Origin of the sequence: Holdemania sp. 1001095H_141210_F2 (assembly GCF_015558105.1) — a bacterium.
Taxonomy (GTDB): domain Bacteria; phylum Bacillota_I; class Bacilli_A; order Erysipelotrichales; family Erysipelotrichaceae; genus Holdemania.
Map to the genome: position 1 here is coordinate 1 of NZ_JADNPO010000017.1, position 57,671 is coordinate 57,671.

53 protein-coding genes (1 of these 53 running past the window's edge) are annotated in these 57,671 nt (G+C 51.3%); 5 read left to right on the top strand and 48 right to left on the bottom strand.

From position 1 onward, the window contains the following. Positions 1-963: 963 nt before the first annotated feature. The 23 genes from I2G61_RS10735 to I2G61_RS10840 form a co-directional block, all read right to left on the bottom strand. Entirely contained in the window at positions 964-2,352 is a 1,389-nt protein-coding gene (locus tag I2G61_RS10735; RefSeq protein WP_072684170.1) for an MATE family efflux transporter, read from the bottom strand. 117 nt (positions 2,353-2,469) lie between these two features. Next, positions 2,470-3,825 carry a dicarboxylate/amino acid:cation symporter gene (locus tag I2G61_RS10740; protein WP_072684169.1) on the bottom strand — a complete coding sequence of 452 codons (1,356 nt, stop codon included), beginning with the start codon at positions 3,823-3,825 and terminating at the stop codon, positions 2,470-2,472. 232 nt (positions 3,826-4,057) lie between these two features. Next, complete coding sequence (locus tag I2G61_RS10745) at positions 4,058-4,258, bottom strand: hypothetical protein (protein ID WP_139248593.1); 201 nt, start codon at positions 4,256-4,258, stop codon at positions 4,058-4,060. 43 nt (positions 4,259-4,301) lie between these two features. Continuing rightward, the gene (locus I2G61_RS16665; RefSeq protein ID WP_255370394.1) at positions 4,302-4,433 is read right to left on the bottom strand and encodes a hypothetical protein; all 132 of its coding nucleotides are present in this window, start codon (positions 4,431-4,433) and stop codon (positions 4,302-4,304) included. Positions 4,434-4,529: 96 nt separating this feature from the next. After that, positions 4,530-5,267, bottom strand: a complete 738-nt coding sequence (locus I2G61_RS10750; protein ID WP_195548264.1) for a tyrosine-protein phosphatase — start codon at positions 5,265-5,267, stop codon at positions 4,530-4,532. A 170-nt stretch (positions 5,268-5,437) separates the two neighbouring features. Next, positions 5,438-7,063, bottom strand: a complete 1,626-nt coding sequence (locus I2G61_RS10755; protein WP_002594230.1) for a recombinase family protein — start codon at positions 7,061-7,063, stop codon at positions 5,438-5,440. A gap of 127 nt (positions 7,064-7,190) precedes the next feature. Beyond that, entirely contained in the window at positions 7,191-7,385 is a 195-nt protein-coding gene (locus I2G61_RS10760; protein WP_002594231.1) for a transposon-encoded TnpW family protein, read from the bottom strand. Beyond that, positions 7,382-8,236: an ATP-binding protein gene (locus tag I2G61_RS10765; protein WP_002594232.1), complete on the bottom strand. Its 855-nt coding sequence runs from the start codon at positions 8,234-8,236 to the stop codon at positions 7,382-7,384. The genes I2G61_RS10760 and I2G61_RS10765 overlap by 4 nt, the downstream gene beginning before the upstream one ends. Next, the gene (locus I2G61_RS10770; protein ID WP_002594233.1) at positions 8,233-8,973 is read right to left on the bottom strand and encodes a replication initiator protein A; all 741 of its coding nucleotides are present in this window, start codon (positions 8,971-8,973) and stop codon (positions 8,233-8,235) included. Before I2G61_RS10770 ends, I2G61_RS10765 begins: the two co-directional genes overlap by 4 nt. A gap of 130 nt (positions 8,974-9,103) precedes the next feature. Continuing rightward, complete coding sequence (locus I2G61_RS10775; RefSeq protein ID WP_002594234.1) at positions 9,104-9,490, bottom strand: cysteine-rich VLP domain-containing protein; 387 nt, start codon at positions 9,488-9,490, stop codon at positions 9,104-9,106. After that, positions 9,480-11,105: a relaxase/mobilization nuclease domain-containing protein gene (locus tag I2G61_RS10780; RefSeq protein ID WP_002594235.1), complete on the bottom strand. Its 1,626-nt coding sequence runs from the start codon at positions 11,103-11,105 to the stop codon at positions 9,480-9,482. The genes I2G61_RS10775 and I2G61_RS10780 overlap by 11 nt, the downstream gene beginning before the upstream one ends. After that, complete coding sequence (locus tag I2G61_RS10785) at positions 11,077-11,472, bottom strand: plasmid mobilization relaxosome protein MobC (protein ID WP_002594236.1); 396 nt, start codon at positions 11,470-11,472, stop codon at positions 11,077-11,079. Before I2G61_RS10785 ends, I2G61_RS10780 begins: the two co-directional genes overlap by 29 nt. A gap of 643 nt (positions 11,473-12,115) precedes the next feature. After that, entirely contained in the window at positions 12,116-13,150 is a 1,035-nt protein-coding gene (locus tag I2G61_RS10790; protein WP_118447846.1) for a hypothetical protein, read from the bottom strand. 84 nt (positions 13,151-13,234) lie between these two features. Then, entirely contained in the window at positions 13,235-13,435 is a 201-nt protein-coding gene (locus I2G61_RS10795) for a DUF6199 family natural product biosynthesis protein (RefSeq protein WP_117659859.1), read from the bottom strand. Positions 13,436-13,980: 545 nt separating this feature from the next. After that, positions 13,981-14,949 carry a 3'-5' exoribonuclease YhaM family protein gene (locus I2G61_RS10800; RefSeq protein WP_072684165.1) on the bottom strand — a complete coding sequence of 323 codons (969 nt, stop codon included), beginning with the start codon at positions 14,947-14,949 and terminating at the stop codon, positions 13,981-13,983. Beyond that, positions 14,942-16,927, bottom strand: a complete 1,986-nt coding sequence (locus I2G61_RS10805) for a RecX family transcriptional regulator (protein ID WP_072684164.1) — start codon at positions 16,925-16,927, stop codon at positions 14,942-14,944. Before I2G61_RS10805 ends, I2G61_RS10800 begins: the two co-directional genes overlap by 8 nt. Beyond that, a complete protein-coding gene (locus tag I2G61_RS10810; RefSeq protein WP_072684163.1) occupies positions 16,924-17,973 on the bottom strand; it encodes a lysylphosphatidylglycerol synthase transmembrane domain-containing protein in 1,050 nt (349 codons plus the stop codon). The genes I2G61_RS10805 and I2G61_RS10810 overlap by 4 nt, the downstream gene beginning before the upstream one ends. Before the next feature lie 156 nt (positions 17,974-18,129). Further along, positions 18,130-19,149, bottom strand: a complete 1,020-nt coding sequence (locus tag I2G61_RS10815) for a glycosyltransferase (RefSeq protein ID WP_072684162.1) — start codon at positions 19,147-19,149, stop codon at positions 18,130-18,132. A gap of 256 nt (positions 19,150-19,405) precedes the next feature. Continuing rightward, a complete protein-coding gene (gene nifJ, locus I2G61_RS10820; protein WP_072684161.1) occupies positions 19,406-22,912 on the bottom strand; it encodes a pyruvate:ferredoxin (flavodoxin) oxidoreductase in 3,507 nt (1,168 codons plus the stop codon). A gap of 207 nt (positions 22,913-23,119) precedes the next feature. Further along, positions 23,120-24,523: an MATE family efflux transporter gene (locus tag I2G61_RS10825; RefSeq protein WP_083538485.1), complete on the bottom strand. Its 1,404-nt coding sequence runs from the start codon at positions 24,521-24,523 to the stop codon at positions 23,120-23,122. 234 nt (positions 24,524-24,757) lie between these two features. Beyond that, the gene (locus I2G61_RS10830; RefSeq protein WP_072684552.1) at positions 24,758-25,786 is read right to left on the bottom strand and encodes a M42 family metallopeptidase; all 1,029 of its coding nucleotides are present in this window, start codon (positions 25,784-25,786) and stop codon (positions 24,758-24,760) included. A gap of 38 nt (positions 25,787-25,824) precedes the next feature. Beyond that, positions 25,825-26,334 (bottom strand): bifunctional pyr operon transcriptional regulator/uracil phosphoribosyltransferase PyrR, encoded by a 510-nt coding sequence (gene pyrR, locus I2G61_RS10835; protein ID WP_072684160.1) that lies wholly within the window; start codon positions 26,332-26,334, stop codon positions 25,825-25,827. A gap of 18 nt (positions 26,335-26,352) precedes the next feature. After that, positions 26,353-27,570, bottom strand: a complete 1,218-nt coding sequence (locus I2G61_RS10840) for a class I SAM-dependent rRNA methyltransferase (protein ID WP_072684159.1) — start codon at positions 27,568-27,570, stop codon at positions 26,353-26,355. A 207-nt stretch (positions 27,571-27,777) separates the two neighbouring features. Between I2G61_RS10840 and I2G61_RS10845 the strand changes: the two genes are divergently transcribed. Then, entirely contained in the window at positions 27,778-28,224 is a 447-nt protein-coding gene (locus I2G61_RS10845) for a sporulation initiation factor Spo0A C-terminal domain-containing protein (protein ID WP_195396669.1), read from the top strand. 246 nt (positions 28,225-28,470) lie between these two features. Here I2G61_RS10845 and murD read toward each other — a convergent pair whose 3' ends face one another. From murD to I2G61_RS10900, 11 genes are all read right to left on the bottom strand, one after another. Further along, entirely contained in the window at positions 28,471-29,799 is a 1,329-nt protein-coding gene (murD, locus tag I2G61_RS10850) for a UDP-N-acetylmuramoyl-L-alanine--D-glutamate ligase (RefSeq protein ID WP_195396672.1), read from the bottom strand. A 1-nt stretch (position 29,800) separates the two neighbouring features. Continuing rightward, positions 29,801-30,763, bottom strand: coding sequence for a phospho-N-acetylmuramoyl-pentapeptide-transferase (gene mraY, locus I2G61_RS10855; protein ID WP_195548265.1), 963 nt, complete (start codon positions 30,761-30,763; stop codon positions 29,801-29,803). Between the two features lie 17 nt (positions 30,764-30,780). Next, positions 30,781-32,220, bottom strand: coding sequence for a UDP-N-acetylmuramoyl-L-alanyl-D-glutamate--2,6-diaminopimelate ligase (locus tag I2G61_RS10860; RefSeq protein ID WP_195548266.1), 1,440 nt, complete (start codon positions 32,218-32,220; stop codon positions 30,781-30,783). Beyond that, complete coding sequence (locus tag I2G61_RS10865) at positions 32,171-34,087, bottom strand: penicillin-binding transpeptidase domain-containing protein (RefSeq protein WP_195396677.1); 1,917 nt, start codon at positions 34,085-34,087, stop codon at positions 32,171-32,173. The genes I2G61_RS10860 and I2G61_RS10865 overlap by 50 nt, the downstream gene beginning before the upstream one ends. Before the next feature lie 78 nt (positions 34,088-34,165). Then, positions 34,166-36,349: a penicillin-binding protein gene (locus I2G61_RS10870; RefSeq protein ID WP_195548267.1), complete on the bottom strand. Its 2,184-nt coding sequence runs from the start codon at positions 36,347-36,349 to the stop codon at positions 34,166-34,168. 5 nt (positions 36,350-36,354) lie between these two features. Then, positions 36,355-36,657 carry a hypothetical protein gene (locus tag I2G61_RS10875; RefSeq protein ID WP_006058889.1) on the bottom strand — a complete coding sequence of 101 codons (303 nt, stop codon included), beginning with the start codon at positions 36,655-36,657 and terminating at the stop codon, positions 36,355-36,357. A 4-nt stretch (positions 36,658-36,661) separates the two neighbouring features. Continuing rightward, positions 36,662-37,600 carry a 16S rRNA (cytosine(1402)-N(4))-methyltransferase RsmH gene (gene rsmH / locus I2G61_RS10880; protein ID WP_195396681.1) on the bottom strand — a complete coding sequence of 313 codons (939 nt, stop codon included), beginning with the start codon at positions 37,598-37,600 and terminating at the stop codon, positions 36,662-36,664. Continuing rightward, positions 37,597-38,028, bottom strand: coding sequence for a division/cell wall cluster transcriptional repressor MraZ (gene mraZ, locus I2G61_RS10885; protein WP_072684150.1), 432 nt, complete (start codon positions 38,026-38,028; stop codon positions 37,597-37,599). The genes rsmH and mraZ overlap by 4 nt, the downstream gene beginning before the upstream one ends. A 271-nt stretch (positions 38,029-38,299) precedes the next feature. Further along, positions 38,300-38,455 (bottom strand): 50S ribosomal protein L32, encoded by a 156-nt coding sequence (gene rpmF / locus I2G61_RS10890; RefSeq protein WP_006058885.1) that lies wholly within the window; start codon positions 38,453-38,455, stop codon positions 38,300-38,302. A 13-nt stretch (positions 38,456-38,468) separates the two neighbouring features. After that, positions 38,469-38,972, bottom strand: a complete 504-nt coding sequence (locus tag I2G61_RS10895; protein ID WP_072684149.1) for a DUF177 domain-containing protein — start codon at positions 38,970-38,972, stop codon at positions 38,469-38,471. Between the two features lie 144 nt (positions 38,973-39,116). Beyond that, the gene (locus I2G61_RS10900) at positions 39,117-40,052 is read right to left on the bottom strand and encodes an alpha/beta hydrolase (protein ID WP_072684148.1); all 936 of its coding nucleotides are present in this window, start codon (positions 40,050-40,052) and stop codon (positions 39,117-39,119) included. Between the two features lie 159 nt (positions 40,053-40,211). On the opposite strand from I2G61_RS10900, the gene I2G61_RS10905 reads away from it, so the two are divergent. Beyond that, positions 40,212-41,324, top strand: coding sequence for a nucleotidyltransferase family protein (locus I2G61_RS10905; RefSeq protein WP_072684147.1), 1,113 nt, complete (start codon positions 40,212-40,214; stop codon positions 41,322-41,324). Between the two features lie 681 nt (positions 41,325-42,005). On the opposite strand, the gene tagD is transcribed toward I2G61_RS10905, so the two are convergent. After that, positions 42,006-42,398, bottom strand: a complete 393-nt coding sequence (gene tagD, locus I2G61_RS10910) for a glycerol-3-phosphate cytidylyltransferase (protein ID WP_020223869.1) — start codon at positions 42,396-42,398, stop codon at positions 42,006-42,008. Between the two features lie 182 nt (positions 42,399-42,580). On the opposite strand from tagD, the gene I2G61_RS10915 reads away from it, so the two are divergent. Further along, entirely contained in the window at positions 42,581-43,348 is a 768-nt protein-coding gene (locus I2G61_RS10915; RefSeq protein ID WP_072684146.1) for an SDR family NAD(P)-dependent oxidoreductase, read from the top strand. Positions 43,349-43,453: 105 nt separating this feature from the next. Here the strand turns inward: I2G61_RS10915 and I2G61_RS10920 are convergent, their stop codons facing one another. The 5 genes from I2G61_RS10920 to I2G61_RS10940 all read right to left on the bottom strand — a co-directional run bounded on the left by I2G61_RS10920 (position 43,454) and on the right by I2G61_RS10940 (position 48,391). After that, positions 43,454-44,176 carry a YebC/PmpR family DNA-binding transcriptional regulator gene (locus I2G61_RS10920; protein WP_072684145.1) on the bottom strand — a complete coding sequence of 241 codons (723 nt, stop codon included), beginning with the start codon at positions 44,174-44,176 and terminating at the stop codon, positions 43,454-43,456. Positions 44,177-44,259: 83 nt separating this feature from the next. Continuing rightward, a complete protein-coding gene (locus tag I2G61_RS10925) occupies positions 44,260-45,129 on the bottom strand; it encodes a PHP domain-containing protein (RefSeq protein ID WP_195396683.1) in 870 nt (289 codons plus the stop codon). Positions 45,130-45,241: 112 nt separating this feature from the next. Then, on the bottom strand, positions 45,242-46,966 hold the full coding sequence (locus I2G61_RS10930) for a M56 family metallopeptidase (protein WP_072684143.1): 1,725 nt from the start codon (positions 46,964-46,966) through the stop codon (positions 45,242-45,244). After that, entirely contained in the window at positions 46,953-47,324 is a 372-nt protein-coding gene (locus I2G61_RS10935) for a BlaI/MecI/CopY family transcriptional regulator (RefSeq protein ID WP_072684142.1), read from the bottom strand. Before I2G61_RS10935 ends, I2G61_RS10930 begins: the two co-directional genes overlap by 14 nt. 110 nt (positions 47,325-47,434) lie before the next feature. Beyond that, positions 47,435-48,391: an NAD-dependent epimerase/dehydratase family protein gene (locus I2G61_RS10940; protein WP_072684141.1), complete on the bottom strand. Its 957-nt coding sequence runs from the start codon at positions 48,389-48,391 to the stop codon at positions 47,435-47,437. A 331-nt stretch (positions 48,392-48,722) separates the two neighbouring features. Here I2G61_RS10940 and I2G61_RS10945 point away from each other — a divergent pair, with 331 nt between their 5' ends. Then, the gene (locus I2G61_RS10945) at positions 48,723-48,902 is read left to right on the top strand and encodes a hypothetical protein (protein WP_072684140.1); all 180 of its coding nucleotides are present in this window, start codon (positions 48,723-48,725) and stop codon (positions 48,900-48,902) included. A 337-nt stretch (positions 48,903-49,239) separates the two neighbouring features. Here I2G61_RS10945 and parC read toward each other — a convergent pair whose 3' ends face one another. Both parC and parE read right to left on the bottom strand, forming a co-directional pair. Continuing rightward, positions 49,240-51,789, bottom strand: coding sequence for a DNA topoisomerase IV subunit A (parC, locus tag I2G61_RS10950; RefSeq protein WP_072684139.1), 2,550 nt, complete (start codon positions 51,787-51,789; stop codon positions 49,240-49,242). Further along, a complete protein-coding gene (gene parE / locus I2G61_RS10955) occupies positions 51,786-53,708 on the bottom strand; it encodes a DNA topoisomerase IV subunit B (protein ID WP_072684138.1) in 1,923 nt (640 codons plus the stop codon). Before parE ends, parC begins: the two co-directional genes overlap by 4 nt. A 195-nt stretch (positions 53,709-53,903) precedes the next feature. On the opposite strand from parE, the gene plsY reads away from it, so the two are divergent. After that, the gene (plsY, locus tag I2G61_RS10960) at positions 53,904-54,509 is read left to right on the top strand and encodes a glycerol-3-phosphate 1-O-acyltransferase PlsY (RefSeq protein ID WP_072684137.1); all 606 of its coding nucleotides are present in this window, start codon (positions 53,904-53,906) and stop codon (positions 54,507-54,509) included. Between the two features lie 73 nt (positions 54,510-54,582). Here plsY and I2G61_RS10965 read toward each other — a convergent pair whose 3' ends face one another. From I2G61_RS10965 to I2G61_RS10990, 6 genes are all read right to left on the bottom strand, one after another. Continuing rightward, positions 54,583-54,996, bottom strand: coding sequence for a hypothetical protein (locus I2G61_RS10965; RefSeq protein ID WP_072684136.1), 414 nt, complete (start codon positions 54,994-54,996; stop codon positions 54,583-54,585). 106 nt (positions 54,997-55,102) lie between these two features. After that, complete coding sequence (locus I2G61_RS10970) at positions 55,103-55,816, bottom strand: biosynthetic peptidoglycan transglycosylase (protein WP_072684135.1); 714 nt, start codon at positions 55,814-55,816, stop codon at positions 55,103-55,105. 155 nt (positions 55,817-55,971) lie between these two features. Continuing rightward, positions 55,972-56,187 carry a YneF family protein gene (locus tag I2G61_RS10975; protein ID WP_072684134.1) on the bottom strand — a complete coding sequence of 72 codons (216 nt, stop codon included), beginning with the start codon at positions 56,185-56,187 and terminating at the stop codon, positions 55,972-55,974. Between the two features lie 57 nt (positions 56,188-56,244). Beyond that, entirely contained in the window at positions 56,245-56,589 is a 345-nt protein-coding gene (locus tag I2G61_RS10980) for a hypothetical protein (RefSeq protein WP_139248592.1), read from the bottom strand. Positions 56,590-56,938: 349 nt separating this feature from the next. Beyond that, positions 56,939-57,100: a hypothetical protein gene (locus tag I2G61_RS10985; RefSeq protein WP_159432770.1), complete on the bottom strand. Its 162-nt coding sequence runs from the start codon at positions 57,098-57,100 to the stop codon at positions 56,939-56,941. Positions 57,101-57,203: 103 nt separating this feature from the next. Next, positions 57,204-57,671 carry the 3' end of a hypothetical protein gene (locus I2G61_RS10990; RefSeq protein WP_072684132.1) on the bottom strand. Its footprint extends 843 nt past the window's final position, so only the last 468 of its 1,311 coding nucleotides appear in the window; its start codon lies off the right edge, out of view; it ends in the stop codon at positions 57,204-57,206.

Sequence of the window (57,671 nt, forward strand, 5' to 3'; positions counted from 1 at the left end):
TCTTTCTTGTTTCGGTTTTTCTCTCACCAACACTATTTTTGAAAGAGCCATTTTAGTGAAGAAAGTTTTGCCAGAAAGCAAGCATGTAAGATACAACCATAATAACTAGAACCATTTAATATTAAAGTTATACTAAATAGAATTTTTGAGCTAAAAGAATTAGGAATTAAACCTAAACTTTCAACTGTATAACAAACAAAGCCAATGTTAAATATCCAAATAATTATGAAAAAAAACCTGCTTAAATTCCAGTTAAATAGTGAACTATTATATTTTTTATATAGATTATTATAATCAGAATTTTCATTGTAGATATATTTTAATTTTTTAATTCTATTATAAAAATTTTTAGCCACTCCAAACCATATAGATATAATTAAAATCAAAATAAAATCATACATGATTTTATACGTATTAGATTGTTCATAGATAAATAAAACAAAATAAATAATTATCAAAAATTCAAAGACAGATACACTGAATTTAGTATCAGTTTTTTTAAATACTAAAGGAAATTTTTCAATAAAAAATTTTAACAACATACTTTCTTTAGTATATTTTTATAAACTCATATACAGAGAATTTTAAAATATACAATTCCTCCTAATATAATATGAATACTAGAAACCATTACAACCAGGATAATGCTTAGTAATCACGTCTGTAAGCATTGACACGCTGATCGATTTTATTTATAATGAAAATAATTACCCTATCTTCTTACATTAGACATTATAAAAGTAGATCGTGTGAATGTCAATGAAAGTGTAAGTAAAGTTCCAGTTTCAACACTTAAAATGTAATGAATTACCTGTTTTTTGTCCTGAACGTTCACTAAAAATTATAAAAAATCGAAGAATTTTTACCTTCGATTTTCTTATTTATACAGTTTTATAACTCAAGAAAATCTAACTTGGCTTACATCCTGACGAATCTTATAAACTGTTTAAAAGAATAAACAAATCAATTTTGAAGCCCTTTTCTCTCTTCTTTTTTCAACCTGCGCTTTAACCAGCCACCCTGCAGATAATACAGCACAAACAGGATCGAAGTCAGACTCCACGTCAACGGATAGCTGAACAAAACATTCTCAATTGTAGGATTCAGCGGAACGGCGATCCAGATCCAGACGACGCGCAATACACATACCCCCATGCAGGTCATGATCATCGGAATTACAGAATCTCCTGTGCCGCGCACCACCCCTGACAGCACCTCAATACACACATAAGTGAAATAATAGGGAGCCAGATACAACAACATCTGCATCCCCACCTCAATCACCGCCGCGTCCTGCGTAAACAAATGATAGATCCAGCGACTGGTCACCATCAAGATCCCACTCATTCCCAATGCTGTGCCAAATGCCATCGCCAGGCACACCCTGACGCTCTTGTGAATCCTGTCGATTTTACGCGCGCCGAAATTCTGTCCGACAAACGTCGTGATCGCCACGCCGAAAGCCCCCATGATCATCCAGAAGATCCCATCGATCTTCCCATACGCCGTATACGCCGCAATCGTGTCCGTGCCAAACGTATTCACGCTGGCCTGAATCACAATATTCGATACCGAATACATGACCGACTGCAGCCCAGCCGGGATCCCGATTACGACGATTTCCTTCAACAATTCGCCATGCAGCCGAATTCGCTTGCGGATCAGCCGGTAACGGTCATCCTCAGCCTGAGATAAGCTCAGATAGACAAGTCCGCCGCTGATAAACTGCGCCAGACAGGTAGCCGCCGCCGCACCGAAGACACCCCATTGGAAGACCAGGACAAAAAGCAGATCCAGAACCACGTTGGCCAGGCAGCAGACAATCAGAAAGTACATCGGCCGCTTGGAATCTCCGACAGCCCGCAGAATACCGGACCCGACATTGTACATCAAATTCGGAATCAAGCCGACGAAGTAGACAATCATATAAATCAATGAATAATTCATAATGTTCTCCGGCGTCCCCATCGCCCTTAACGCCACCGGTGCGCCGAAGATCCCAATCACCATCATGATCGCCCCGCCGATCAACGACATCGCCACCGCCGTGTGCACGGCGTCGCTTGACTGCTCCACCTTTCGCGCGCCATAATACTGTGAAATAATGACCGTCGCGCCCGAAGACAAGCCGACAAAAAAGCCGACCAGCAGATTGATCAAAGTCCCCGTCGCGCCCCCAACCGCCGCCAGCGCCTCCTTGCCGACAAACTGACCGACGATAATCGCGTCGACCGTGTTGTATAACTGCTGAAAGAACGTTCCCAGCATAATCGGAAAGAAAAACAACAGCAGCTGTTTCCAAATAACCCCTTCCGTAATCTCATTGACTGTCGGATGTTGATGCTTTCTCATCAGTAATGCTCCCCCTTAAACTGAATACTAGAATAGCACTGAAATTTCCGTTTGTCACGAACAAATATGAAAAAAACCAGAAGCATTTTTCAGCTTCTGGCCAACTCTTTTCACACTCTAATTTTGTTCGGCATTGTACTGCTTTTCATCCAGCATTTTCTCGCTGCGGGCGACGATGACCGACGTTGCAGCATCCCCGACGACGTTCAGCGAAGTAACCAGCATTTCAATCGGCCGGTTGATCGCCAGGATCAGCGAATATGCCAGCAACGCCGCGTCATTGGTATAACCCATCCCCGTCAAAATTGTGAACAGGATGACCGCTCCAGCCCCCGGAGCCGCCGGTGTGCCGATCGAAGCGATCAGCGCCAGGATCGCAATGATCGCAATGCTGGAAACCGTCACAGAATAGCCGGAGGAGGCCGCGACGAAGATCGCGGCAATGACCTGCATGATCGCCGTTCCGTCCATGTTGACCGTCATGCCTAACGGCAGCGTGAACGATGCAATTTCATCACTGACGCCCAGTTCTTCCGTTACCGTCTTGCGGTTCAGCGGCAGCGTTGCCGCACTGGAGGAAGTAGAGAAACCGAACACCGCAACTTTCGCAATCTTCTTAACGAACGGAATCGGATTGATCCGGCCCAAGACCGCCACAAAGATCGCATAGCCGACGATCAGGAAGGCCAGCAGAAGCAGCACCGTCGTCACGACATAGGCCAGCGCCGGCTTCAGATGATCGACGCCGTAGATTGCAAACGTCCGGGTCAAAAGAACGAAGATTGCCAGCGGACCAAATTTATTGATCACATAGCTTAAGCAAACTGTGATGATATCGCTGATCTCCTGCAGCAGCTTCTTTAAAACGGTTACCTTGGAACCCAGGGCGTTGATGCCCAACCCCGTCGCTACCGCTAAGAACACCACCGCCAGCACCTGTCCGTTGGTTGAGAACGCGCTGGTCATGTTGTTCGGGACGATCGACAACAAGATTGACAGCGGATTGCTTCCGCTGGACCCCGTCGAAACATTCAAGCCGCTGACTTCCACCGCATTGAAAGCCCCGGTCGCATAAACGGTAAGACCGACAGCGCCGGCGATCACCAACGCCACCACGGTCGTCAGTAAGAAAGTCCCCAGCGTCTTGCTGGAAATCCGCCCCAGCTTGCGCGTATCCGTAATCTGACAGATCGCCAACGCAATCGAACAGAAAATCATCGGTACGATGATGACCTGCAGTGCGTTGACAAACAGCTGACCGACGATGTAGAACAAACCGATCGCATTCTTGCCGGCCTCCGCCGTAATATCCTGGAATAATAGATTGTTGATAGCCACCCAGGTCTGGGTCTGGCCCGAGGTCAAGAGATTTTCACGAAGCATCAGCATGGCCAGGCCGCAGATCAGCCCCAGAACCATCGCGATCGCCATTTTGACGGCAAGATGATTGCCTTTTTTCTCTGTTTTTTTCATACAGTTCCCCTTTCATAAAAATACTCCTGACCCTTTAAGATCAGGAGTAAATGAACAGGCGAAACGTATTCATCTTCCTTGAGCAGCCTCACGGGACTCTCTTAAAGGATCACTGCAAAAAGTATACTCATAAATTCCTCCCTTGTCAACAATCAAAAAAGCACTTGTTTATGGAGCATTTTTATCCCTGGCGTATCCTTATCCCGCAGGATGAACTTTTTTCTGAAATGATTTAAGGACGAACGCTGATCGCGCCCGGGATCCGCTTGAAAGCATACGAAAGCAAAAGCTTCTCCACCTTTTTCAAATAATTTTCATAGTTGCCCCAGCTGATATTGAACGGTCCTTCGCCGCCGGCCACAACCGCAACATAAGCCGTGATCTCCCTTTCTCGAATCACCAAGGTGATCGTCACGCCCGTTGCTGAATTCACCCGCGCATAATAGCGCTCAGCTGTGATTATCTGTACCTCGGTATCACCCGCCTGCTGTCACGAAAACAACGACATCCCCGCTAAAAGCCTTGACTTGTCTGACGAAGGTTTCCGCAAATGAAGCCTCCGGCTGACCTTCAAAACGATAGAGCTGATCGATGATATTTTTACTCATTTTCCTTCCCCTTTCCCTTTCATTTGGCCCCGGATCTTGGTTGTTCTGCTTTCACGCCGGTCAAATTGTCCTATTCCTTTCCTGATGATTTTCACCTCAGCGATGGATCAAGGCGTCACCCGTGATCAGCCGCGCGTTTTCATGGCACAGCAACAGAGCAGTATCCCGGTCTGTCCGCCGTTCAATCTCGGCCTGAACATCGCTCAGCTTGATCACCCGCTTGCCCCAGCAATGATGCGCGTCAGTGCCGACGGCGTCGCAATAGCCTTCCTCTACCATCCGCCAGGCCAGCGCGCATTGTTCCTTATCGTCGTTGAGAATCAGCGAAGTCCGGTTGACCTGAAAATCGCAGCCCATAGCCCGCCATCGCTTCAGCGTAGAGAAATCCTCCTGCACGCTCTTATACCGTTCCGGATGCGCGATGATCACCTCATAGCCCGCATCCAACACCTGCTTTAACAGCTCGGTTTCGCTGCTGCCCAGATGGACCTTCTGATACCAGGGAAATTCGATCAACAGCCGCCGCGAACCGTTCAGCGTCAGCGCCCGACCGCTGCGGATCCATTCCAGCGACGCATCGGTCAAAAAGAACTCGCAGCCCAGCGCCGTTTCAATCGGCCAGTTTTCTTCGGCGATCAGCTCCTGCAGCGCCGCAAACGGCGCCGCCAGCGTTTGAGCGTCGTTTTCATATTTATAATAAGGAAGACTGTGCGGCGTACACAAGATCGCCTCAATTCCATCCTCTACCGCAATTTGCAGCATCTTCTTCGTTGTTTCCCGATCCTGCGACGCGTCGTCGACGCCCCACAACACATGACAATGAATATCAATCATTCCATTTTTTCCTCCTCTGTCCGCAATCGCTATCCTTATTATAATAGAGTGTACAAAAAAGAAAAGAGAATCCCGCAAGATTTGCTTATGTGTGATAAAGAAGTAATAGAAGTGTAAAAAATTTTGCCGTTCCTATCCGGCACATGAGGTATGTCGGATAGGTCGGGCGGTTAGGTGTCGGGCAGTTCTACCTTGCCGACAAAAGAATAATAGATTTCGATTTCCTGTCTGCGTAACTTGCCCCGGCGTTTCCCGTCAAGGGCAACGCTTTCATGGACAACGATTTTCTCCACAAACTCCCGCAGCAGAGTAGGGGTAAGTTCTTCAATGGTAGTGTGCCTGCGTACCACATTCATAAACTTTTCAGCGTTTGCGGTGGCTTCCTGCGCTTTGGAAAGTTCTTCCCGCAGTCTGGCGGCACGTTCTTTCAGTTCTTTCTGCTCGGCTTCATAGTCTGCCGACAGCTCTGTGAAACGCTCGTCCGATATGCGCCCGGTTACGCTGTCCTCATACAGCCGCTTGAAGATAGCAGATAACTCGGCTATGCGTTTCTCGGCGGCTTCCAGCTCCTTTTTCTTGGCGGCGTTCCTGCGTCTGTCCCCGTCCTCATTCTGCTCGATTAAAAGCTTCATAAACCGGGCTTCATGCTTTGCCGCATAGCTGGTAACTTTCCGCAGATTGGAGAGTACGCCAGCGGTCAAGAGGTCAGTGCGGATAAAGTGCGCTGTGCAGTCGGCGGTGCGTTTCTTGTAGCTTCCGCAGATATAACAGTCCTGCTTGCGCTTGTCCGTCTGGTATCGCTGCTGGTACATGACGCTGCCGCAGTCGGCACAAAAGAGTATGCCGGAGAACAAGCCCACTTCGTCATAACGGTTGGGGCGTTTGCGCTGCTTGCGTAACTCCTGCACCCGTTCCCACGTTTCCCGGTCAATGATAGGCTCATGGTGGTTCTCAAAAACCGCCTGCTTTTCCGGGGGATTTTCTATGCTGTGTTTCAGCTTGTAGGACGGCTTCTCGGTCTTAAAGTTTACCAGACAGCCCGTATATTCCCGGTTTTCCAGCAGATGAACCACGGTATTGGTCGCCCACTTGCACTCATAGCCGGGGTGGTAGCGGCGGGTGCTGCCCGTCCTGCGGTATTCCAGCGTCCCCGGCGTGGGGATTTGCTGCTCGGTCAGCATACGGGCTATCTTGGTCGGACCGTTCCCGGCAAGGCAAAGGCTGTAAATCTGCCGTACCACCGGGGCGGCTTCCTCGTCAATGATAAAGTTTTCGTCCTCGTCCATGAGGTAGCCATAGACGGGCTTGCTTGTGATGGGCTTTCCGCTCATGCCCTTAGAGCGTTTTACTGCCTTGATTTTCTTGCTCGTATCTCTCACCAGCCATTCGTTAAAAATGTTCCGCAGCGGGGCAAAATCATTTTCCCCCTGTGCGCTGTCCACTCCGTCATTGATAGCGATGAAGCGGACACCTTTCTGTGGGAAAATCATTTCTGTGTACATTCCCACCTGTAAGTAGTTTCGCCCTAACCTCGACATATCCTTGACGATAACTGTCCCGACTTTCCCTGCTTCAATGTCTGCAAGCATGGCTTGAAATCCGGGTCTTTGAAAGTTCGCACCGGAATAACCGTCGTCGGTGTACCAGCGCAGATTAGAAAATCCATTCTGTTTGGCATAGGTTTCCAAAATCCTCTTTTGGTTGGAAATGGAATTGCTCTCGCCTTGCAGCTCGTCCTCATGGGACAGTCTTGGGTAAAGGGCGGTAATGAGTTGCTGGGTGGTCTGTCTTAACATAAATTCCTCCGTTTCCGACAGCCAGCCCCACTATTCCGTACCTTGATTGTACCACATGGGGCGGCTGTCTGTATAGCGGCAAAAGCGTCAAATCTGCTTCTTTACGGTCGGTAAAAATGACGGTTTTTCAATCAGGCTTATCACAGGTCAAATATCCGGCGGCGGCTTCTGCTTCCAGCACTTTCATCATCTTGTCAGCGGCGGTGTCGGTCGCCCCCTCCTTGAAAAAGCCAGACACCACAAGGATTGTGTTGCCTATCCTCGTTTCGGTCACGCAGTCCGGGCGGCGGGCAGGGCGTTTGTTTCTCTGGGTGTCGGTCATAGGCAAATCTCCTTTCCGGCAAGCAGCCGTTTCAGCTGTTCCATTTTTCCCTGTGCGGCGGCTTTCCTCAAATTCTCCCCGGTAAAGCAGAGAGGGGAACACATTTCAAGCAGGCGGTCATAAATCCGGGCGTGGGCGGTGTCCTCCGGGTGCTGCAATTCCTCCAGCGTGAGGTTGGTCGTCACAATCAGCGGCTTCCTGCTCCGGTAGCGGCTGTCAATCACATTGTAGACCTGTTCCAGACCGTATTCTGTGCCACGCTCCATTCCAAAATCGTCAATGATGAGCAGGGGGAAGCTGCAAAGGCGGGAAATATATTCGTTCCTGCCCGCAAAGCTGGCGGCAAGGTCGTTTAATATTGCTGCAAAGTTTGTCATGCACACCGGGACTTCCTGCTCCATGAGGGCGTTTGCAATACACCCGGCAAAATAGCTTTTCCCAGTGCCTACCCTGCCCCACAAGAGCAGCCCGTAGTTCCCGTCCTTTATCTGTTCCCAGCGTGCCACATATCCGGCGGCGTTCTTCATCTGCGGGCAGCTGCCGTTATCGTTGGCAAATGTCCAGTCCTGCATGGTCTTGTCTGTAAAGCCCTGCCGTTTCAGCCGTTCCACCGTTTCAAGGTGGCTGCGCCGCTTCTCGGCGGCTTCCCGTTCCTTACGGGCTGCCCGCTGGCAGTCGCACTCTGACGGGTGGCGGTCACGCCCGAAAAAGGTCTTGCCCTCCGGGAAATAGGCTTCTTTGGGTTTCCGGCATTTGCCGCAGTATAAAAGCCCGTCCTCCCCGGTGTAATCCTCCGGCTCGGCTGTGGTGTCGGTCATAGGCAGTATGGTGTTGTGGATTGTATCGGTCATAGGCTTTCTCCCTCCTTGAATGAATAGTCCGGTATGCCTTTCTTTGGCTTCTCTTTGGCAGCGTCCTCCTGCGCCCACTTGTAAATGGTGGCTGCATGGCTCTGGTACTGCTTCCCGGTGGAAGCGATGTGGCAGGAAAGGCGGTCAAGGTAATACTCCCACTTGCCGGGGAAGTCCTGTTCCAGCTCCAAAAGTTCTGTGTCAGAAAGAAATACATTTTTATATCTGCCATAAGCGGCGGGGGGCTGCCCCTCACTCGCTCCTTTTGTTTGGCTCTCTATTAGGTTGTTTATATTAGTTTGGTTAGGGGACGGTTTTCCGACCGTCATAAGGTCAGTTTTCCGGCTGTCAGTTGGTCGGTTTCCCGCCCTTATGAGGGGCGGTTTTCCGTCCGTCAGTTGGTCGGAAAACTGTACCACTGGGATAGGCGGCACTTTCACATACAGACGGTTGGCGGCAGAAAAGCCCGTCCGTCTGCGTTCCAGCAGCCCGGCAGCGTCCAGTTCGTTCAGTGCGCCCTTTATGGTGGTGCAGCCTTTATCCAGCATTTCCGCTATCTCTGCTATGGGGTAGACAATGTATGTCCGTCCCTCGCTGTCCTGCCAGCCGTTCTTCTGCGAAAGGGTGGAACGGTCTAACAGCAGCGCATATAACTCTCTTGCGGTGTGGGATAGGTCTGTTTCCAGCAGGAAACGGGGGTAAGGCAGGTAAGCGGGCAGCTCCGTTCCTGCGGTCATATAATCAGCGATAGGGTTCACCTCCTTGTGGTGTCTGTCTGTGGGTTCTGTTACGCTTTTAGGGGGCGTTTTTAAGGGAAAAGGATAAATGTATCACGCACCCTTTGACACCCTCCAAAAAAGCCTTGATTTATGCGGGTTTGAAATGCCCTAAAGCGTGACATTTCTCCCTTTGTTTCCGCTTCCGTTTGGCGGCGTTTATCCGCTTCATGCGTCCGGCGCAGTCCGGGCAGTATTTCCCCCGGTTGGATTTTGGGAAGAAGAACGCCCCGCAGACAGCGCAGCGTTTCCGGCTTCCCCGGCGCAAGAGGGCGGCTTCCAGTGCTTCATCAAGGGGCAGGACAGCGGCGGTAAACCAGCGGCAGAGCAGCGAATAGCTGATACTCTGTACACACACGCAAGGCTCGCCGTCCTCCAACAGCAGGCAGTTCCCGCTGTCATAGTTGCAGCACTCATGCACAAGGCGGCGGGCTGCCCGGTACTGGCGGTAGTCCATGCGGGGGATATTACCGTTCATGGCTCTGCTCCTTTCTGCGCTGCGGCTCGCTCCGGCGTAAAATCTGGTCGATATTGCCCTTGACAGTCTGCAAGCGGCGGTACTCCTCCCGTTTTGCCCGGTAATCGTTGTAGCCGCTGTTTTTCTCTTTGATAAGGCTTTCAATCTCTGCTTGCAGGGATTTATAGCTCGGCAGCTTGGAAATGCCGTTCTCCCTGAAATAGCGGGCGGCTGCGTCTGCTATGATAAAGTCACTTTCATGCTTCTGACGGTAGGCTGCTTTTGCTTTGGCGTTTTTCTGCTGTTTCAGCCCGTCCCGGACAGGGCGGGTCTTGGAATAGGCAAGCACCTGCCGTTGCAGCTCCTTTTTCCCGTTCAGCGTCTTTTCCACCTGCTTCAACCACGCAAGGCTTTCCTGCATGGCGGCATAGGCGGCAGAACAGGCTTCGTCCAGTTCCTCCGGGGAGGAAAAGCCGTACTGCTGATAGGCGGTAACGGTAGCTGCCATTTGCTTTAGGTTGTGCTTTGCCGCCCAGCGGTCATAGCCCACGCCCTTGCCCTCGGCTCGCTTGGCTTCCCGGTCAACCATGCGCTGCAAGGTGTTGTCTGCCGGGGTGGTTTTTGCAGCTTTTTCCCCTTGTAACGGCTTTTTAACTGCGGCAGGGTATTCGGGTATGGCTTTGGTCTGTTCGGCAGCTCTGTGGGCGTTCTGCGTGAGCAGGGCAAGGACAGCAGCCTTGTCAAAATCGTCCCCCAGCTTTCGGGCTGTGATAGGCTTTGTCCTGTCCGGCGTGAGGTAGGAAAGCCGCCCCCGGCTCTCCTTGACGGTCACACCCTCCCGCAGCAAAAGGGAAGAAAACTCGTCAAAGCTGCCAGCTTGGGAAAGTGCCTGCCGTATCGTCCGGCGCAGCTTCGCCTTGTCCGTTTCAAACTTGGTGGGCTTGGTCGGCTGTCCGGCGGCTTCTCTGGCGGCGTTCTCTTTGTCAAGGGCAAGCTGCCCTTTCTTTGCCGCCCAGTATTCCCGTTCGGTTATCCGTTCCTTGCTGCCGTTCAAGAGGTCGATTTGGTAAAGCCCCTCCCGGTGGCACATTTCCATGACTTCGCTCTTGAAATATTCCATAGCGGCGTTGGTGCAGCGGTGCTTGCAGCCCTCCAGCGTGTCGGCTGGTCTGTCCATGTAGGGCAGAAGCGGGACTTCGTAAATCCGCAGGGAGTTGATGACGATATGCACATGGATATTCCCGCTGTGGTTATGCCCGTCCGGGTGGGTGCAGATTAGGGCTTGGTGTCCGGGGAAATGCTCCTTGCAGAACTGCTCGCCCAGCTCCTGCGCCCGGTCTACGGTCAAGCCGTTGTCTGTCCCGTCCCGTGGGTCAAAGCTGATGATATAGTGGTGGCTTTTCACATCTTCCCGTTTTTGGTTTTTCTCATAGCGGAGATTGGCTCGCATACAGGCAACAGCGAAATCCTCGCCCCCGCAGTTGAGGGAAGAAATGCGGTAATCCTCCCTCGGTATCAGCCGCCCGTTTTCATCAAGGGTGGCTTTCATGGTAAACTCGTCATGCTCAAATGTGAGATAGGCTTCCGCTGCGCCATAGTCGGCGTTTTTAGAGCTGATATGTTTGAATGTTGCCAACAGCGTCACCCACTTTCTGCAAGACTTCAAACTTTAGGGCAGCAAGGTCGGAAACCGCCGCCCGTACCTCCCCGGCAAGCTGCGGATAGGGACTGTGCCACTCGTTCAGCGTCCGGGCTATCTGGTTTAAGTTGCCGCCGATCCTCCCGTATTCGGCGGTCAGCTTCCCGACAGCGGCAAGCAGCTCGTCATTGATGGGGGAAACGGTTATGATGGGGCGTATGGCTGCCCCGGTTATGGCTTGCCGGATAAACTCGGCTTGGCTCATGTGGTAAGCAGAAAGCCGCTGGGCAAACTCGGCGTATTCTTCCTCGGTCATGCGTGTTTTGACTACCCGGCTGCGGTGCGGCGTGTTGTATCGTTTCATAGGTGGTTGACCTCCTTTCTGTGCGTGGTGTCCTCTCACTAATAGGAGAAAAACAGGGTGTGAAGCGGAACTGTTTTTGAAAAATCCGAAAAATATTTTGAGGGGTTTTTCAGCGGCGCAAGCCGCATAAGCAGGGTTTGGGGAAGGCACTCCCCAACAAGATTCCCGCAGGGGCAAAATGAGCGATAAGCGAATTTTGGCACCTCGGTAGAATCTTGCTCTAAGAAACTGCCGGACTGCCGCTCACTTCCTACTGCCACTTTTTCGGGAAATCGCAACCAGTTTTTTCATAAAAGGCTGCGGGCTGGCATTCTCCCCCTTATTCCCTACAAACCACAAAAGAGCAGAATGGACGGACTTTCCGGCAAGAACTTTTCCGGCAGCTCGGTCTTTCCCGACAATAAGGCGTTTTGGAAACTGTGTTTTGCCCGCTGTCTGAAAAAAACGGCAGCCTTTTTTGGTTTCACTGTCTAATACAGAACTTTTGGAAATTTGCCAAAAATGGGCGCAAAAAAAGCAGCAAATCTTTTTCGGATTTACTGCTTTGTGTGCCGCTGCGGGGTGGCGATTATTCAATTTTAAAATGAAACATCATCTTATGATAGGGTTGTTTCTGTGTGGCTGTCAGAGGAAAAGCCAGAAATTATCTATAATTATTTATATCAGGATATTTTCCTCCATCTTCATGTGAAAATGCTTCTTCAAAGTAATCAAGACTTTCAAATATAATATTGTTGTATTCTCCAATTTTAACAACATTAAAATTTAAGCTGACTGTATCTCCTATAGCATATTCATTTGTTAAATCACCATTAAATTTCCATCCAATAAGATCACCAGAAACTTTTTCATCAAAGAAAATGGTTGTGGCTTTCTCATCTGCATTATAAGTTATATCAATAACTTTATCTGCGAAATGAACCTCATCTCCAGGAGCATAGTCTTTTAGATAATCAACAGCTTCGCCGTCGGCAGGGTTAATAAATTGATTATTTAATTCAGTCATGGTTAAAATCTTATTATTTGCTAAAGTAGCTGGTGATGGATTTTCAGAAAATTGAAAAACTCGATTATTATCTCCAAAATAAAATCCATCCTCTACTTCTGGCAATGCACTTCTAGTATTTGCATTATAATAGTGTGCATAATAGCACTGCCATTTGAAACTTTCAGAAGAAATAAACTGAGCTTTCCACTTTCCGGCAGGATCACTCGCTTTTTTATCGTAAAACATATACTGATTCGTTTCTGTAACGGCACTACTAACAGTATCGTTATTTGCATCAGACAAAATAAGATTGATTTTAGCAAAAATATCAACAAAAATCACTCGATGTCCATGCATACGCATTGAACCAACTGAATTATTTACTTCTGGTTTAAAGTATACTTCATTTCCCATCTCGCCAGTATTAAATTCAATACTCGGAGACACAAGATATGCCCAATTACTATCTTTTACGCTCTGTCCATCAAGATCGATAAGTTTTTCAAAATAGTCGGATAAAACTTTCCAACCAACTTGCCACCAATTTACTTTCCGCTCACTTTCATTAGTTTGTGTCGCTTCTGCCTTTGCTTCCGGCGATAACTCACTTGCAAAAGTCGTCGTACTTGCACCTATACATAGCGTTCCTATAAGTGCCAATGATATAACCTTTTTAAATATCTTATTCATACAGTTTTATTCATACAGTTTACTCCTTTCTTGAAATTATTGAATTCGAATAATAGGATACAATTTAAGAACTATAAGGGTGTTTCATTTTATAATTAGATATATAATCATACCAACTGAACAAATAATAAAAAATACACCACCAATCCGCATTAATACTAAATATAGTTCGGTTGGTTCACCATTTTTTACTGTGAATAAATTTTCTATTTTCCATAATATTTTAGGATAACAGACCATACAAACTCCCAAAATCAATAATACCAACACCCATAAATAGTCCACCAAATTTCCCTCCTTTCAACTAAGTATCCTTGTATACATTTCTACACTATATCTTAGGATAATGCTACCATGAAAATGCCGATAAATCAAGCGTTATTCACGATATGATATGTAAAACCTCAAAAGATTTCGTCATTTTTAACAATGTTTGTTTGGAATAGTAGGGCTGCATATCAATTTTTATATGCTACTTTATGACACATAAGCATTCTCTTCAGTCTTCATTTCACAAAGCGGAACCGTCAAAATAAAGATCAGACGAAATTTTCAGTTCGTATTTATTTTCGAATTCCACAATAAACTCATTTGACGGTTTTTTATTCTTATGATAGTCCTCAGCCAGGACTCGTTTGATTTCCTCCCGCCGCAGATACGCGTCCGCTTCATTCACATAGACAATCCCATCCATGCCCGCATACGATACATAAATTTCATAAACCCATCCGGTGACGAAAACAAGCTGACTTCGACGGTATTATCCAGCACCTCATTCATGATCAGATATTTATTTTATAATGCCTCTCAGCTTTCCGAAATCTGTGGCCTCAATCCACTTCATCCTGTTTTTCATTCTTTTTCGATTTCGGCTTGTAAAACGCCCGGTTTTCCATCGGGAACAGACGCGATGTGAAGCTGCCCGGCTCCGTTTGCGCGTACGCCTTATCCAGTGTGTTCATGCGCGCGTCCAGATTGTCGATCAGATGCAGCACTTCCGCCTCCGCGACCATCGGCATGACCGGCGAACCAAATTCCAGCTGACCATGGTGCGACAAGACCATGTGCCGCAGTAAAATCGCTTCCTCGCTCTTTTCGTAGCCCAGCTGAACGGCGACTTCCATAATCTTCGCCTGCATGATCGAGATATGCCCGATCAGCTTGCCCTCCAGCGTATATTCCGTCATGACCGGGCCGGACAGTTCCGTCAGCTTGCCCAGATCATGAACCAGCACGCCGCTGACCAACAAATCCCGATCCAGCAGCGGATAGAGCTTGACGATCTCATTCGCCAGATCGACCATCCCGGTGACATGCACCGCCAGGCCGCCGACGAAGTTGTGATGGTTCTTCGCCGCCGCCGGATAATCGAAGAACGGCTTGTCGTATTCCGCGAACAATGCGCTGACAATCCCCTTATAGACCGGATTGGACAGCGAGCTGATCGCGTCCTGAATCTTCTGCTGCAACAGCTCCTTGGGAATATCCGAAGCGATAACATAATCGCTTAATTCAATACTCTGCTGATCCATCGGCGTCAGCCGGTGCACGCGCAGCTGCAGTGAATTCCGGTACCGCAGCACCTCGCAGCTGACCTCGCCGACCCGTCCCGGCACGCAGGCAGCCGCCTGTTCTTCCTTCACATCCCAGATCTTGCCTTCGATCGTCCCGGATTTATCCTGCAGCGTCAAAGACAGATAAGGCGAACCATTGCTCGTCACGCCCTTGGTGACCTGCACAAGCAAAAGCGGCAGCGTCAGGCTTTCACCTTCCTTAAACTCACTGATTTTCTTATTCATCATCCCACTCCATTTCACTTAAAATTAAATAAATATCCTCGACGTCGAAGCCCTGGGCTGAACAGTAACGGAAAACGTAATTGCGCAGCTTGGTGCCGCTGTACTTCGACTGATACCGCTTCTTTGCTTTCGCCGCCGTCTTGCGCAGGCTCTCCAGCTCGGCCCGTTCTTCCTCGACAAAGCTCAGGTTGTCCATGACCTCGTTGATCACGTCGACCGCAAAGCCCTGAGCGATCAATTTGGATTTCATCATATTCTTCTTCATCCGTACTGATTTTTCCTTGATCGTCGGCTGCAGCTTCTGCGCCCACTTCAATGCGTTGCGGAATTCCGACTGTTCATCCTCGTCGGCGAACACGGATTCAATCATCTCATACGGGATGCCCTTCTTCCGCAATGTCCGGCTGATCTTGTTTTTGCCCTGCATCAGAAGCTTCAGATTATAAACTTGATTTTTGGTATAGCGCAGGTCGTTGATCAGATCCCGTTCTTCCAGCTTCTCAACGATCTCGTTGATCTGCTTGATATCCAGCTGCGTGTTCTGCGTCAGCCAGTCGTAGATTTCCTTGCGCGTGCGGTCTTTCGCCGCGATCCGCTTCAGACAGCTCTGATACGCCTTGACCGCTTCTTCCTCGCTGATCAGTTCGTCCAGCTCATCGCTGCTGATCAGCACGTCCTTGCGCAGTCCCTTATTGAAATACGTTTCCAGCGAAACAAGAATTCGGATTTCATCGTTGGGCGAGCAGACCTTCAGCTCAACGCAGTCGTCCTTCGGCCGGATCGATTCCAGCCGGTACATCTCACGGTATTCCGCAGTCGCGCTTTCATAGACTTCCAGCACCTTCTGATAGAAAATCCGGCTGTCATAAACTTCAACCTGAGACTTCGCGGCAGCCTTCATCACGGCGCGCTCCTCTGCGCTCATCGCTAAGAAAAGCTGCACTTTCTCGGCAAACTGTTCAGGTTTCTTAAACAGGAAACCGGTCTGGCCTTCCAGCACCAGATCTTCCAGCACTTCATCCGGCCGGGCAAAAACCGGCAGTTCGCTGGCTAACGCTTCGATGTAGGTCATGCCCTGCGTTTCAGTCAGCGAAGCGGAAACAAACGCGTCCGCGCAATGGTAGTAGGAAGGAATCTGGTCCGCCGGCTTCTTCCCGGCAAAGGTGATCATTGAATCCAGCCCCAGCTCGCGCACATGGCTCTCCAAGGCTTCCTGCTCCGGCCCGCCGCCGATCACCGCAAAATGAACCGGCACCCCGGCTTCTTTTAAATAGGTAAACCCGTCGATCACAAAGTCGATGCTTTTTTCCTTCGCGATCCGGCCGACGAAAATGATCAGCGTCTCTTCCGGATTCGCCATCAGCTCTTCGCGCCGCTGCCGGATCGTTTCCGCATCCGTGCGGTGGGCGTCAAAGCGCTGCAGGTCCAGTCCGGTCGGAATCACGTGAATCCGCTTTTTAATTCCATAGCGCTGCAGCATTTCCTTGGTCTTCTGGGATGGAGCGATCAGTTCCGTGCTTGTCTCGCCATACAGCTTGCTTAAGCTGCTGACCGCTTTCTTGGCGACCTTATCAATCGTTTCCAGATTAAAGACGTTGACGTAATGTGTATAATCCTCATAGGTTGTATGATACGTCGACACCAGCGGGATCTGCAGCATTTTCGCTACGATGCGGGCGAAGATTCCAACGCCGAATTCCGTATGGGCATGGATCACATCCAGCTCCATCTCGCGGATATCCTTGAGCACCGCGAAATGAATCGGACTGGTCAGCACATAGCCGTATAAGCTTTTTAATTCCACCCCCGGCAGCCGCAGCACATTGCCTTCGCGCTGGACCTGAAGCAGTCCCGGATGGGTCGTGATCACAAACACGTCGTGACCATTCTTTTCTAGTTCCTGCTGCAGCGTCACGATGGAAGAAACGACGCCGTTGACGTCAGGCAGATAGGTATCTGTAAATAATCCAATTCTCATTTCTTTTCCTCCTGCATCGGTTCGACAACGATCGCCGGCCGGCTCTTAACCCAGATAAAGGTCAGACCGCCCAGGATCAGCATAAAGTAATAAGAGGCAAACCGCCATAAAATCATCGAGCTGGTCGCGCCCAGCTTTCCGAAGATCGTTGAAAACATCAAAACATACGTAGCTTCCGTACCGCCGCTGGCGCCCGGAATCGGAATGAATGCGTTGATCATCGACACAAACGCTGACAGCGCCATGCAGTCAATAATCAGATCAAGACTGACGTTCAGGCCCAGCGCCTGCGCGCAGAAAAACGGGATCGCATAATACAGGCCGAGCCGTACAAAGTTGGCCAGCGTCACTCGCACAATCAGCGGCCGGTGGCCTTTCAGCTTCGCGGTTTCACTACCGAACCGGTCGAGCTGATCCTTTAATAAAGCCAGCGCTTTTTCCGGATTTTTTACCAGATGCAGCTTACAGCCCAGATGCAGACCGGTCGTGCTGATCCATGTGTAAACCTTCGGGAACCGGACTAACGCCCACAACCCGATGATCACCAGGCTGTTGACCAGAAAGCCAAGCAGGACAAGCAAAAAGAACTGCGAATAGTTAGTGTAGAAATGATGAAACCGCAGCAGGATCAAAATGAAAACCGACGCGATCATCGTCGACTGGTACACGATAAAATCCATCCACAGCACGCTCGCCGAATCACTTAACGGCACGCCCTGTTTCTTAAACACATACACCTGGGCAAACTGACCACCCGAGGCGCTCGGAGTCACGCCATGGAAAAAAGAAGCCACCAGGGCGTTGACAATCCCATAATTCAACTTGTAATGCGGATTGCTGATGCGGGTCAGCTGCGTCAGTATCCAGCCGATCACACACTGATACAGAATCGCGATCGCAATGATCACGATCAGCCAGCCGGCGTTCACCTGCTGCAGAATCCCCATGACTTCGTTAAAATTATCCTTCAAGGTAAACCACAGCACTCCGGCTGTGAAGCCTACGATGAGCAGAATATTAATCACATAGTTTCGCGCTTTTTTCATACTTCCTCAGCCTCGTTAACTTATTATACAATGAAAAACAAGGTTACACAAGGAATAAGGCTTCCTGCCCCGCGCTCTTAAGACCGCCTTCGCCGATTCTTTTTTCTTTCTTAAGAAATCCCCGTCAAATCAAAGAAAAAGAGAGCCTTGCTCTCCTTACAACGTCTCCGGCCGGTTGTTTTCCAGCACGGTTTCATAAATGGTTTTCAGCTGCTGGCCCACGCTGGCGATGCTGCGTTCCTGTGCCGTCTTTTTCCCCTCGTCGCTGACCGACGGCAGACGCTTCTCAACGACTCCTTCGATCAGCTCGACGAACTCGTCTACAGACTGGCCTTTATAACAGTTCACCCGATCTTTCAGCCAAGGATCAAACACCCCGATGTCACGGACGATGACCTGTTGGGAAGCGGCCAGCGCTTCCAGCACGACGATGCCTTCCGTTTCCTCGTAAGACGGGAAGAAAAAAGCATTCGCTCCGGCATACGCGCCCTCGATAATCGCGCCCTTAACATAGCCTGGGAAGATCACATTAGCCGGATGATCCTCAACCAGCTCGCGGATATTCTTCGGCACGGAGATCAGCGGCGTATAGCCGAACCAGATAAACTTATACTGCGGCAGACGCTTCGCTACCTCAATGAAATCCGGCAGTCCCTTGCGCTCAAAATACAAGCCGACAGACAATACGACCTTATCGGTTTCATTCAGGCTGAAATACTTGTAATACGCTTTGACCTTTTCCGGATTGTAGCTGAAGCGGTCCAGATCAATGCCGTTGGACACGGCATAAATTGGTAAGTCAATGCCATAGCCTTCCAACAAGCTCTTGGAATAGGGCGTCGGCGTAATGATCGCATCGGCGCTGGAATAGAGCGAAACCAGATGCTTCTTAAACAGCGGGGCAAACTGATTGGACAGCACAAACGAATTGCGGAAATCTTCTTCTGTTGAATGTGCGTGATAAATGACCGGTTTGCCTTCCCGGCGGGCTTTGGCAATCACCCCCGCGCTGGCCGGTCCGACCGTATTGATGTGCAGAATATCAAAATCATCGTTCGGATCCAGCGTGTACTCAATCCCCGCCATCGTCAGCGCCTGCTTCTGATGCTTCAGCGCCCGTCCGATTCCGGAGGTCGAGATCACCTTTTCTCCTTCAAAAAACAACAATACTTTCATGTACATACCTCGAATCCACTATCAAGTATAATGAAAACCCTATCAATTATCAAGTCCTTCCGCGGTTTTCATCCTGAGCCTTAGACATCCGGCGGACATTGTTTGCCAGATTTCTGCAAAGAGGAGCTTGTTTTATTCAAATTCAGATGTATCAAAATCGATCAGGGAATAATTCCATGCTTCCATTCAACAGCGGCTGAAAAGCAAAAAAAAGCGACCCCCAAAATGAGGGTCAGCTTTCTATACGATCTTCAGCTTATTCTTCTGACAGCTTGACTAAGCGTGTATAACGGCGCTGCGCATCCTTCTTTGTTCTTTCGAACATTTCGTATGCTTTTTCGCCCTTCAGCTTCGGCAGCTGGCTGTAACGGGTTTCGTTCAGCAGGAACGCCTGGAACAGATCCCAGTTCGGTTCCTTGGAATCGATCGTTAACGGATGTTCTTCGTTGCGCGGATCAAAACGGTACAGAACAGTATAGCCGCATTCAACAGCCTTGGCCTGAACTCTCTGATGGTTCGCCAGACCGCCCTTGATGCCGTGTTCAGCACATGGTGCGTAAGCAATGATCAGGGATGGTCCGTCATAGCTTTCAGCTTCCTTGAAGGCTTTCAGCGTCTGAGCCCGGTTCGCGCCCATCGAAACGGAAGCGACATAGACATGACCGTAAGCCATCGCGATCTGACCGAGGTCTTTCTTCGCGGTGCTCTTGCCGCCGGCTGCGAACTTCGCGATCGCTGCCGACTGCGAAGACTTGGATGCCTGTCCGCCGGTGTTGGAGTAAACTTCGGTATCCAGAACCAGGACGTTAACGTTCAGGTTGTTGGCCAGAACATGATCCAATCCGCCGTAGCCGATATCATAAGCCCAGCCGTCGCCGCCGACGATCCAGATCGACTTGCCGACCAGGTCGCGTTCGTAATCCAGCAGTTCCTTGACCGCTTCATTCGCGGAAGCTTTGACGCCGGCAATGATTTCATCTTTGATTTCACGCTGTGCATCACGGTTGTTGCCCGCCGCCAGATATTTCTCGAACGCCGCCTTCAGTTCCGGTTCAACGGAATCCAGGTTGTTTTCCATCAGCGACAGGATGCGCGCTTCCTTGAAGTTCTGCGCCAAAGCCATGCCGTAGCCGTATTCAGCGTTGTCTTCAAACAGGGAGTTCGCCCAGGCGACGCCGTTGCCTTCCGCATCGTTGGAGAACGGAGTTGACGGTGTCGAGGAGCAGTAGATCATTGAGCAGCCGGTCGCATTGGCGATCATCATATCCTTGCCGAACAGCTGAGAAGCCAGCTTGTAGTAAGGCGTTTCGCCGCAGCCCGGGCAGGCTCCGGAAACTTCAAAGTAAGGCATTGCGAACTGCGAGCCCTTGACCGTGTCCACCGGGAAGTAGTTCGTCTTGTATTCGGTGTGCTTGAACAGGTAATCGGCCAGCGGTTCCTGATCCAGCTTTTCGTTGATATCGACCATCTTCAGCGCCTTGTTGCCGCCCTTGCCCGGACATTCAACAACGCACAGACCGCAGCCGACGCAGTTCGCCGGAGAAACCTGGATCCGATACTTCAGATTTTCAACACCCTTGCCCATCGCCTGAATCGTCTTGAATTCCATCGGCGCATTGGCGATTTCTTCATCCGTCAGTAAGAACGGACGGATTGTCGCATGCGGGCAGACGAACGAGCAGAATCCGCACTGGATACAGTTGTTTGGATCCCAGGTCGGAACCTGAACCGCGATCGTGCGCTTTTCCTTGAAGGAAACGCTGTTGTGAATCGAGCCGTCCAGGATATCGTACTTCATGAAGTTGGATACCGGCAGATCATAGCCTTCCAGAGAGTTGATCGCCATGACATGGTTGTCAAAGTATTCGTCGCCGGTCAGCTTGCGTCCGGAATCATAGCTCAGTTCAGCCCATTCCGGCTTCACTTCGATTTCAACCAGACCGTTTTTGCCCTGGTCGATCGCCTTGTAGTTCAGCTGGACGATTTCGTCACCCTTCTTGGAGTAGGACTTCTTCGCCATGTACTTCATCAGTTCAACCGCTTTATCATACGGCATGATCTGTTCGTTCAGCGCGAAGAACGCCGACTGCAGGATCGTGTTGGTCCGGCGGCCCATGCCGATTTCCTGAGCGATCTTGGTCGCGTCGATGATGTAGAACTTCGCGTTCTTCTTCGCCAGCTGCGCCAGCATGCGGTTCGGCAGGTGATCCTGCAGTTCCTCTGCGGAGAACGTTGTGTTCAATAAGAAGGTTCCGCCGTTCTTCAGGCAGCTGACCATGTCATACTTGAAGCAGTAAGCGTCTAAGCTGCAGGAAACGAAATCAGCGTTTTCAATATAATAGGTGGAACGGATCGGGGAATGACCGAAACGCAGGTGGGAGCGGGTAACGCCGCCGGCCTTCTTCGAGTCATACTGGAAATACGCCTGCGCATACTGATCGGTGTTGTCGCCGATGATCTTGATCGAAGACTTGTTCGCCGAAACGGTACCGTCAGAACCCAAACCGAAGAACAGGCAGGATGTGTAGTCCGCGCTGACATGGAATTCAGGATCGACTTCCAGGCTCAGGTGCGTAACGTCATCGTTGATGCCGATGGTGAATTCCGCCTTCGGAGCATCTTTCGCCAGTTCGTCATAAACAGCCTTGATCTGGTTCGGCTGCGTATCGCGGGAGCTTAAGCCGTAGCGGCCGCCGATGATCGTCAGATCCATGCCCTTTAATGCGGCTAAGACGTCGAGGTACAGCGGTTCGCGGGCGCCCATTTCCTTCGTGCGGTCCAGAACCGCGATCTTCTTGACCGAAGCCGGCAGCACCGCGGTCAGATACTTCACGGAGAACGGACGATACAGATGGACTTTGATCAGGCCGACTTTTTCGCCGCGCTTGGTCAGCTCGTCGATCGTTTCTTTAATCGTTTCGGTAACGGAACCCATCGCAATGATGATGCGTTCCGCATCCGGTGCACCATAGTAAGTGAACGGTGCGTATTCGCGGCCGGTATGCTCGCTGATCTTCTTCATGTAATCGGCAACGATATCCGGGATCGCTTCATAGTGCAGATTCTGCGCTTCGCGGCCCTGGAAATAAATGTCGTCGTTTTCCGCGCCGCCGCGGGTTACCGCGTTGGTATGCGGGTTCAGCGCATTGGCCCGGAACGCTTCAACCGCGTCCATGTCGATCAAGCTCTTTAAGAACTCATAATCCATGACTTCGACTTTCTGAATTTCGTGAGAAGTTCTGAAGCCATCAAAGAAATGAACGAACGGTACGGAGCCCTTGATCGCCGCTAAATGCGCGACGCCGGCCAGATCCATTGCTTCCTGAACGGAATGCGACGCCAGCATGCAGACGCCGGTCTGACGGCAGGCATAAATGTCGCTGTGATCGCCGAAAATGCTCAGTGCACGGGTTGCCAGAGAACGCGCTGCGACGTGAATAACGCCTGGCAGCAGCTCGCCGGCCATCTTATAGATATTTGGAATCATCAACAGTAAGCCCTGGCTTGCCGTAAATGTGGACGCCAGCGCACCGCCCTGCAGAGCGCCGTGTACCGCGCCGGCGGCACCGCCTTCAGCCTGCAGTTCCGCAACTTTGACAATCGTGTCAAAAATGTTTTTACGGCCCTGAGTAGCCCATGCGTCAACGACTTCAGCCATCGGTGAGGATGGGGTGATAGGATAGATTGCAGCTACTTCAGTAAACGCATACGCGCAATGAGCGGCAGCTGTATTGCCATCCATGGACATAAAAGTTTTTGTCATGGTTAAACCTCCTGTACTCTCTAACCGTTACCATTATAAAACAAAAGGTTTGATTTTTAAACCTCGATTTTCAACTTCTTCCTGCTTCTTTCCGATTTTTACCCATTTTTTTCAAGCGCTTTCCATCAGATGATTTAAACTTTACAATTTGCCTGAAAACCGGCCGTCAAAAAAGGAGGAAATCAATGAATTTCCCCCTTCTGTTGCCTACACTTGAATGCGCGTCCACTTCGCTTCGCGGAAACGCCAGTAGCTGACGATATAGCGCGTGAACTGATCGAGCAGCACCGACAGCCACGCCCCCGGCAATCCCAGATTGAGCGGATAGCACAGCACCCAGGTCAGAACCGGCCGGACGATCGTGACGCTGACAAACATCAGAAGCGCGACAAACTTGACGTCGCCGGCCCCGCGCAGCGATCCGACGATGATGACCTGCACGATCTGAAACAGCACGGTGATCGAAAGAATGATCAACGGTGTTTCCCCGGCCAGAATCACCGCCGCCTCGTTGGTGAACAGCGCCATCAGCTGGGCGCGGAACAGCGTGATCGAACCGGAGACAAGAATTGCCAGAATCAAGCCGATCCGCTGGGCAACCTTGCCGTAGATGATCGCCATATCCGAGCGGCTGGCGCCTAAGCTCTGCCCGACCAGCGAGGTATTGGCAATCGACAGCCCGTCGCCGACGGAGAACGAAATCGACATGATGTTCATGACGATCTGATGGGCGGCGAAGGCGACCGTGCCCAGGCCGGCCACCGCTTTGGCGTACATCAGAAAGCCGATCCGCAAAAAGATCTGTTCAACAAAGGCCGACCAGCTGATGTTATAAAGATCGCGGATCGCCGGAATATCCGGCTTCCACGACTGCCGCCGATGCAGCTTTAAGAAGCCCTCGGTATGCGTGACGGAATACACCGCGATCAGAAACGAGACGATATTGCCGATCGCCGTCGCGATCGCCGCGCCCGCCACCTCCAGGCGCGGGAAGAAAAACAGACCGTTGATCAAAAGTGCGTTGAACACGAGGTTGACAAGATTGGCCGCGATGTTGGTCACCATCGAAATCCGCGTGTTGCCGACGCCGCGCTGGGCGGCGGTGATCGTCAGACCGATGCAGTAGAAGAAATTACCGAACATGATGATCCGGAAATAGGTCACCGCCAGGCCCAGATAATCCGGCGTCGCCCCGGCAAACGCCAGAATCTGCGGAGCGAACAGCGCGCCGCAGAAGGAAAGCAGAAAAGAAAACCCGACGCTCAGCAGCAGCGCCTGGCGCAGATAGGTATTCGCTTCTTCCTGCTTTCCCGCCCCCTTGCGGCGGGAAACGAGCACGGTAACTCCGGTGTTGAGCGCCAGGATCGTCGCCAGCACAAGAAACTTCGGCTGGTTGGTGATGCCGACCGCCGCGATCGACGCCGAGCCCAGGTTGCCGACCATCATCAAATCGACCGCTCCGATCAGCGCGATCAGCACGCTCTCGACGGCGCTGGGCCAGGCGATTTGATAGGTGCGCTTGTAAATCGCTTTGTTGCTCGGTATTTCGCCGCGGATCTGAGCCGGCTTGATCATTCCCTGCCAGCGGAAAAAGTTCAATATTGCGTCCACTTATAACTCCCCCTCAATTCTATACCGAATAGTTTACCATAATTCTTCAGAAAATGCGTCTTTAGTTCTGCCCTTGATTAAGGGAAACGGACCGGCCTGATTTTTTCACCCTATCTTCAGCGCAAAAAAAAGAAACCCGCCGCCGGAAGATCGAACTTCCACTTCAGCTGCGGGCTTCGATATTGAAAATCCTGTCCAATAAACGGGATTTGTCTCTTTCAGAGCATCCTTCGCTTATTTTTCAAGCAGGTAGGCCGCCAGCAGCGTGTAAGCCGCGCTGACGCCCTGCATGTGCGTCCGTTCCATACCGTGGCTGGCATGCACGCCCGGGCCGATCAAAGCGCCGCGGATATCGTTGCCGCCCTTGAGCGCCGCGCCGCAGTCGCTGCCGTAAAACGGATAGATGTCGACGGCATAGGGCAGCTGGTGCGCCTGCGCCAGTTCGATCAGCCGGCTGGTCATCTGATAATCATACGGGCCGCCGGAATCTTTGGCGCAGATCGACACATCGGTCTCAGTACAGCTCAGATCTGTACCGACGCAGCCCATATCGACCGCCAACAGCTCCCGGACATCACCTGGAATCCACGAAGCGCCGTGGCCGACTTCCTCATAGGTGGAGAACAGGAAATAGGTTTTCTGCGGCGTGGTCACGTTTTCATCTTTGAGCGCTTTCAGCAGCGTCAGAAAGATCGCGGCGGAAATCTTGTCGTCCAGAAAGCGGGATTTGATGAAGCCGCTCGGGGTGATCGTCGTCTTCGGGTCGATCGCGATGATATCCCCGGCCTGGATTCCCAATCTGCGCACATCCTCTTCATTGCGGACAAGCTCGTCGATCCGTACTTCCATCGTTTCCTCCGAGCGTTCCTGGCTCGAAGCTTCCTTGTAGACATGCACTGCCGGGGCCGTCGACAGAATCGTACCGGTATAGACTTTTCCCTGGCGTGTGATGATGCGGCAATATTCGCCATCCAGCGTCGGCAGGCACGGCCCGCCCAGCCGGGTAAACGCCAGCTTGCCATCCTTTTTAATTGATCGGACCATCAGCCCCAGCGTATCGGTATGCGCGCTCACCGCAACAGCCGGCTGATCGGCCGGTCCTTCGATTTCCACGATCAGATTGCCCTTGGCGTTGCGATAACAGGCGTAGCCTAACGCCTGCACCTGTTTTTCGATCCAGTCGATCGCATGCTGAGTAAAACCGGTCGGGCTGTCGATGCTCAGCAGTTGTTGAGCATAGTCCGCCAGAATTTGTTCGTTCATCTTCTTCATTGCGTTTCCTCTTTTCCTTCTGAACCAGACTAACTGATATAGACTCCGTCCTGATCATCCGTTTCGCTGACCAGCACTTTCACATCCTCATTGAGTGAAGTCGGCACGTTCTTGCCGACATAATCGGCGCGGATCGGCAGCTCGCGGTGTCCGCGGTCAACCAACACCGCCAGATGAATCGCCCGCGGCCGGCCGAAGTGCATGATGCCGTCCATCGCTGCGCGCACTGTGCGGCCTTTATACAAGACGTCGTCGACCAGAATCACGATTCTGTCCTGCACCGGCACGCGCAAGGCCGGCGGCTGAACCTCGCCGCGTTCTATATCGTCGCGCCACGAAGAAATATCAAGGCTGTCGCAGGGAATGTCGCATTCCTCAAACTGATCGATCATCTTTTTTAAACGTTCCGCCAGAAATTCGCCGCGGGTCTTGATGCCGACCAGCACCAGTCCTTCCACACCCTTGTTTTTTTCTACGATTTCATGCGCCATGCGTACTAACGAACGCTTCATGGAACTGGCGTCCATAATTTCCTTCATGTTTGTCTTCTCCTTTCGTCACACAATCTGGAATAAATAAAATTTAAGATACCGGGTTTCCGGCACGGTTATTAAAATGGGATGATCCGGGGCCTGATGACGGACCTCGATTTGCCGCAGCTCGACCTTTGCGTTCCGCGCGGCTTCCTGCAGCATCGTTTCAAACATTGCGTCTTCCATAAAATGCGAACATGACGCCGTTGCGAACAATCCGCCCCGCGGCAAAAGCTTCATCGCCAGCGTGTTGATCTGGCAATAGCCCTGATAGGCGCTGCGGATCGTTTTGCGGGATTTGGTAAACGCCGGCGGATCGAGAATGACATAATCAATGCCCTGCGCTTTCCACTTCGGATCCGCTAACAGATCGAACACGTCGGCCTGCACAAACTCCAGCTTCTCTTCCAATCCGTTAAGCCGCGCATTGTCTCTGGCGCTGGCTAATGCGCTGGCGGAAATATCGGCGGCGATCACCCGCGCCGCCCCAGCCTTCGCCGCATTGAGCGCAAATGATCCGGTATGCGTGCAGCAGTCCAGCACCGATCTTCCCTTCGCCAGCCGGGCCGCTGCCTGACGGTTGTATTTCTGATCGAGGAAAAATCCCGTCTTCTGCCCCTCGCCAAAATCAACCTCATAGCGGATTCCGTTTTCCACGATCTGCGTCGTCGTGCTTTCAGGATGCGGGAAGCCGGCGGCCCAGCCCGTACCTTCCCTCAGTCCTTCCTTTTTGCGCAGCGCAATATCGTTGCGCTCGTAAATTCCCGCGACTGTTTGACCGCGTTTTTCCATTTCTTCCCACAACAGGGCAAACAGCTGATCCTTGATCCGTTCGATCCCCAGCGACATGATCTGGCTGACCAGCACCGAACCAAACCGATCGACCGTCCAGCCCGGGAAGTGATCGGCTTCCCCAAAAATCAGCCGGCAGCAGCCGAAATCCTCGCCCATGACGATCCGGCGGTAATCCAGACTGTACCCGATCCGGCGGCGCCAGAACGCCTCGTCAAATCCGTCGTTGGCATTCTGCGAAACAATCCGCACGCGGATCAGCGACTGTTCATTATAAAACCCGGTTCCCAGATAAGTTCCCTTTTCATTGACGACATCGCACAGCTGCCCGTCCGCCGTTTCTTTGACTTCGACGACTTCGCCGCCGTAAACCCACGGATGACCGCTTTGCAGGCTGCGCTGCGCTTTTTTCGTCACGGTCACCGTCGGAAACTGACGTTGTTGTTTCATGATTCATCCCTCTTTTTCACAGTCTTATCTTATCTGAAAGTCAGGGAAATTACAAATATTCTTTTCCCAAATTTCCGGTTAAACCTTTGACAAGGTCACAAAAAGAGTGTAATCTGAAATGGCACCGTTTTTTATCATTTCTGCAAGCCAGACCTCTGTTTTTATTCTGATTCCAAACAAATCAGGAGAAAAGAGGGTGCCAGGGATATGAGTTATGACTTTTTCAGCATGAATACAATTAGTGAAAACGCTGTGCTTCATCACAGACTTTTTTATTGCGTCCGTGAATTATTTCGGGCACCTGAAAATCACAGGAGGCCGCAGTTAAGCCGTTCGGCTCAGCTGCTTCACGAATTGGGCATGCCCAGCAGTCTTTCCGGTTACCGGTTCTTGGAATTCGCGATGATCACGCTCGCGGAACAGCCGCACCTGCTCAAGAACCTGGACCGCGGATTATATCCGATCATTGCCGAAAAGTTTAACAGCACCAAAGACCGGGTTGAGAAAAACATCCGCTGCGCCATTGAACGAACATGGCTGCGCGGCAATGCTTCCCTGATCAGTGAGATTTTCGGGTATTCCGTCAATCCGGATCAGGGCCGACCATCCAACGCCGAGTTCCTCTGGGCCGTCTGCGATTATCTGAACCGCTGAACAGGTTCAGACGTGCCGGTTTATGCGCAACCCAAAAATCCGCCGTTGAAGCCAACGATCAACGAATCCGGGCAGCTGCCCTGGGATATTCGCGATCAAGTGCTCGACGGCGGATCTTTTTTATTTTATCGCAGCTGTTTCAAGTATGAAAATCAGGTCTTCTTCAAGAACATCCGCTGCATGACCTGTCGTGACCGGATACGCCAATGATCTCGGATCGCTCAAGGTTAAAGCACAATACCGGCGTTACAGACCGTTTTTTTCATCAGCCTGCCCGGTCAGCGCCAACACCTGTTCCTTGAACTGGCGGCCGCGCTGTTCATAGTCGGTAAACTGATCCCAGCTGGCGCAGACTGGCGACAACAGCACAATATCGCCCTTCTTCGCCAGCTGACAGGCCTGATCAACAGCCTCCGCCATCGTTTCCACGACGATCGCATCCGGCCGCAGCGCCTTGAGCTGATCGCGGGTTTCGCCATACACGATCATCGTCGCGATCCGGTCCAGAACCGGCTTCAGACCCTCGAAGCCGGTCTTTTTATCATACCCCCCGGCAAGCAGAATCACCGGTTTGTCAAAAGCCTTCAGGGCGACCGTCGTCGCGTCGACGTTGGTCCCCTTGGAATCGTTGTAATACCGCGCGCCATTGATTTCCGCCACAAATTCGATCCGGTGCTCGACGCCCTTGAACGTGCGGATGCCTTCGCGGATCTGATCCGCGTCCACGCCCATCTTCACCGCCATCGCGGCCGCCGCCATCGCATTCTGCAGGTTATGCCGGCCCGGCAGATGCAGATCACTCAGCGCAAACAGCGGCTGATCAAACAGCCAGACCTGATCCTGCTTTACGCAGACGTCGGCCGGCTTATCCAGCGAAAACGTCACCCTGCGGCACGGCAGATCCACGCAGCGTTTGACGATTTCCGGATCGTCAAGATTGACTAAAAACCAGTCGTCGCCGGTCTGATTTTTCCAGACGAGCATCTTGGCGTCGTAATAGGCGTCCAGCGAACCGAAATAATCCAGATGATCCGGCGTCAGATTCATGCAGACCGACACCGCTGGATGGAACTTTTCCATCGCGACCAGCTGAAAGGCAGCGACCTCCAGCGCCACGTCCGTCTTCTGATCACCTTGTTGGCGCACAATTTCCGATAACGGCACGCCGATATTGCCCGCTGTCCGGGCATTGGGACGCTTGCGTTTCAGCAGCTCGCCCAGCAGAGTTGTCGTTGTGGTCTTGCCATTAGTACCGGTAATGGCGGCATAGGTAAACTGATCGGTAAACCACGAAGCGACCTCGATTTCATTGACAATCCGCGCCTTTTTCTCCACGAAATACTGCACGAACGGCGCATGATAAGGAATTCCCGGATTCTTGACGATCAGATCCCAGTTTTCCATTTTCAAAAATTCCGGATGTCCGTGATCCAATACCTGAACTCCGGCTTCTTCCAGTTCGCGTTTCGCGTCGATCTGCTTCATATCGGTGATCGTGACCGCATGATGATGACTTGCCAGCAAATACGCCGCCTGCGTCCCGCTGCGGGCCGCGCCGATGATTAAAACCTTCATATTACAACACTCCAATCAGAAAGCCGGCCACTGTGCAGACCAGCTGTAAAATCCAGAACATCACAACGACCTGCGTCTCGCGCATGCCGCCTAAAACAAAGCTGTAATGAATCGGCGTGTAGCGGAATACGCGTTTGCCGCGCAGCTTCACCGACGAGATCTGAATGATGACGCACAGCGTTTCCCAGACGAACACCCCGCCGATCACCACTACGGCGATCTCCTGCTTCAGAATCATCCCGACCGCAGCCAGCGCCCCGCCCAAAGCCAGCGAGCCGGTATCGCCCATGAAGATCTTCGCCGGATGCGAATTGTATTTCAAAAAGCCCAGCAGCGAACCCATCACCGCCATGATGAACGTCGCGATCGCCAGCTTGTCCTGCTGCAGAGCGAACATTACAAACGGCGCGAAGGCCAAAAAGCTGCATCCCGCCGCCAGACCGTCCATGCCATCCGTCAGATTGACGGCATTGGACGCGCCGGTGAACATAAAGAACACCAAAAGCATATACAGCCCGCCTAACGGAATCACCCATTCAAGAAACGGCAGGATCACATCCGTCGACGCGTTCTGGCGGTACATGAAGAAGAACAACACCGCTAAGACCAGCTGTAAAAAGAATTTGTACTGCGGCTTAAGGCCTTCGTTGTTCTGCCGGATCACGATGATATAATCGTCCAGAAAGCCGATCAGACCGTAGCCGACATACGCCAGCATCACGATCATCGCCTGCAGGTCGCGGATCGCCCCCGGCTGCAGAAGCAGCGTTACGGCTAAGGGCGTCAGCACGAACACGATGCCGCCCATCGTCGGCGTCTTCTGTTTTTGTTTGTATTCTTCTAACGAATATTCGCTGACGGTCTGGTTGTAGTTGATTTTATGTAGATAGGAGATCAGCAGCGGCATCGTCGCAAGCACGACGACCAGGCTGATTCCAAAAGCACTGACCAGTGTTAGAAACATGTTTCTGTCCTCCCCGCTTACCCGAAGTACCGCTCGATCAACGTGCGGTCGCTGGGGCAAGTCTTTGCCGTGTTCTGGATCAGGGAAGTCTCCCCGCCTTTTCCAGCGACTACTATTATATCATCAGTTTGCGCGCCGTCGAGTACAAATTTTATTGCTTCCGCCCGGTCGCGGATGATTTTCTCAGAGCCGTCGCAGCCCGCGGCAATCTGCGCCAGAATTCGATCTGGATCCTCGGTGCGCGGATTGTCGTCGCACAACACAACCTGATCGGCATAGGTGCAGGCGATCCGGCCCATCAGCGGGCGTTTATCCGCCTCCCGGTCCCCGCCGCAGCCAAACACCACGCTTAAACGGGTATGCCGCCCATCCGCCACCTTACGCCAGTGCTTCAGCATCGCTTCCAGTGCGCTGGCGGTGTGCGCGTAGTCGACGACGGCCAGCACCGGCTGATGGTATACGATTTCCATCCGGCCTTCCGGCAACGCCGCATGACGCGCGAACTCCAGCATCGCTGCCCAGGGGATATCCAGCGCGAACCCGCAGGCCAGTGCGGCTGCCAAATTCCCTTCATTAAAGATTCCGGCCAGCGGCGCTTCGACGCGGTGGCCGTTGAGATCAAACGTGATCGAATCCAGCGTTTCCGCGACCGGATGAATCCGGAAATTGACGCTGTCCCGGCCATAGGTAAACACCGGCCGGTGCAGCTGACTCAGCCAGCGCTGCGTCACCGGGTCGTCCTGATTCAAAATCGCCGTGCCTTTCTCTTTCAGCTTCTCAAACAACATGAATTTCGCCCGCTGATACGCTTTTAATGTCTTGTGATAATCCAAATGATCCTGTTTCAGATTTGTCAGCACAGCCAGATCGAACAACAGCCCGTCGACCCGGTGCATCGCCAGCGCCTGGGAGCTGACCTCCATGATCACGGTACCAATCCCCCGTCTCACCGCTTCGTCCAGCAAGCGCGTTAACGTCAGCGGATCGGGCGTCGTATTCGGACTGAAGCGAATTTCATCGCCGATCACAATCCGCCCGGTGCCGATCAGACAACAGCGCCGTCCGGCGCCGCTTAACATGTCGTAAAGCAGCTGGGTAACCGTGCTTTTGCCATTGGTGCCGGTCACGCCGATCATCGTCAGCTTCAGCGCCGGATAATCGTAATATGCCTGCAGCAGCAGCGGATAGACTGCACGCGGATCGGGATGCACGATCGTCCGTTCCCCCGGCTGATCGCTGAGCACGTACCCCCCGCGCGAGCGCACCGCGTCAGCCCATTGCCGCCCGTCCGCGCGGTCGCCGCGCAGCGCGACAAACAACCCACCGCGGCCGATTTCCTGCGCCCGGTCACTGAGTGCGGTCAGCTCCGTCGTGTCTTCCGTTTCAATGCCAATCACCCGCAGCAGCTCATTCAGCCGACGCCGCCGGGCAGTAGAGCCAGACTGTGCCTTGTTCATCAATTTTCACCCCCGGACTTGGCAGCTGGTCGACGACGACGTCGCCCTCGCCGATCTTGACCAGCTTCAGATTTTCGTTTTTCACCTTTTTGTATTCCTTGCCGATATAATCGCCGACCTCGATGGTCACCGGATCGGTCCACAGCTTGATCTTCGCCATCTGATCGTCGGTTCGCCTGACCTCATAGAGCGTCAGCACATCTTCCAGCACATTGCGCACGATCGGGGAAACGACGGTGCCGCCGTACTGAATGTTGGACTTTGGCGCATCGAGCGCGATATACACGACGATCTGCGGATCGTCGATCGGAGCCGCGGCGATCGTCGACAGAATGTATTCGCCGCTCATATACGCGCCGTCCTTCGCCTTCTGGGCCGTGCCGGTCTTGCCGCCGATCTTGTAGCCGTCGATATACGCGCCCTTCGCTCCGCCTAACGCCACGACGCTTTCCAGCGCGTAGCGCATCTTGAAGCTGGTGTCCTCGCTGATGACCTGGCGTACGGCGTTGGGCTTCACCTCGACGATCGGATCCTTGGTTGTCGGATGCAGGATCGCCTTGGTGATATACGGCTGGTACAGCGTCCCGCCGTTGACGATCGCGCAGAAGGCCGTGACCAGCTGAATCGCCGTGACGGAAATGCCCTGGCCGAAACCCGTCGTTGACTGTTCCAGCAACCCCCAGTCGTCGGTATTGAACAGGATGCCCTTGGCTTCGCCCGGCAGATCGACGCCGGTTTTCTGACCGAAGCCGAAGGCGTCAAGATATTTACTCAGATTGTCGCCGCCCAGCATCTGCGCGATGTGCACGAAGCAGGGATTGGACGAATTCTGCAGGCATTGCATATAGGTCTGCTGACCATGACCGCCGGCTTTCCACGACTTTAAGCGCGCACCTTCGACAATCTCATAACCGCGGTCGTAATAACCGTCGTGTTCCATATCGAACAGTCCTTCCTCCAGCCCCGCGGAAAACGTCACCGTTTTAAACGTCGAACCCGGTTCATAGCTCATCCAGACCGGCAGGTTGCGGTTGTAGACGGATTCGTCGTAGTCCTGGTAATGATTGGGATCAAAGTCCGGCTTCGACACCATCGCCAGAATTTCGCCGGTGTTGGGGTTCATCGCCAGCCCCCAGGCAGAATCCGGGTTGTAGCGTTCCATTGCGTTGTTCAGCTCGCGCTCCAGAATACTTTGAATCCGCGTGTCGATTGTCAGCATGACGTCCATCCCCTGACCCGGGGCTTCATAGCGCTCGGAATAGATTTTCACCGGATGCCCCTTCGCGTCGAATGGAATTTTCATACTTCCCTTATTCGCTTTTAAAATTTCCTCATATTGCAGCTCCAGTCCGGCCAGCCCCTGATTGTCCACGCCGGTAAAGCCGAGCACCTGCGCCAGGTAGGCGCCGTTGGGATAATAGCGCAGCGAGTCCTGCACCAGATACACGCCGGTCAGATCCAGATGGTCGATCGCCTTGGCCTGTTCGTTGGAAATCAGCCGGCCGTAAGGGACGATCCGCTGGGTCGAAACCTTGCGGGTGATCTGCTTGTAGATGTTCTCTTTTTCCGTTTCCAGAATGTCCGCCAGCTGCTGGGCGGTGCTGTCGGGATCGGTGATCTGAGCCGGAACAACCATGACCGACGTCGAAGGAATATCCGTCGCCAGCACTTCGCCGTTGATGTCCAGAACATTCCCGCGCAGCCCGGACACTGGGAAATCCCGCTCCCATAAATCCTGCGCTTTGGAAAACAGCGTTTCCCGATCCAGAATCTGAACGTAAGCCAGCTTGCCGATGATCAAGGCAAAAATGACCGTGCCGCCGATCACGATTTTGTTGATGCGTTTTTTTATCCGCGTGCTCAGCATCCGATCACCTCTGTTTCATCCTATGAAAAAAGACCCGCGCTCATGCGGATCTTTCTTTGTTTGCAAAGGATGAAACGTCTATTCCTGCAGCACGACCTCGATTGCCGTCTGCTTGTTGACCAGCGTCCCCGGCGGAATATTCTGGGAAACGACCTTGCCGTAGCCTTCGATCTTGACCGGCAGACCGCTGGCCTTCCAGAAGCCGCTGACCTCCTTGCGCGTCCAGCCGTTCATGTCGGGCATCGTGATCTGATAGGTGTCCGTCAGCAGGAAAACCTTCTGGCGCGTCACCACCATCTCGCCGGCCTGCGGGAACTGATCGATGATCTCCTCGCCTCCGCCCAAGACGATCACATCGCATTCGCTGTCGGCCAGCTTGTTCTGCGCGTAGGTTAACGTGTGATTGATCAGCGAGGGCATCGTGGATTCATGAATCGGTACGATTTCCGCCGACGGCGCACCCGGCTCGCTGACGTCCTGCTGCCCGGCAAAATTGTAGGTCATCGCGACCTTGCGCAGCACCGATTTGATCGCGTCGGATTTGACGTGCGCGTTCTTATCATAATCGGCCTGGAACGCATAATACACCAAGACCTTCGGATCCTCCGCCGGCATCGCCGCCATCAGCGAAACGATCGTCTTGCCCGTGCTGTAGCCGCCCCCGCCGACCGCTGCCAGCTGGGTGGTTCCGGTCTTGGCGATGATCGTCGTTTCCGGAATCTGATAGAACCGGGCGGTGCCGTCCTCGCGGTTGGCTGTGTCGTACATCAGCTGCTGGACCTGCTTGGAGGTTTCGACGCTGATCGGATTGCCGACAACCTGCGTCTGGCCCTGATACAACACATTCTGATCGTCATAAGAGGAACGCACCTGATCGATGACGTACGGCTTGACCATCGTGCCGTCGTTGAAAATTGCGGAATAGGCCTGGATCATCTGCAGCATCGTGACGGTCGAGCCCTGCCCGTAGGTCAGCGCCAGCTTGTCCGCCGGCCAGGTAAAATTCTTCACGCCGGTGCTTTCCGCAATGCCGTCGGTATCGACCAGCTTGAAAAAACCGAAACGGTCGAGATACTCCTCATAGACCGACGGTTCAATTAAATTCGTAATGATGCTCGCAGTCACGACGTTGGACGAATAGACTAAGCCCAGATCGTAAGGGATCATGCCCCAGCTTTTGCCCGACGCATTGCCGATGCAGCCGATCTTGCGGGAATCACCTTGGGAAACGCGGTACGGCTTCCGGTTGGCCGCCGCGTAACAAAACTTCGAGCTGTCCACCAGTACGCTGCCGTCATACGCTCCGCTGTCGATCGCCGCGGCATACGTGAAAACCTTCATCGTCGAGCCCGGTTCGTAAGGCATCTGCGATACATAATTGACGTAATCATCAATATTCATCGTGTTCGGATCAAACGACGGCGACTGGCCCCATGCCAGGATCTTGCCGGTTTCGACTTCCATGACCGAACCCCATACCTTTTCCGGGTTAAACTCGGCCTGCGTCTGCATGAACGCCGTTTCCAACGCTTCCTGAATCCCCTGATCCAGCGTTAAAATCACGTCGTTGCCATTGACGGCGCTCTTTTCTTCCATCTTCATGCCCGGCAGAATGTTGCCGTTTTTGTCTGCCTGATAGCGTTTATAGCCATCCTCACCGCTCAGCGCGGCATTCATATATTGTTCGATGCCCATCCGGCCGCTGACTTCCCCGTCGTCGTCCGCCTGCGCGAAGCCGATCAGATAGGAAGCAAACGTGCCTAACGGATAGGACCGCTTTGTCGTCTGCACAAATTCGATCCCGTTGAGATCCAGCGCTTCGATCGCTTCCTTGGTTTCCCGCGGCAGATTGCGCCCTTTGCTGCCAAGCTCCACCTGTTTGGCGCTCTTGGTCAGATAGCCGTAAAGCGTCGATTCCTCCATACCTAAAATCGGCGCCAGCGCACGCGCCGTGGCCAGCGGATCGTCGACATAAGCGATCTCACCCTTGCGGCTCTGACGGTCCTTATCCAGAATAGCGATGATGTTGTAGGTCACGTTGTCCTGCGCGATGATCGTTCCGTTGCGGTCTAAAATATATCCCCTTCGGGCCTGCTGAACCGTCCTGTGCACGTTGCTGGCGGAAACATAATCGGTCAGATCCGTTCCGCTGCGGGCGTGGACCTTCACGACGGCCACTAAAAAAACATTCGCCGTGACCAAAGTGCTGATCAACAGAATCGTCGCCAGGATCAGCAGGATCATGCGATTGCTTTGCCGCATGAGAATTACTCTCCAGTTTTGGCGATTGTCACAATATTCCCCTGATTTTGTGTCATGCCGTCCTCGGCCGCAATGCCGGTGACGCGGTCGCGCGTGCTCAAGCTCTGGACTTCAATCTTTAACGCGTCGTTCTCAGTCTGCAGTGCCGCGATGTCGCGGGATACGCTCTGCTGACGCGCGCTCAATGAGTTATTGTAAGTTCTTAAGAATAATGAAGAAGAAACATAACAAACTGAGGCGAAAAAAAGCAGCACTGCAGCCAATCCTTCTAACCTTAGCTTCTTCTTCTTTTTCACTAACTTAGCCATGATTCTAATCCCCTATCCTTTCTAATACGCGTAATTTCGCGGAATGTGAACGATTGTTTTCCGCAAGCTCCTCCTCGCCTGGCAAAATCGGCTTGCGGCTGACCAGACGGAAGTCCGGCTGCCGGATCTGACTTGGCAGCAAGGGAATCCGCGGGTCGGTTTTTTCAACGCTGGACGCCTGACGGAAGGTTTCCTTCACGATCCTGTCCTCCAGCGAATGAAAGGTGATGACGGCGATCCGGCCGCCCGGTTTGACTAACGACATCGCCGCCCGCAGGCCGGTTTCCAGCGATTCCAGTTCGCCGTTGACGGCGATCCGCAAAGCCTGAAACGTCTGCTTGGCCGGATGTCCCTTCTTATTGAGCACTTTCGCCGGCAGCGCCTTTTTGATCACGTCGACCAACTCGAAAGTCGTGTCGATCGGATGCAGGGCACGGGCCCGCACGATCTGCCGGGCGATCGGACGGGAATAGCTTTCCTCGCCGTATTTCCACAGCAGCGCGCTCAGTTCTTTTTCATCAAGTTCGTTGACCAGATTCCAGGCCGAGCGCGGCTGACTCTGATCCATGCGCATATCCAGACGGGCGTCGTAGCGGTAGCTGAATCCCCGTTCGCCGTCGTCAAACTGCGGCGAGGAAACGCCCAGATCCATGACCACACCGTCGACACTCAGCACGCCCCGCGCGTTCAATTCCTCACGCATCTGCGCGAAATTGGCGCGGATCAGCGTCACGCGGTCGCTGACTTCGGCTAATCGCTGTGCGGATTCCGCCAGTGCCTGTTCGTCAAGGTCGAACGCGTAAAGATGACCGGTCTGCAAGCGGCGGGCAATTTCCAGACTGTGGCCGCCGCGGCCTAATGTGCCGTCAACATAAATACCGTCAGATTGGCAGTTCAGGGCGTCGATGGACTCCTGAAGCAATACACTGTAATGTCTTGTCATATAAGAAACTCCGTGAGCTGTTCGGCAACATCCTCAAACGAAGCACTGGCTTCGTCATAGTAGTTGTCCCAGCGTTCCTTGGCCCAGATTTCCACGTGATCGGCAACCCCGACCACGACGCATTCTTTTTCAATTCCGGACTCGGTGATCAAAGCGGCGGGAAGCAGAATTCGTCCCTGGCTGTCCAGTTCGCATTCCGACGCTTTCGACGTCAGCATGTGAATGTACATCCGGGTTTCCCGCTTGGTGGAAGGCAGCCGTTTCAGCTGCTCGAACACGGCGTCCCACTGCGCCATTGTATAGGTGCGCAGACAGCCGTCCAAACCGCGGGTAACAACGAAGCGATTGCCAAGCTCATCGCGAAAGCGGGCAGGAATGATCATTCTGCCCTTGGCGTCAATGTTGTGCCGATATTCGCCCATGAACATGATCAATCACCCACAATCTACCACTTTATGCCACTTCATACCACAATTATAACACCGTCCCCGCAAATGCCAAGAATTTATTTTAATAAAACGTCATTAAGTCGTCATAATTTGTTAACCAATTTTTACCATTTGGCTTAAACACAGGCTTTTTGTCGAAATGTGTCAGAATAAATCAAGTCCTGTTTCTTAATTTAATTGAATTATTTTCAACTTATCTACAAGAATAAAAAAAGACACCGGAAACCTTTTCCGATATCTTCTTTTTGTTTTATTTGCCGTTGTAGGAACCGCAGGAGCAAACGCGATGCGGCAGCTTGTATTCTCCGCAAGCCGGGCATTTAACCAGCGTCGGAGCCGTCAGCTTGAAATGCGTTCTGCGTTTTGCCTTTCTTGTCTTCGAATTTCTTCTCTGTTGTACAGCCATGTGTCAGCACCTCCTAATCATCAAACTTGAATTCTTTCAGTTTCGCTAAACGAGGGTCAATTTCTTGTTTCTTCTGCCGGTTGTAATCTTCTTCCCTGATGACTTCCCAGCCTTCTCCCTTGGGATAGGAAATTCCGCTTTTAACAACCTTGAGCGGGACTTCGGCCAGGATCAGCTGAAAGACGACCGGGTAGAGTTCAAGTACATCCTTCTTCAGAACATGAACCTCATCTTCCTCGCACGGAAGGAAAGAGAACACTTCGTGAGAAGAAGTCTCAAACGGCACGATGACGTCTTCCAACGACACCGCGCAGGGAACCACCATATCACCCGTGACCTTGAGATCTGCCTCGAAACGCTGCCGCGACGGATCGTAATGTCCGCTGCCGGTCACCGTCACGTTTTTCAAATCCCGCAGGCGGTCACTCGCCAAACTTTCCGGATCAAACGTCACAGCCTCGTTAATTGTGAGTTCTTGATTCCCTTGATTGATCAGTTCAGTTTTAGACCATTTCACGCGCAGTTCACCCTATTTCGTTAACAGCCTTTATTATATGTAAAAACCCAGCTAAAGTCAATGATAACTTTTAAAGCTTAACACCGGGGTTTTTCGCAGGTTGGAAAACGTTGGACAGCGGAAATGAAAGCAGAAATTTACAGCTTACTGACCGACTTGTTCTCCCTGCCGCAGATCGGCGCAGCCGGGGATCTTGCGGGCTGACCAGTCAAGGATCTCCGCAACGACCTGATCCTTTTCTTTTTCGTTGAGCAGCTCATGACGCAGACTCTTGAACACCCGCATTTCGATGTCATCATAGCCGGCTTCCCGCAGCGTTGCCGCTGAGCTTTCCAGTCCCTTGCGGCCGCCGGTCACCGGATCATCCCCGCCGGCGATAAACAGAATCGGCAGCTTCGGGTTCTTGAGATTCCAGCGCATCAGATCGTGCATATCCTGAATCCCGTAAAACATATCGTCAAACGCCGAAGCGGTAAACCGGAATCCGCACAGCGGATCGGCGATGTACGCGTCGACATTGTCCGGGTTCTTGCTCAGCCAGTCTAACGGCGTGCGCGGATTGGGGATCTGCTTGTTGAAGGAGCCCTGCACCAGCTGATCGAGCAGCTTGCTGCGGTAATGATCACCCTTGAGCGCCATGATCGTCTTGGCCATAACCCGGCCGGCCGAGGCGGCCGGGTTGTAATTCGGCGCGCCGCACAGGATCAGTCCGTTCAGCAGCGCGTCGTAGCGTTTGACAAAGCTGCGGGCCATGATCGAACCCATGCTGTGACCGAACAGGATTACCGGCACATCCGGATATTCCTGCTTCACCTGAATCATCAGCTCATACAGATCGTTGACGCATTTCTGCCAACCCTTATGCTTGTTGAAATAACCCAGCTCCTCAGGACTGGCAGCGGATCCGCCATGACCGCGGTGATCGCTGGTCACCACCACAAAGCCCAGTTTAGCCAGATTCTGTGCGAATTCCGCATACCGCAGCCGGTGTTCCGCCATCCCGTGCGAAATCTGGAAGATTGCCCGCGGCTGCCCATCAGGGCGGTATATCGTTGTCGCTATTTTTTGTTTTTCATCCATTATTTTTGTTTCACCTCGGATTCCTAGTTTATTATAGCATAGCGTTTCTCCGGTTTGTGAGCATTTCACGAATGTTTATGATATCATAAGGGGCGACAGTGCAAAACACCGCTGTCTGCCTTCCCATAAGGAAGGGTTGGAAAGTTCTGGAGGTTGTCTATGAAAGCTTGCGGCATTATCGTGGAATACAATCCGTTTCATAACGGTCATCTTTATCATATAGAACAAGCCCGTGCGATCACCGGCTGCGACGTGCTGATCGCGGTGATGTCGGGGAATTTCGTCCAGCGCGGGGAGCCGGCAATTCTGGACAAATGGAAACGGGCGGCGGCGGCGCTGGCGCAGGGCTGCGATTTGATCATCGAGCTGCCCTACCCCTGGGTCACGCAAAGCGCTTCGCATTTTGCCGAAGGCGCGGTGACATTATTAAAACTGGCGCAGGTTTCTTCCCTGGTCTTCGGCTCGGAAAGCAACAACCTGCAGGAGCTGAAGGAAATCGCGTCGATGCCGATCAATCCGGATCATCTGAAGGAGTCGTTGGCCGCCGGACTGGCCTTTCCCAAGGCATATGGTTTATGGGCCAGGGAGATGCTGCCCAACGATATCCTGGGCGTGGCCTATCTGAAGCAGCTGCAGGACAGCCCGATCACGCCCTATACGATCCAGCGTACCGTCGGCTATCATGAAACAGCGCTGCAGGGTCCGGTGGCCAGCGCCAAGGCAATCCGGCTGGCCGCTGAACAGGAATGCTTCTGCGATGAACAGACGCCGATGGCTTCCGCGCTGAAGACCGGTCCCCGGGTCTGTCTGGCGCAGTTCTATCCTTATTTAAGAACGATGTTGATCACGATGCCGGTTCACGTGCTGCAAACGTACTTCCTGTTTTCCGAAGGGATTGAAGTTCATCTGGCTCATTGTGCAGAAATTTCGCCGAATTGGGACAGCTTCATCGCTGCGGCCGTGAACCGACGCTATACCCGATCGCGGATTCAGCGCACCTGTCTGCAGCTGCTGTGCCAGATTCATTGGGATGAGGTCCGCAGCCTGCCGCCGCTGGATACGCTGCGTCCGCTGGCGTTCAACGAAACCGGAAGACAGTATTTAAAACAGCTGCGTCAACAGGAAGTTCGCATCGCCTCCCGTTTTGCGGCCGTTCCCGAGCCTTACCGCCGGCTGGAATACCGTTCGACACAGCTGTACGCCTCAATGATGGCGGAATCCGCCCGGATCGCATTGTTAAAAAAAGAAATCGGCGGACCGATCATCCTGTAAAATAAGGATCATGACATCATCCTCATTAAATTACCATAAAAAAAGCTGGCAACAGTAGACCTATTTTTAAGCTTACTGCCGCCAGCTTTTTGCCGTCAGAAATTCGATGCCGATCAAAACTGAGTAAGAATCGTTCAATGCCGCTTTCTGATCACTCATTTCACTACTTTTTTTATCGCAATCTTCGTCGAAATTGATATACCGTCCTATGCAATTACAAAACAGGGCCAACACTTTATTGTTAAAGAATTTTTTATAGATCCGGGTCCCGCTTGACTGCGGCTAATGCAAATTTTAATCATATCGGTTGATCCTTCCCGGGCATAAAATTCATAAAACGGCGAACATAAGTTTTCAAGCTATAAGTGATAAATACAGCCTCCCCTTATCAAGAAAGCAATCCTTGATCTTCAACAGAGAGAAAAGTCCGTGTCTCCATTCGAATATAGAGATACTGATTATCTGTTTATAATGCTTGGACATAAGAAAAATACACTCTTTTTTTACAGTGGATTAAAGCAATAAACCGGTTCTTACTAAATTTAGGGTAGGCTTAGAATTTCTATACAAAAAAGGAGGCTGTACAAAGCAAGATTTCAGGCTTTGTGCTACCTATTCTTTTTATCTTTACCCAAGTTCGAGGAAAAACCAATAAATCTTCCTGCCTTTTTTTATTTCAACTTATTTCAGCTTTTCAAGATCCTCCTTGATCTTAGTCGTAGAGATTCCTTCGGTGCGCGGCAGATAAACAACCTCGCAATATGCTTTCAGCTCGTCGAACTTCCCTTCCCAATCATCGCCCATAACAAACACGTCAGCGTGATATTCCTGGATATCCTTTGCCTTCTGTCCCCATTCGTTTTCCGGAATCACCAGATCGACATAGCGGATCGCCTCCAGCATCATCTTACGTTCTTCATAGCTGTGATAAGCTTTTTTTCCTTTGATCGCGTTGAACTCGTCGGTCGACAGTCCGACGATCAGATAATCTCCCAGCTGTTTCGCGCGCTTTAATAAACGGATATGTCCCCAATGCAGAAGATCATAGGTTCCGTAAGTCAGTATTCGTTTCATAATTCATTCCTTTCCTCGCTTTCCATTATATCAAAAATCGATCTTTGCGGGTATCGTTCTGTGAATTCGCAATTATTTTCAGGCTTTTTTTCAAACAACTTTGTGAATTTATTTAACTATTTAACATTTTCATTGTTTCTTTCATCATCACGATTTACGATTATAGTAAAGGAGGAATCTTCATGAATGTCTTAAAAGAGAAAGTGGCTTTGATCACCGGCTGCAGCGGAGGAATCGGACGGGAAACGGCCATTCGCTTCGCGGAAGAAGGCGCAAATTTGGCGATCTGCGCAAGAACCCAGTCCAAGCTTGAGGAAACAGCTGAAATCTGCCGTAAGAAAGGCGCGGAGGTTCTGGCTGTCGTCTGTGACATTACCGATCGGGCACAGCTTGAAAATCTGGTCAAGCAAACCGCCGACCGCTTTGGACGAATCGATATTCTGATCAACAACGCGGTAGACGCAAAACCGGGCATTCCATTTTTGCAGCAGACGGAAGCCGATCTGATGACGGTATTCAAAAGCGGCTATCTGGCGACATGGCGGCTGATGCAGCTGTGCTATCCTTATTTGAAAGAATCCCATGGCAAGATCATCAACTTTGCTTCCCCGGCCGGCTTGACCGGTACAGAAGGCTACGCAGCGTACGCTTCGGTCAAAGAAGCGATCCGCGGTCTGTCAAAAGTTGCGGCCCGCGAGTGGGGCAAAGATGGGATTAACATCAACTGCATCAGTCCGACGGCGATCACTCCGAAAATGCAGGCGATCATTGATTCGTTTCCGGAAGGTCAGCGTAAACCAGAAACCCTGGGCTTTACGGTTCCGGCTATCGGTCGGATTGGCACGGCCTATGCTGATTTAACTCCGGTTCTCGTTTTCTTAGCCAGCGATGCCTCCGGCTATATCACCGGTCAGACAATCCGCGCCGACGGCGGCGGCACGATTTTCTAAGCCGCTGGCAGCTTCCTGTTTTCAAAAAAAAAACGGTACAATCGAAGCCATCCCCAGTTTGATCCAACACGTCAGACGGGCTTCAAAATTTACCGTTTTTTTTACTTATTCAGCTTCGACGTTATGATAAACCTTCTGTACGTCGTCGCAATCGTCCAGCATCGTCAACAGACGATTCCAGGATTCCTTGTCTTCTTCACTCTCCAGCTTGACATATTCCTGCGGCAGCATCGTGATTTCGCAGGCGTCATATTCAACCTCCGGAATCAGGGCGTCGATCGCTTCCTTCGCTTTGTGGAAATCCGTCGGATCGACCGTCACGGTCATGGTGCCGTCTTCACATTCAATGTCGATGACATTGACTTCCGCCATGATCAGCGCATCCAGCATGCCTTCTTCATCTTCATACGGGAAGTTGAACAGACCGACGTTGTCGTAGCTGTGCGAGACGCAGCCCGCAACACCCATCTTGCAATGCGCCTTGTTGAAGCAGGTCTTAACCGCGCTGACGCTGCGGTTGGTGTTGTCGGTCAGACAGTCGATAATGATTGTCGCCGCGCCCGGGCCGAAACCTTCGTAACGGCAGGAATCGTAGTTTTCGCCAGTGCCGCCCTTCGCTTTTTCAATCGCTCTTTTAATGACGTCGGCAGGTACCTGATTCGCCTTCGCTTCGGCAATTTTCCGTTTCAGGCCCAGATTCATCTCCGGATCCGGAACGCCCGCTTTCGCTGCGATCAACAGTTCTTTGCCGTAACGGGAGTATAATTTTGACTTCGCTGCGGCTGTTTTGGCCATCGCCGCCGCACGGACCTCATGTGCACGTCCCATAGTTAATAACCACCTTCCAAAATTGACTTTATCATTATATCAAAGCACACTGTAAAAATCACGAAGAAATTTGTAAAACAGGCTTAAAAGCGGTGAATTTCCGCTTCATCCATAAGAAACGGGATGCGCCCGATCTGAATCGCCGGTTTGTGATGGCCGTGGAAATCGCTGCCGCAGGTCATCCACAGCCCATGATCCAGCGCCATCTGCCGGTAACGGCGGGTCTGTTCCTCATTGTGATAGCTGCTGTAAACCTCCATGCCCCGCACGCCGCTGTCTAATAATCGTTCCAAAATTTCATCCTTGCCTTTGAAATTGGCGCCCGGATGGGCGACGACGGCTTCCCCGCCGGTAGCGTGAATCAGGTCGATGATTTTCGCCGCCGTCTTCTTGCTTCCTGCGGTATAGCCCGGCTTGCCCTGGGAGAAGAAATCCCAGAAAAAGTTCACATTCGGATTATCGCTGCGGCTGCCGCCCTTGCGGTAGGGATCCAGCCAGCGTAAACCGTCGTATTCCCTGTGGCTTAACAGGTATGCGCCGATATCCTCGGGCACAAGAATGTTGTCCTTGGCCACGGTCTTTAACAGCTCGTCCGGCAAATCCAGTTCCATCGCTTCGCAGAACTGATGCTTCGCTTTCCAGGTGTTTTCAACAGACTGATCGTAATAATAATGGAACAATTCATCATAACGCGGATCGGTGATATCAATTCCATAAGCCGTCATGTGGAAGCCCACGCCTTCAAATTCGCAGTCAATCTCAATGCCCGGAATGACGCGGATGCCTGCCGCTTCACCCAAGCGCGCCGCCTCGGCGACGCTGCCAACGTTGTTGTGATCGGTAATCGCCAGCGTCTTCACGCCGTTTTCCTGCGCCATGCGGATGATTTCCTCCGGTGTGTAGTCCGCGTCGGTGCTGACGATCGTATGGATATGATAATCCAGGGTACTCATAAAATTCCTCCTCTTACCTCTAGGTGAAGTATACCGTGAAACCGTTTTCCAAGCAACAAAAGAACCCGGAAATTTTCCGGGTTTTGATTTGAAGAGCGATGTATTTTCCTCTTTACTGGTACAAACTTGACGGATCCAACGCCGTTTCATTCTGAATCAGATAGAAATGTACATGTGGTCCGGTTGCCCGTCCGGTCATTCCCATGATACCGATCGTCTGTCCCTGCGCGACAGCGTCCCCTTCCGCAACCTGAATTTCGCCCAAGTGTCCGTAAAAGCTCTGAATTCCGTCGACATGATCAAGAATGATGTAATTGCCGTCGATCGAATTAAACCCGGTCGTGTTCACCGTTCCCGCCGCCGTTGCCAGAATCGGCGCCTGCTTGTTATCCGGATCGGTGATATCCAGCGCCTGATGATCAGCATAACAACCCCAGCGGCAGGTGATTTCAGGGTTTTCAACCGGCGAAATCGCCTGAATCCGGGCTACGGCGTCAGCGCCGCCCGCTACCGGATACGGCTGAAGAAGCTGGTCCGAAGTCAGTTTTACAAAGATCCGATCTGTTGGCATGAAGCAGGTCACGGATTCCGGGATTTCCCCGAATTCCAGCTGCGCCAGGGATTCTGCGCCCCGCTGCATATCGGTCAGCGTCAGCGTTTCGCCAGTCGGCGAAACCCATTCCTTAACCCGCACGATGACCGGCACCTCCATGCCCATTGATTCCAGCGCTTTCTTCGAGCCTTCGCACCAGACCTTGATTTCATGGGTGTCCGTCAATTCAACCGGCGCCGCTTCGTTTTGAATCAGCGTCCGCTTCATCGTCATTTCCCAGCCGGACTGAGCATCCGGTTTTACCATCATGCTGACGCTGACCCCGGCGCAAATCAGGACGATCCCGGCCGCAAGCAGCCACGGCGTTCGTTTTTTATTCACAATCCATCCCATCCTTTCTTTAAATCGTTTTTGTGTTCGCTTGCTATTGAGGCACTGCAACGCCCGCTCATCATGATCCGCGCTCAACGCCAGCAACAGGCGAGCGTAACCGATCCGGTCTGCCTGCGGTTTATCCTCCAGCAGTTTTTCGTCGATGAAGTATTCCAGATCCAGCCGCAGCTGATTCATCATCAGGCGCACTAACGGATTAAACCAGTATACGATCTCCAGCAGCTGAATGAATCCCAGAAACCATGGATGTCCGTATTTCACATGCAGGCATTCATGATCGAGCATCACTCTCCGCTGCGCTTCTGTTCGTTCTTTAAAATCTGCGCCCAAGACCAGCTGCGGCATCAAGTTGCCATAAATCGCGCAGCTGTGAAGGCTCGCGCTCTGCCGGACAGGAATCTGCAGGCAGCGATTAATCCGCATCTGACGCACTGCTTCTTCACCCAGCGCGGGAGAACAAGGCTGCAGACATAACCGTTTTTTCAATTTCACACGGGCGATCCCATTGACAGTCGTCATGACGACCATTCCCAATACCCAGAGCATCACCAGTCCCTCGCCCCAGGTCCAATTTTGCGGTATCGGCTTGTCCGGCGGCATTGAGAGCGCAGCTTGGGCTGGATGGATGATTATCGGCGCAGTTTCAATTTGTTCTACCGTTTCCGCGAATGAATCTGCCAACGGGATTGTCGTCAATTTCTGATACGGGCTGTGCTTTGACGTCAGCTGAACGGGAATTGCCAGCTGAATCAACAGCGGAACCCACAACAACAGCCGGGCGGTTGGTCCAAGCCTACGCAGACTCTTTTTTCTCAGCAGGAAGATCAAGATAATCAGCGGACTGATCATTAATGAGACTTCCAGAAGCTGCCGCAGACTATTTTTCAGCATCGCGGATCATTTCCTTCAATTCTTCTAGCTCATCGTCACTCAGCTGGACTTCTTCCATGAAGTTCAGCATCATCCGGCTCATCGAACCGTTGAACAGCTTATCAGCCAGACTTTTCTGTGTCTGCCGCGTATAATCCCGGCGGCTGATCGCTGGGCTGTATAAAATTTCACGTGCGCTGCGGTCGGCCGTCACCGCCTGTTTTTCCTCGCAGCGATGGATTAACGTACGAATCGTCTTGGCATTCCAGTCCTTTTGTTTGGAAACCTCCTCGACAATCTGATTCGCGGTCAAGGGTTCCCGCAGCCACAGAACTTTAAGTACCTCTAATTCGGCATCAGTGATTTTTTCGGCGTTCATCAACGTCCCTCCATTCAGATTACAACTGTAATACATTTATATATTACAGTTGTAATCTCATTCTGTCAAGCGAATTCATAAAAACGTCCGGCTTGTGCCGGACGCTCTGTTTATTCCTGTATTCCCATTTCGCTTAGAATCTGTTTTTCATTGGCCGCCAGCTTGGGCTTAAACACAATCTCGCCGCGATGTTCGCAAAACCAGCGGTAAGCCCGCGTCAAGCCGGTTTCAAACGAGGTATCTTCCGGCACAATTTGATGAATCTTCGTCACATCCAGTACATTGTCATAATCGCGGAACGGGAAGTAATCTCTGGCGTTCCAGTTTGCATCATGAACCGGAATGATCTTCGCCTGCGCGCCGCAGACGTCAGCACATTGTTGAATCCATTCGCTGAAGCTCACGCCCTGTTGATCGCCGACATTGTAAATCTCAATCCCCTGATCCGGACACCTTAACAGAGTAGTGACGATCTTGGCTAAATCGCCGGTGTAGCAGAACTGAATGCGGTTATCCGCCGCCGGGATCAAAATCGGCTGATTCCGCATCAGGTGATCAAAAATGAAGCTTTCCCGCTGCACATAATTATATTCCCCATACATATAAGGCGGCCGCAAAATCGACAGCGCGATGTTTTGCTTTTGGCAAAATGCCGTCAGCGCGCTTTCCGCCGCGATTTTATCGGTACCATATTGTCCCCAGTATGGATTTTCCCCTAACGGTTGCGTTTCTAAAATCGGCAGCGCACACCGGTCTACATCATAAACCGCACTGGAACTGATGAAAACCCAGTGTTTAACGGAGCAATCCAGACTTTCGCAGCAGATCTCAATCTGCTTCTGGTTTAATCCGGACACGTCGATCACCGCGTCGAAAGTTCTGCCTTTTAACGTTTGTTTCATCGCTGCCGCGTCTTCCCGATCGCAGGTCAGCTGCGTTACCGGTCTGCCTGTCCATGGCTGACTACCGCGGTTTAATAACGAAACCTCCCAGCCATCTTCCAAACACTGTTCTGTAATCCGTCTGCCGATAAAATAACTGCCGCCTAAAATCAATACTTTTCGCATGAATGATCTCCTTTTTCAGGTTTATTATATCATCAGCCTGAACAATTACCAGTTTTCCAATCGATTCTTCCTGCATAATCATCCTATATGCAGAATAATAGAATCCCCATCGCAGCTTATTTCCGAAAAGTATCTTCAGCGCTCTTTTTTTACTTTGTGAACATATTTTTCATCATTTTCTTAGGGGGTTATTTTTACTTTTCCGCAATATTAATAGTGTTGGGTTTTGTTGAACCGCGGATGCCCGTCCGGACAGAATCGACTTTTGACCTTTTCAATTCGATTCAAACCGACAGATTTTTGTCGTCTGTCATTCAAGGAGGGCAATTCTATGGAACATTTCCTGGAACTTTTTGTCAATGTAGTTTTGAAAGTTGGTTTGCCCTTGATCGAATGTTCGATCAAGGTGATTGAATGCCGCTTAAAAATTATAGAGGCCAAAAAGAAAAGCGCTGCACCATCGACCAAGAAAAGTCAGCGCTCATCTGTCCGCCGCCACCGTAAAAGGTAGCTCATGACGGGTGCCGCCTTTCAGCAACACCTTACACCTTTAGTATAGGCATTCCTGATGGAATTTCAACCTTTTTCTTTCCTTCCTGAGTTAATCCGTTATTATTCATTGGGAACAAGGCTGAAAAACAAACAAGAATTTATAATAAAAAGGCTCAAATCAAAACACGACACTGCAAGCCGAAAAGAGTAAACGATATAGATTGGCAAAAATGAAACGAAAGAAATTGATTTCATCATCCTTTGACGACGAACGTTTGTTCAAGTCTGCCGGCGTTTACTGCCAGCCACAAGCTTCTGCCCCGTAAAAGAAAAGCCCGGCTTACGCCGGGCCTTCCTTATTCTTCTTCAAACAAACTCATCATTTCAATATCGGAATGGACTTTTTCATCCGCTTCCGATTCTTCATCATAGTCTTCAAACGGAATTTCGTCCTCGCCGACCGGATGATCGACAATCCGCACTTCCTCAATCCCCTTAATCAGACCCCAGTCCTTTTTCAGTTCCAGCGGTGTGGAGAAGGTGGCTTCCCGGCTCATCATCGGCACGTCTTTCGCCTGAAGAATCTGCAGCTGCGGATCCATCAGCATCAGACTGTCATACGGCTGCACGCATTGGCAGTAGGCGATATGATAAGGGTTGGTCTTCAGCCGCTTCACAACGATTTCGCCTTTGACCGGACGCCCGGTGACGTTGATGTCGCTCATCTTGATCCGTTTCATATTGCCCTTATCCGACAATACCCACAGGCTCTGACGTTCGTCGCTGTAGCTGCAGGCCGCCGCCAGCGTGTCGTCCTTCGCCAGATTCAGCGCCTTGACGCCCTGCGACTTGGTGCCGTTGGCCGGTACCAGATCCGAGGAATACCGGCTGATCCAGCCGCTGCGGCTGATCATGATCAGATCCTCGTGCGCATACACGACGAACGCCCGCATCATCTCATCGTCTTTCTTGAGATTCATCGCGGTCATCATCTTGTTGTTGCGCTGCACCTGCCACTGACTGATCGGCGTTTTCTTGACCTGTCCGCGCCGGCTGACGGTCACAATCCAGGCGTAGCTGGAGAAGTTTTTGACGACAATCGCATTGATGATTTTATCGTCGCCGTCAATGCTGACATATTTATTCATATGCGAGCCGACGTCCTTCCACTTCGCTTCGTCGATCTGATACACCGGCAGATACGCGTAGTTACCCTTGCTTGTGAACAACAACAGCGTGTCAAGCGTATCGACTTCCAGCTGTCCAACGAGCACGTCGCCTTCCTTCAAGCCGGTCATCGCGTTGTCGCTGGCCCCGTAGGAACGCAGCGATACCCGTTTGACATACCCATCGCGGGATGCGGTGATCATGACGCGTTCGTTAGGAATCATCGCGGTCTTATCAATGACGATTTCCTCAACCTCCGCCTGAATCTCGCTGCGGCGCGGGTCGGCATATTCCTTTTTGATCTCGCGCAGTTCCTTGATCAGAACGCTCTTTAAGACAGTCTCACTTTCCAAAATCGTTTTCAGCATTTCCATCTCGTTGACTAACTGCGCAAATTCCTCCCGCAGCGCCACGATATCGGTCGACGTCAAACGATACAGCCGCAGGGTGACGATCGCTTCGGCCTGGGTTTCACTGAAACCAAACGATTCCGTCAGATTGCGCTTGGCGTCGCCCTTATCCTTCGACTGCCGGATGACGGCGATCACCTCGTCCATGATCGACACGGCTTTCATCAAGCCCTCTAAGATGTGGCAACGTTCCTCCATCTTATTATAAAGGTAACGGCTGCGGCGCAGCACGACCTCCTCACGGTGCGCGATGAAGGCGTCCAACATCCCGATCAAGCCCATCTGAACCGGACGCTTGTTGACGATCGACACCATGTTGTAGCTGTAATAGATCTGTAAATCTGTGTTTTTATAGAAATAATTCAGGATTACATTGGGATCGGCATCCTTTTTGACGTCGATGACAATCCGCAGACCAGTCCGGTCCGTTTCGTCGCGGATATCCATAATCCCTTCAATTTCGCGGGAAAGCCGGATATCGTCCATTTTGCGGACCATCGACGATTTGACGACTTCATAGGGAATTTCCCGGATAATAATCTGATTGCATGTCTTGCCCGTGACGATCTCCGTGCGGGCGCGGATGACAATCCGGCCCTTGCCGGTGGTGAAGGCATCGACAATCCCTTTTTTGCCCATGACGATACCGCCGGTCGGAAAGTCCGGTCCCGGCAGGATTTCCATCAGTTCCTCCAGCGAACACTTCGGCCGCTGCATCCGGTAGATCGCCGCGTCGATCACTTCGCTCAGATTGTGCGGCGGGATGTTGGTCGCGTAACCCGCCGCGATTCCCGTCGCTCCGTTGACCAGCAGAACCGGAAAGCGGGCCGGCAGGACGGTCGGTTCATTCTCCGTATCGTCGAAGTTCGGCGCGAACAGGACCGTGTCCTTGTCGATATCCTCCAGCATCGTTCCGGCGATTTTCGCCAGCCGTGCTTCGGTATATCGCATCGCCGCCGCCGGGTCGTCGTCGATCGAACCATTGTTGCCATGCATATCGATCAAAGGCATGCGGATCTTCCAATCCTGCGACATCCGCACCATCGCGTCGTAAACCGAGCTGTCGCCGTGAGGATGGTAATTACCGATGACCAGACCGACGGTTTTCGCCGATTTGCGGTGCTGATGATCAAACGTGTTGCCATCATGATACATCGCGTACAGAATCCGCCGCTGAACCGGCTTCAGCCCATCGCGGGCATCCGGCAGCGCGCGTTCCTGAATAATATATTTGGAATAGCGGCCAAACCGCTCGCCCATGATGTCCTCTAACGGAGAAATCACCAGGCTGGGTTCTTTGACCGGCGCTGTATTTTCTTTCTTCTTCATTTCTGTTCCACCTTAAACGTATCTTCCAACGTAAACGCGACGTGCTGCTCAATCCAGGTACGGCGCAGATTGGCCTTGTCGCCCATCAAAATGGAAACATTGCGCTCCGCCTGCACCGCGTCTTCAATCGAAACCTGAATCAGCGTCCGGGTTTCAGGGTCCATTGTCGTTTCCCACAGCTGGGACGCGTTCATTTCGCCCAAACCTTTGTAGCGCTGAATCTCGACCTTGCCCCACTGCTGCTTCACCTCGTCCAGCTCCTCATCAGTGTAGGCGTAGCGCAGCTGCTTGCCCTTGGTCACCTTATATAACGGCGGCAGGGCGATGTAAACCATGCCATGCTCGATCAACTGCCGCATGTAGCGGTAAAAGAACGTCAAGAGCAGCACCTGAATGTGCGCGCCGTCGGTATCGGCATCGGTCATGATGATGATTTTGTTGTAATTGCTGTCGGAGTAATCGAAGCCGGAACCGATCCCCGCGCCCAGGGCATGGACGATCGTATTCAATTCTTCGTTCTTTTCAATCTCTGCCAGTCCCGCCTTTTCCGTATTCAGCACCTTACCGCGCAGCGGCAGAATCGCCTGGTACTTGGAATCGCGGCCCTGCTTGGCGGAACCACCGGCGGAATCGCCTTCCACTAAGAATAATTCTTTGCGGGTCGCATCCTTGGACTGAGCCGGCGCCAGCTTGCCGGAAAGCACCTTTTCACTTTTGCCGGCCTTCTTGCCCTTCCGCGCTTCTTCACGCGCTTTCCGCGCCGCTTCCCGGGCCTGCGACGCCTTCTGCATCTTCTTGATCAGCATCGTCGAAAGCTCTTTGTTTTCTTCCAGATAGAAGCTCAGCTTATCGCCGACAAGGCTCTCGACCGCACTCTTCGCTTCCGCGGTCCCCAGCTTGCCTTTGGTCTGACCTTCAAACTGAAGCAGATTTTCCGGAATCGACACCGACACGATCGAGGTCAGACCTTCGCGCACGTCGCTGCCTTCAAAGTTTTTATCTTTCTCTTTTAACAAACCGAGCTTCCGCGCATAATCGTTAAACGCCTTGGTGAACGCCGATCGGAAACCCATTTCATGCGTGCCCCCATCCTTGGTGCGGACAAGGTTGACAAAGGAAACCATGCTTTCCTGATAATCATCCGTATACTGGAACGCGCACTGTACCTCGATGTCATTCGCCATTCCGGTAAACACAACCGGATCATGCAGCACCGTCCGATCCTCATGCAGATACTCCAGAAAAGCCTTTAAGCCGTCTTCGTAATGGAACGTTTCCGTCTTGCCGGAACGTTCGTCCTTCACGACCATCGTGATATTCTTCAATAAGAACGCGTTTTCCCGTGCCCGCTCGCAGATCAAGCCGGCATTGAATTCGATCGTCGAGAAGATCCGCTTGTCCGGCATGAACCGGATCTTACTGCCGGTTTTGGTGCTTTTGCCAAGCTTTTCGAGCTTGCCGATCTTCTTGCCGCCATCCTCAAAACGCATGGAAACCATCTGTCCTTCCTGACAGACCGTCACCTCAACCCATTCACTTAAAGCGTTGACGACCGAGGCGCCGACGCCGTGCAGACCGCCGGAGGTCTTATACCCTCCTTCGGAGGAAAACTTGCCGCCCGCATGCAGGACGGTAAAAATAACCTGAATCGTCGGAACACCGCTGGCATGCATGCCGATCGGCATCCCGCGACCCTCATCCTCAACGCAGACCGCGCCGCACTTTTCCAGCGTGATCGTTATTTTCTTGCCGAAGCCGTTGAGCGCTTCGTCAATCGCATTGTCGACCGTTTCCCAGACCAGATGATGCAGGCCGCGCGAATCTGTCGATCCGATATACATCCCCGGACGTTTTCTGACCGCTTCCAATCCTTCCAGGATCTGAATTGAATTCTCATCATATTTCTGTGTTTTTGCCATCTTTTATTACGATTAGAGAAGAAAAAATCCTACTCTTTCTCCTTTCCGTTTCAGCTTGATTTTCCTGAGTTTAGCCTTTCCCCGCCGCCTTCATTCCAATCCGCCATAGATTAGATTATACACAAAAACGGCTTAAAATAAAAGTTTACGCGCTCGGTTTTTATGATAAAATAGGGGCGAAGGAGTGAAGAGGAAATGATTAAAATTCTTTTTGCGATGGTCCTGGGTTATCTTTTCGGATCGATCCCCTGGGCGTTAGTCATCGGCAAAGTCTTCTATAAAACCGACGTTCGTAATTTTGGCTCCGGCAATCTGGGCGGCACCAACGCCGGCCGCGTGCTGGGAAAAAAGGCCGGCGTCACCGTGATTGTGCTGGATGGTTTGAAAGCCTTCTTCGTTGTTGGCCTGTGCGTCTTGTTTGTTCCGGAGGCTGCGGTCTACGCCGGCATGTGCTGCTGCGCGGGGCATTGCTTCCCGATCTTCGCCAATTTCAAGGGCGGCAAGGCGGTCGCGACAACGTTTGGCTATCTGTTGGCCACCGGCCTGTTCGTCACCCATGAACCGATCCAGATGTTTGTGATCCCGTTTGTGATCTTCATGATCACCTTGAAGATCTGGAAGATGGTATCGCTGTCCTCCATCATCGGCATCGCCAGCGCGGCGCTGATCACGACGCTGACCCAGTCCAATCTCATGATCACCGCTTCCATCTGGATTCTCTGGGCATTTGTCACCTACCGTCACAAAGCGAATATCGAACGCATCCGCAGCCATGAGGAAAAGAAAATCTCCTGGATGTAACTGACGATCAATCTGAAAAAAGCTCGTTTTCATCTGAAAGCGAGTTTTTATTTTATCGTCGATTCAATGCCTGTCATTCGCCGTTGAGCTGTTCATTCAACGCCTGGAGAATCACATCGTTCGCACCATTATAAATGATCATCAGCTGATCGTAATAATAGATATGATAATCGGTGTCCAGCACTTTTTCTTCACGAACCTCTGCGGATCCTTCAACAATATATAAAGTCGCATCTGACTCCGCGAGCGAGCCGATCTGCTCGGCGCTGACCGTTTCCAGATTTAACGTTTCATAAAAATCATAGGTCTTAAACCGATCCAGCAGATTGCTGATCGAAATTGGAAATCCATCGTTGCTGACGCTGATTTCGGCCTGTGATTTTACGGAATACTCCGAGGCCGTCGCCGCGTTTTCAGGCTGGCTGCCGCATCCTGCGCTCAACAGAAATACGCAGAAAAACAAGAAAGGCAAAATTGACCTTTTCATAGACAGAACCTCCTACTATCTTGATTATACCGATCCCGGCTTTAAATAGATAGAGGATTAAGGAATGCTTCATGTCAATTTAAGAAAGGTGTAATAAATTATTCAATCACATACCCAAATAGTTGGATGACCATTCCAAAGCAGCCTGACTTTGCGCCGCGTCGATCAAGCCGACCGCCTGCATCGCTTCCAAAACCTGCTGCTGACGATGCAGCGCCAGATCTTTGCCGGAACTGAGCTGATAGCGGCTTGGTGACTGCGGCAATCCTGCCAGTAAGGTCGCTTCCGCCAACGTCAGCTCGGAAGGTTCCTTGTTGAAATATCCGCGGCTGGCCTGAGCAATGCCGTAATGCCCGTCGCCGTAATAGATGACGTTGACATAAAAAGAAAGAATCTCATCTTTGGAGTAGGCCGCTTCCAGATCATAGAGAAAAAACACTTCTGCGATTTTCCGCGTCAAGGACGGTTTATGCGTAAAATACAGGTTTTTCGCCAGCTGCTGAGGAATCGTGCTGCCGCCTTCCTTGAGCTCGCCGGAGATCAGATTTGTCAGCAATGCCCGGCCCAGAGAAATTACATCAATTCCCTGTCGGGTATAAAACCGCCGATCCTCCACCGCGACGACCGCATTCACAAAATCCGGACTGATCTGATCCAGCGGCATATAATCTTCGCGTTGTTTCACTTCTTCGATCTTATCCGCCAGCGGCATTTCGGCGATCGCTTCTTTATATCGCTGATAGCCTGAAGCCGTCAGCCATCCCCCGCCGATCACAAGCAGCGTGAGCAGAACAAGCACGAAACGCTTTATCCATTTCATCTTTATCACCTGTCCGCATTATACCACGCAGATCCTGCTTGCAGCCTTACAGTTTAGTCATGTTCCCGTCACCTGAGTCAAATAAAAAAACTGATAAGTCCGGCGATCCTGTCCCCTGCTTATCAGCTTTTTATTTCCTTCTTCCCAATGTTGAGTTACTGTCCCATGGACTTCATGATAGCCCGGATCTGAGCTTCGGACGGCTTCCGTCCCATCTGCAGGAACATGGCGCGAATCATCTTCTCATTGACTGGAGGATGTTCCTTCAACTGCTTTTCAAAATAACGGCGCGTGAAGAAGAAACCTAATCCACCACCGATAACCAGTCCCAAAATCAGAAATCCGATTGAACTCAAGAATGCGTTTCCCATTATTACACCACCTATCTCTGTGATTATCGTATTTATTGTATCGTTTTTCAATCTATTTTACAAGTCTATTTCCGTCAGAACCAATGTCCCCCGCAGCTGTTTCAATTCATACAGAAACGGGTATTCCGCCTTATCTGAGAGAACCAGATGCCATTGTTCTTTTTCGAGCGTGCTCGTCCGCTGTGTCAGCGAGTTATAATAAGTTATTTTATCCGGTACCAGAAACATATCATCACGATATTGAAAGCGTGTCTTCAGCTGCTGAAAAATGACATCCGGCGAGATCAGGATCGCGTCAAGCTGAGCTTGATATTCATCACGATTTTCCATCCAGCCAAGAACCGACGTACTGTTTTTCATAACAGAAATAAACTCATCGCGGATCATATATCCTCTAATCATCTTCTCACCCCGATCAATATAACAGTCCGCGCTTCAAAATTTTGTCGAAACACAAAAAAACGATGGAGAATCCGACTCCCTATCAGATTCTCCATCACTGCCTGCGACCGGTTTTGCACCTATAAATAGACCGATCACTCACCAATTTTTATCATTTTTCTACAAGCAAGACATCAAATAAATATCGATTATGTTTTTATTCTCACTGTAGCGGTCCGGTTTATTATGTTTCTGCAACTTAGTTCTTCTACCTTGTTTCGTTCACTCGTTTTCCCGTAGAATGAAGCCCCCATTACTTCGCCATAATAAACATTGTTGTTGATTTTATGCAATTCAGTTAATCTATAGATTAACCAAACATGCAATCTGGTGCTGTGCAACCCGCTGGTTCAATGCACAATTCTGGATGTTCAACAGAGCAACCTTCTGGGTCTGTTTCTTCAGCACTCACTGGTGTACACAATACGCATAACGCTACTAAAGCTAATGCGCTTAACAATACTTTCTTCATATTTCCTCCTTTCAACGGTCTTATTATATAATGAAAATCGCATTTAATATGTTTTTGTTACATTTCAAAAGTCAGAATATTTGAATCATGAAATCTTTACATATCAAGCAATTTTATGCGAAGTAAAATCATTGAAACTATCAATATCTTTATATTTTTTCGTTATTTTTACTAATTTTGATAATTCAGACTTAAAATAGCTTAAAATGCTTTCTGAACGATATTGATTTATCAATAATCTATGAATATCCGTCATGATAAAATTTTGTAATTCTTTAGCAGAAGCATTATTAATTTTCATTGAAAAATACTCATAAAAAATTTTACAAGTACTATTATCATTGGGATCCTCTAAATGAATCTGCTTGAATAACGCTGTATCTGTTGGTAAATTTAATTCTTCAAAACATTCTAAAACATGTAAAATATGAGCTGTAAACTTAGGCTTATAACTTAAGAACTTTTCAAAGTATTCCTTGGCTAATAGATAATCCTTATCATAATAATAATGATAACCTACGTTAAAATAATTTTCTTTGAGCTTTTTTTCAGCTAATCGACCTCCACATTT

Coding starts and splice junctions, on each gene's coding strand:
- I2G61_RS10985 (WP_159432770.1), bottom strand. CDS start 57,100: ATGAAGAAAGTATTGTTAAGCGCATTAGCTTTAGTAGCGTTATGCGTA.
- plsY (WP_072684137.1), top strand. CDS start 53,904: ATGATTAAAATTCTTTTTGCGATGGTCCTGGGTTATCTTTTCGGATCG.
- I2G61_RS10830 (WP_072684552.1), bottom strand. CDS start 25,786: ATGAACGAACAAATTCTGGCGGACTATGCTCAACAACTGCTGAGCATC.
- I2G61_RS10870 (WP_195548267.1), bottom strand. CDS start 36,349: ATGCGGCAAAGCAATCGCATGATCCTGCTGATCCTGGCGACGATTCTG.
- I2G61_RS10900 (WP_072684148.1), bottom strand. CDS start 40,052: ATGGATGAAAAACAAAAAATAGCGACAACGATATACCGCCCTGATGGG.
- mraZ (WP_072684150.1), bottom strand. CDS start 38,028: ATGTTCATGGGCGAATATCGGCACAACATTGACGCCAAGGGCAGAATG.
- I2G61_RS10940 (WP_072684141.1), bottom strand. CDS start 48,391: ATGCGAAAAGTATTGATTTTAGGCGGCAGTTATTTTATCGGCAGACGG.
- I2G61_RS10865 (WP_195396677.1), bottom strand. CDS start 34,087: ATGCTGAGCACGCGGATAAAAAAACGCATCAACAAAATCGTGATCGGC.
- I2G61_RS10930 (WP_072684143.1), bottom strand. CDS start 46,966: ATGCTGAAAAATAGTCTGCGGCAGCTTCTGGAAGTCTCATTAATGATC.
- I2G61_RS10925 (WP_195396683.1), bottom strand. CDS start 45,129: ATGAGTACCCTGGATTATCATATCCATACGATCGTCAGCACCGACGCG.
- nifJ (WP_072684161.1), bottom strand. CDS start 22,912: ATGACAAAAACTTTTATGTCCATGGATGGCAATACAGCTGCCGCTCAT.
- I2G61_RS10800 (WP_072684165.1), bottom strand. CDS start 14,949: ATGAATAAGAAAATCAGTGAGTTTAAGGAAGGTGAAAGCCTGACGCTG.
- I2G61_RS10775 (WP_002594234.1), bottom strand. CDS start 9,490: ATGAACGGTAATATCCCCCGCATGGACTACCGCCAGTACCGGGCAGCC.
- I2G61_RS10905 (WP_072684147.1), top strand. CDS start 40,212: ATGAAAGCTTGCGGCATTATCGTGGAATACAATCCGTTTCATAACGGT.
- I2G61_RS10805 (WP_072684164.1), bottom strand. CDS start 16,927: ATGAGAATTGGATTATTTACAGATACCTATCTGCCTGACGTCAACGGC.
- I2G61_RS10945 (WP_072684140.1), top strand. CDS start 48,723: ATGGAACATTTCCTGGAACTTTTTGTCAATGTAGTTTTGAAAGTTGGT.
- I2G61_RS10875 (WP_006058889.1), bottom strand. CDS start 36,657: ATGGCTAAGTTAGTGAAAAAGAAGAAGAAGCTAAGGTTAGAAGGATTG.
- parC (WP_072684139.1), bottom strand. CDS start 51,789: ATGAAGAAGAAAGAAAATACAGCGCCGGTCAAAGAACCCAGCCTGGTG.
- I2G61_RS10965 (WP_072684136.1), bottom strand. CDS start 54,996: ATGAAAAGGTCAATTTTGCCTTTCTTGTTTTTCTGCGTATTTCTGTTG.
- parE (WP_072684138.1), bottom strand. CDS start 53,708: ATGGCAAAAACACAGAAATATGATGAGAATTCAATTCAGATCCTGGAA.
- I2G61_RS10860 (WP_195548266.1), bottom strand. CDS start 32,220: ATGAACAAGGCACAGTCTGGCTCTACTGCCCGGCGGCGTCGGCTGAAT.
- tagD (WP_020223869.1), bottom strand. CDS start 42,398: ATGAAACGAATACTGACTTACGGAACCTATGATCTTCTGCATTGGGGA.
- I2G61_RS10770 (WP_002594233.1), bottom strand. CDS start 8,973: ATGACCGCAGGAACGGAGCTGCCCGCTTACCTGCCTTACCCCCGTTTC.
- I2G61_RS10765 (WP_002594232.1), bottom strand. CDS start 8,236: ATGACCGATACAATCCACAACACCATACTGCCTATGACCGACACCACA.
- I2G61_RS10750 (WP_195548264.1), bottom strand. CDS start 5,267: ATGATTGATATTCATTGTCATGTGTTGTGGGGCGTCGACGACGCGTCG.
- I2G61_RS16665 (WP_255370394.1), bottom strand. CDS start 4,433: ATGAGTAAAAATATCATCGATCAGCTCTATCGTTTTGAAGGTCAGCCG.
- I2G61_RS10840 (WP_072684159.1), bottom strand. CDS start 27,570: ATGAAACAACAACGTCAGTTTCCGACGGTGACCGTGACGAAAAAAGCG.
- I2G61_RS10915 (WP_072684146.1), top strand. CDS start 42,581: ATGAATGTCTTAAAAGAGAAAGTGGCTTTGATCACCGGCTGCAGCGGA.
- I2G61_RS10740 (WP_072684169.1), bottom strand. CDS start 3,825: ATGAAAAAAACAGAGAAAAAAGGCAATCATCTTGCCGTCAAAATGGCG.
- I2G61_RS10935 (WP_072684142.1), bottom strand. CDS start 47,324: ATGAACGCCGAAAAAATCACTGATGCCGAATTAGAGGTACTTAAAGTT.
- I2G61_RS10735 (WP_072684170.1), bottom strand. CDS start 2,352: ATGAGAAAGCATCAACATCCGACAGTCAATGAGATTACGGAAGGGGTT.
- I2G61_RS10755 (WP_002594230.1), bottom strand. CDS start 7,063: ATGTTAAGACAGACCACCCAGCAACTCATTACCGCCCTTTACCCAAGA.
- murD (WP_195396672.1), bottom strand. CDS start 29,799: ATGAAGGTTTTAATCATCGGCGCGGCCCGCAGCGGGACGCAGGCGGCG.
- rsmH (WP_195396681.1), bottom strand. CDS start 37,600: ATGACAAGACATTACAGTGTATTGCTTCAGGAGTCCATCGACGCCCTG.
- I2G61_RS10980 (WP_139248592.1), bottom strand. CDS start 56,589: ATGATTAGAGGATATATGATCCGCGATGAGTTTATTTCTGTTATGAAA.
- I2G61_RS10760 (WP_002594231.1), bottom strand. CDS start 7,385: ATGACCGACACCCAGAGAAACAAACGCCCTGCCCGCCGCCCGGACTGC.
- I2G61_RS10920 (WP_072684145.1), bottom strand. CDS start 44,176: ATGGGACGTGCACATGAGGTCCGTGCGGCGGCGATGGCCAAAACAGCC.
- I2G61_RS10810 (WP_072684163.1), bottom strand. CDS start 17,973: ATGAAAAAAGCGCGAAACTATGTGATTAATATTCTGCTCATCGTAGGC.
- I2G61_RS10815 (WP_072684162.1), bottom strand. CDS start 19,149: ATGAAAGTATTGTTGTTTTTTGAAGGAGAAAAGGTGATCTCGACCTCC.
- rpmF (WP_006058885.1), bottom strand. CDS start 38,455: ATGGCTGTACAACAGAGAAGAAATTCGAAGACAAGAAAGGCAAAACGC.
- pyrR (WP_072684160.1), bottom strand. CDS start 26,334: ATGAAGGAAATTATGGACGCCAGTTCCATGAAGCGTTCGTTAGTACGC.
- I2G61_RS10970 (WP_072684135.1), bottom strand. CDS start 55,816: ATGAAATGGATAAAGCGTTTCGTGCTTGTTCTGCTCACGCTGCTTGTG.
- I2G61_RS10785 (WP_002594236.1), bottom strand. CDS start 11,472: ATGAAACGATACAACACGCCGCACCGCAGCCGGGTAGTCAAAACACGC.
- I2G61_RS10845 (WP_195396669.1), top strand. CDS start 27,778: ATGAGTTATGACTTTTTCAGCATGAATACAATTAGTGAAAACGCTGTG.
- I2G61_RS10790 (WP_118447846.1), bottom strand. CDS start 13,150: ATGAATAAGATATTTAAAAAGGTTATATCATTGGCACTTATAGGAACG.
- I2G61_RS10975 (WP_072684134.1), bottom strand. CDS start 56,187: ATGGGAAACGCATTCTTGAGTTCAATCGGATTTCTGATTTTGGGACTG.
- mraY (WP_195548265.1), bottom strand. CDS start 30,763: ATGTTTCTAACACTGGTCAGTGCTTTTGGAATCAGCCTGGTCGTCGTG.